This window comes from Pseudomonas putida (assembly GCA_041879295.1).
Lineage (GTDB): Bacteria > Pseudomonadota > Gammaproteobacteria > Pseudomonadales > Pseudomonadaceae > Aquipseudomonas > Aquipseudomonas putida_Y.
The window spans coordinates 57672-113603 of the sequence record CP047152.1; the positions used below are offsets into that span (position 1 = coordinate 57672).

Annotated in this window: 54 protein-coding genes; 24 read left to right on the forward strand and 30 right to left on the reverse strand. The window is 60.0% G+C overall.

Annotated features, from left to right (window positions below):
• The first annotated feature begins 44 nt into the window (after positions 1-44).
• Entirely contained in the window at positions 45-1070 is a 1026-nt protein-coding gene (locus GST84_00270) for a hypothetical protein (GenBank protein XGB10874.1), read from the forward strand.
• Positions 1071-1197: 127 nt separating this feature from the next.
• Positions 1198-1422, forward strand: a complete 225-nt coding sequence (locus GST84_00275; protein XGB10875.1) for a hypothetical protein — start codon at positions 1198-1200, stop codon at positions 1420-1422.
• Positions 1423-1514: 92 nt separating this feature from the next.
• Here GST84_00275 and GST84_00280 read toward each other — a convergent pair whose 3' ends face one another.
• The 5 genes from GST84_00280 to GST84_00300 form a co-directional block, all read right to left on the reverse strand.
• Positions 1515-3512 (reverse strand): heavy metal translocating P-type ATPase, encoded by a 1998-nt coding sequence (locus GST84_00280; protein ID XGB10876.1) that lies wholly within the window; start codon positions 3510-3512, stop codon positions 1515-1517.
• Between the two features lie 202 nt (positions 3513-3714).
• Positions 3715-4038, reverse strand: coding sequence for a DUF2790 domain-containing protein (locus tag GST84_00285; GenBank protein ID XGB10877.1), 324 nt, complete (start codon positions 4036-4038; stop codon positions 3715-3717).
• Between the two features lie 162 nt (positions 4039-4200).
• Positions 4201-7362: a CusA/CzcA family heavy metal efflux RND transporter gene (locus GST84_00290; GenBank protein ID XGB10878.1), complete on the reverse strand. Its 3162-nt coding sequence runs from the start codon at positions 7360-7362 to the stop codon at positions 4201-4203.
• 24 nt (positions 7363-7386) lie between these two features.
• Complete coding sequence (locus GST84_00295; protein XGB10879.1) at positions 7387-8637, reverse strand: efflux RND transporter periplasmic adaptor subunit; 1251 nt, start codon at positions 8635-8637, stop codon at positions 7387-7389.
• A gap of 68 nt (positions 8638-8705) precedes the next feature.
• Positions 8706-9977 carry a TolC family protein gene (locus GST84_00300; GenBank protein ID XGB10880.1) on the reverse strand — a complete coding sequence of 424 codons (1272 nt, stop codon included), beginning with the start codon at positions 9975-9977 and terminating at the stop codon, positions 8706-8708.
• 404 nt (positions 9978-10381) lie between these two features.
• On the opposite strand from GST84_00300, the gene GST84_00305 reads away from it, so the two are divergent.
• From GST84_00305 to GST84_00315, 3 genes are all read left to right on the forward strand, one after another.
• Positions 10382-11725 (forward strand): outer membrane porin, OprD family, encoded by a 1344-nt coding sequence (locus tag GST84_00305; protein ID XGB10881.1) that lies wholly within the window; start codon positions 10382-10384, stop codon positions 11723-11725.
• Between the two features lie 489 nt (positions 11726-12214).
• Positions 12215-12889, forward strand: coding sequence for a heavy metal response regulator transcription factor (locus tag GST84_00310; GenBank protein XGB10882.1), 675 nt, complete (start codon positions 12215-12217; stop codon positions 12887-12889).
• A gap of 117 nt (positions 12890-13006) precedes the next feature.
• On the forward strand, positions 13007-13330 hold the full coding sequence (locus GST84_00315; GenBank protein ID XGB10883.1) for a hypothetical protein: 324 nt from the start codon (positions 13007-13009) through the stop codon (positions 13328-13330).
• Between the two features lie 101 nt (positions 13331-13431).
• Here the strand turns inward: GST84_00315 and GST84_00320 are convergent, their stop codons facing one another.
• From GST84_00320 to GST84_00340, 5 genes are all read right to left on the reverse strand, one after another.
• Positions 13432-13959, reverse strand: a complete 528-nt coding sequence (locus tag GST84_00320; GenBank protein XGB15688.1) for a hypothetical protein — start codon at positions 13957-13959, stop codon at positions 13432-13434.
• A gap of 189 nt (positions 13960-14148) precedes the next feature.
• On the reverse strand, positions 14149-15615 hold the full coding sequence (locus GST84_00325; GenBank protein XGB10884.1) for a hypothetical protein: 1467 nt from the start codon (positions 15613-15615) through the stop codon (positions 14149-14151).
• A 12-nt stretch (positions 15616-15627) separates the two neighbouring features.
• On the reverse strand, positions 15628-16077 hold the full coding sequence (locus GST84_00330) for a hypothetical protein (protein XGB10885.1): 450 nt from the start codon (positions 16075-16077) through the stop codon (positions 15628-15630).
• A 690-nt stretch (positions 16078-16767) separates the two neighbouring features.
• Positions 16768-17175: an integral membrane-like protein gene (locus GST84_00335; GenBank protein XGB10886.1), complete on the reverse strand. Its 408-nt coding sequence runs from the start codon at positions 17173-17175 to the stop codon at positions 16768-16770.
• Positions 17176-17304: 129 nt separating this feature from the next.
• Positions 17305-18597 (reverse strand): PAS domain-containing protein, encoded by a 1293-nt coding sequence (locus tag GST84_00340; protein XGB10887.1) that lies wholly within the window; start codon positions 18595-18597, stop codon positions 17305-17307.
• 222 nt (positions 18598-18819) lie between these two features.
• Between GST84_00340 and GST84_00345 the strand changes: the two genes are divergently transcribed.
• From GST84_00345 to GST84_00355, 3 genes are read left to right on the forward strand one after another with little or no spacing between them, the layout of a single operon-like run.
• Entirely contained in the window at positions 18820-19704 is an 885-nt protein-coding gene (locus GST84_00345; GenBank protein XGB10888.1) for an MBL fold metallo-hydrolase, read from the forward strand.
• Between the two features lie 41 nt (positions 19705-19745).
• Positions 19746-21014: an FAD-dependent oxidoreductase gene (locus tag GST84_00350; protein ID XGB10889.1), complete on the forward strand. Its 1269-nt coding sequence runs from the start codon at positions 19746-19748 to the stop codon at positions 21012-21014.
• Positions 21011-21829, forward strand: a complete 819-nt coding sequence (locus GST84_00355) for a TSUP family transporter (GenBank protein XGB10890.1) — start codon at positions 21011-21013, stop codon at positions 21827-21829. The genes GST84_00350 and GST84_00355 overlap by 4 nt, the downstream gene beginning before the upstream one ends.
• Here the strand turns inward: GST84_00355 and GST84_00360 are convergent.
• On the reverse strand, positions 21818-22705 hold the full coding sequence (locus GST84_00360) for a LysR family transcriptional regulator (protein ID XGB10891.1): 888 nt from the start codon (positions 22703-22705) through the stop codon (positions 21818-21820). The genes GST84_00355 and GST84_00360 overlap by 12 nt on opposite strands.
• Positions 22706-22936: 231 nt before the next feature.
• On the opposite strand from GST84_00360, the gene GST84_00365 reads away from it, so the two are divergent.
• Positions 22937-24583, forward strand: coding sequence for a choline dehydrogenase (locus tag GST84_00365; protein XGB10892.1), 1647 nt, complete (start codon positions 22937-22939; stop codon positions 24581-24583).
• A 97-nt stretch (positions 24584-24680) separates the two neighbouring features.
• A complete protein-coding gene (locus GST84_00370; GenBank protein ID XGB10893.1) occupies positions 24681-26300 on the forward strand; it encodes an MFS transporter in 1620 nt (539 codons plus the stop codon).
• Positions 26301-26477: 177 nt separating this feature from the next.
• Here GST84_00370 and GST84_00375 read toward each other — a convergent pair whose 3' ends face one another.
• From GST84_00375 to glyQ, 4 genes are read right to left on the reverse strand one after another with little or no spacing between them, the layout of a single operon-like run.
• On the reverse strand, positions 26478-27263 hold the full coding sequence (locus GST84_00375) for a 1-acyl-sn-glycerol-3-phosphate acyltransferase (protein XGB10894.1): 786 nt from the start codon (positions 27261-27263) through the stop codon (positions 26478-26480).
• Positions 27264-27308: 45 nt separating this feature from the next.
• Entirely contained in the window at positions 27309-27836 is a 528-nt protein-coding gene (gmhB, locus tag GST84_00380) for a D-glycero-beta-D-manno-heptose 1,7-bisphosphate 7-phosphatase (GenBank protein XGB10895.1), read from the reverse strand.
• A gap of 3 nt (positions 27837-27839) precedes the next feature.
• Positions 27840-29894, reverse strand: a complete 2055-nt coding sequence (locus tag GST84_00385) for a glycine--tRNA ligase subunit beta (protein ID XGB10896.1) — start codon at positions 29892-29894, stop codon at positions 27840-27842.
• Entirely contained in the window at positions 29891-30838 is a 948-nt protein-coding gene (glyQ, locus tag GST84_00390) for a glycine--tRNA ligase subunit alpha (protein XGB10897.1), read from the reverse strand. The genes GST84_00385 and glyQ overlap by 4 nt, the downstream gene beginning before the upstream one ends.
• An 83-nt stretch (positions 30839-30921) precedes the next feature.
• Here glyQ and tag point away from each other — a divergent pair, with 83 nt between their 5' ends.
• Together tag and GST84_00400 are read left to right on the forward strand one after the other, a co-directional pair.
• On the forward strand, positions 30922-31473 hold the full coding sequence (tag, locus tag GST84_00395; protein ID XGB10898.1) for a DNA-3-methyladenine glycosylase I: 552 nt from the start codon (positions 30922-30924) through the stop codon (positions 31471-31473).
• Between the two features lie 40 nt (positions 31474-31513).
• Positions 31514-32401 (forward strand): lysophospholipid acyltransferase, encoded by an 888-nt coding sequence (locus tag GST84_00400; protein XGB10899.1) that lies wholly within the window; start codon positions 31514-31516, stop codon positions 32399-32401.
• 97 nt (positions 32402-32498) lie between these two features.
• Here GST84_00400 and GST84_00405 read toward each other — a convergent pair whose 3' ends face one another.
• From GST84_00405 to GST84_00425, 5 genes are read right to left on the reverse strand one after another with little or no spacing between them, the layout of a single operon-like run.
• Entirely contained in the window at positions 32499-32813 is a 315-nt protein-coding gene (locus tag GST84_00405; protein XGB10900.1) for a tetratricopeptide repeat protein, read from the reverse strand.
• 11 nt (positions 32814-32824) lie between these two features.
• Positions 32825-34198 (reverse strand): Trk system potassium transporter TrkA, encoded by a 1374-nt coding sequence (trkA, locus tag GST84_00410; GenBank protein ID XGB10901.1) that lies wholly within the window; start codon positions 34196-34198, stop codon positions 32825-32827.
• 23 nt (positions 34199-34221) lie between these two features.
• Positions 34222-35532 (reverse strand): 16S rRNA (cytosine(967)-C(5))-methyltransferase RsmB, encoded by a 1311-nt coding sequence (rsmB, locus tag GST84_00415; GenBank protein XGB10902.1) that lies wholly within the window; start codon positions 35530-35532, stop codon positions 34222-34224.
• Positions 35529-36461 (reverse strand): methionyl-tRNA formyltransferase, encoded by a 933-nt coding sequence (locus tag GST84_00420; protein XGB10903.1) that lies wholly within the window; start codon positions 36459-36461, stop codon positions 35529-35531. Before GST84_00420 ends, rsmB begins: the two co-directional genes overlap by 4 nt.
• Before the next feature lie 60 nt (positions 36462-36521).
• Complete coding sequence (locus tag GST84_00425) at positions 36522-37028, reverse strand: peptide deformylase (protein ID XGB10904.1); 507 nt, start codon at positions 37026-37028, stop codon at positions 36522-36524.
• A 206-nt stretch (positions 37029-37234) separates the two neighbouring features.
• On the opposite strand from GST84_00425, the gene dprA reads away from it, so the two are divergent.
• The 3 genes from dprA to GST84_00440 all read left to right on the forward strand — a co-directional run bounded on the left by dprA (position 37235) and on the right by GST84_00440 (position 40164).
• A complete protein-coding gene (dprA, locus tag GST84_00430) occupies positions 37235-38332 on the forward strand; it encodes a DNA-protecting protein DprA (protein XGB10905.1) in 1098 nt (365 codons plus the stop codon).
• 42 nt (positions 38333-38374) lie between these two features.
• Positions 38375-38932, forward strand: a complete 558-nt coding sequence (locus GST84_00435; GenBank protein XGB10906.1) for a tRNA threonylcarbamoyladenosine biosynthesis protein RimN — start codon at positions 38375-38377, stop codon at positions 38930-38932.
• A 914-nt stretch (positions 38933-39846) separates the two neighbouring features.
• Positions 39847-40164 (forward strand): hypothetical protein, encoded by a 318-nt coding sequence (locus GST84_00440; GenBank protein ID XGB10907.1) that lies wholly within the window; start codon positions 39847-39849, stop codon positions 40162-40164.
• Between the two features lie 127 nt (positions 40165-40291).
• Here GST84_00440 and GST84_00445 read toward each other — a convergent pair whose 3' ends face one another.
• A complete protein-coding gene (locus tag GST84_00445) occupies positions 40292-41269 on the reverse strand; it encodes an NADPH:quinone reductase (GenBank protein ID XGB10908.1) in 978 nt (325 codons plus the stop codon).
• Positions 41270-41403: 134 nt separating this feature from the next.
• On the opposite strand from GST84_00445, the gene hemF reads away from it, so the two are divergent.
• Both hemF and aroE read left to right on the forward strand, forming a co-directional pair.
• The gene (gene hemF, locus GST84_00450; GenBank protein ID XGB10909.1) at positions 41404-42315 is read left to right on the forward strand and encodes an oxygen-dependent coproporphyrinogen oxidase; all 912 of its coding nucleotides are present in this window, start codon (positions 41404-41406) and stop codon (positions 42313-42315) included.
• A 25-nt stretch (positions 42316-42340) separates the two neighbouring features.
• Positions 42341-43165 (forward strand): shikimate dehydrogenase, encoded by an 825-nt coding sequence (aroE, locus tag GST84_00455; protein ID XGB10910.1) that lies wholly within the window; start codon positions 42341-42343, stop codon positions 43163-43165.
• A gap of 27 nt (positions 43166-43192) precedes the next feature.
• Here aroE and GST84_00460 read toward each other — a convergent pair whose 3' ends face one another.
• The 3 genes from GST84_00460 to betC all read right to left on the reverse strand — a co-directional run bounded on the left by GST84_00460 (position 43193) and on the right by betC (position 47356).
• On the reverse strand, positions 43193-44758 hold the full coding sequence (locus tag GST84_00460; protein XGB10911.1) for an STAS domain-containing protein: 1566 nt from the start codon (positions 44756-44758) through the stop codon (positions 43193-43195).
• A gap of 142 nt (positions 44759-44900) precedes the next feature.
• Positions 44901-45824 carry a choline ABC transporter substrate-binding protein gene (choX, locus tag GST84_00465; GenBank protein XGB10912.1) on the reverse strand — a complete coding sequence of 308 codons (924 nt, stop codon included), beginning with the start codon at positions 45822-45824 and terminating at the stop codon, positions 44901-44903.
• Between the two features lie 14 nt (positions 45825-45838).
• The gene (gene betC, locus GST84_00470; GenBank protein XGB10913.1) at positions 45839-47356 is read right to left on the reverse strand and encodes a choline-sulfatase; all 1518 of its coding nucleotides are present in this window, start codon (positions 47354-47356) and stop codon (positions 45839-45841) included.
• Positions 47357-47464: 108 nt separating this feature from the next.
• Here betC and GST84_00475 point away from each other — a divergent pair, with 108 nt between their 5' ends.
• Positions 47465-48364, forward strand: coding sequence for a LysR family transcriptional regulator (locus GST84_00475; GenBank protein ID XGB10914.1), 900 nt, complete (start codon positions 47465-47467; stop codon positions 48362-48364).
• Between the two features lie 21 nt (positions 48365-48385).
• Here the strand turns inward: GST84_00475 and GST84_00480 are convergent, their stop codons facing one another.
• Positions 48386-48940 carry an NAD(P)H-binding protein gene (locus GST84_00480; protein XGB10915.1) on the reverse strand — a complete coding sequence of 185 codons (555 nt, stop codon included), beginning with the start codon at positions 48938-48940 and terminating at the stop codon, positions 48386-48388.
• Positions 48941-48992: 52 nt separating this feature from the next.
• Between GST84_00480 and GST84_00485 the strand changes: the two genes are divergently transcribed.
• Positions 48993-49325, forward strand: coding sequence for a 4,5-dioxygenase (locus GST84_00485; protein XGB10916.1), 333 nt, complete (start codon positions 48993-48995; stop codon positions 49323-49325).
• A 120-nt stretch (positions 49326-49445) separates the two neighbouring features.
• Here GST84_00485 and GST84_00490 read toward each other — a convergent pair whose 3' ends face one another.
• Both GST84_00490 and trpB read right to left on the reverse strand, forming a co-directional pair.
• A complete protein-coding gene (locus GST84_00490; protein ID XGB10917.1) occupies positions 49446-50255 on the reverse strand; it encodes a tryptophan synthase subunit alpha in 810 nt (269 codons plus the stop codon).
• Entirely contained in the window at positions 50252-51469 is a 1218-nt protein-coding gene (gene trpB / locus GST84_00495; protein ID XGB10918.1) for a tryptophan synthase subunit beta, read from the reverse strand. Before trpB ends, GST84_00490 begins: the two co-directional genes overlap by 4 nt.
• Positions 51470-51579: 110 nt before the next feature.
• Here trpB and GST84_00500 point away from each other — a divergent pair, with 110 nt between their 5' ends.
• Positions 51580-52476: a LysR family transcriptional regulator gene (locus GST84_00500; GenBank protein XGB10919.1), complete on the forward strand. Its 897-nt coding sequence runs from the start codon at positions 51580-51582 to the stop codon at positions 52474-52476.
• On the opposite strand, the gene GST84_00505 is transcribed toward GST84_00500, so the two are convergent.
• The gene (locus GST84_00505; GenBank protein ID XGB10920.1) at positions 52473-52796 is read right to left on the reverse strand and encodes a DUF883 family protein; all 324 of its coding nucleotides are present in this window, start codon (positions 52794-52796) and stop codon (positions 52473-52475) included. The two genes, GST84_00500 and GST84_00505, sit on opposite strands and share 4 nt — an antisense overlap.
• Positions 52797-52946: 150 nt before the next feature.
• Here GST84_00505 and GST84_00510 point away from each other — a divergent pair, with 150 nt between their 5' ends.
• Complete coding sequence (locus tag GST84_00510) at positions 52947-53162, forward strand: dodecin flavoprotein (GenBank protein XGB10921.1); 216 nt, start codon at positions 52947-52949, stop codon at positions 53160-53162.
• A 101-nt stretch (positions 53163-53263) separates the two neighbouring features.
• The gene (locus GST84_00515; GenBank protein ID XGB10922.1) at positions 53264-53485 is read left to right on the forward strand and encodes a DUF1161 domain-containing protein; all 222 of its coding nucleotides are present in this window, start codon (positions 53264-53266) and stop codon (positions 53483-53485) included.
• Positions 53486-53584: 99 nt separating this feature from the next.
• On the opposite strand, the gene GST84_00520 is transcribed toward GST84_00515, so the two are convergent.
• On the reverse strand, positions 53585-54589 hold the full coding sequence (locus GST84_00520; protein XGB10923.1) for an MsnO8 family LLM class oxidoreductase: 1005 nt from the start codon (positions 54587-54589) through the stop codon (positions 53585-53587).
• A gap of 152 nt (positions 54590-54741) precedes the next feature.
• Here GST84_00520 and GST84_00525 point away from each other — a divergent pair, with 152 nt between their 5' ends.
• Both GST84_00525 and GST84_00530 read left to right on the forward strand, forming a co-directional pair.
• Positions 54742-55167: an OsmC family peroxiredoxin gene (locus tag GST84_00525; GenBank protein XGB10924.1), complete on the forward strand. Its 426-nt coding sequence runs from the start codon at positions 54742-54744 to the stop codon at positions 55165-55167.
• 75 nt (positions 55168-55242) lie between these two features.
• Positions 55243-55476, forward strand: coding sequence for a DUF1161 domain-containing protein (locus GST84_00530; protein ID XGB10925.1), 234 nt, complete (start codon positions 55243-55245; stop codon positions 55474-55476).
• A gap of 35 nt (positions 55477-55511) precedes the next feature.
• Here the strand turns inward: GST84_00530 and GST84_00535 are convergent, their stop codons facing one another.
• Complete coding sequence (locus GST84_00535) at positions 55512-55925, reverse strand: hypothetical protein (GenBank protein XGB10926.1); 414 nt, start codon at positions 55923-55925, stop codon at positions 55512-55514.
• Between the last annotated feature and the right edge of the window lie 7 nt (positions 55926-55932).

Below are 55932 nucleotides of genomic sequence, written 5' to 3' on the forward strand. Positions count from 1 at the left end.
CCTACAAGCGCAGCTACCCCAACGTCGCTCATTAGGGGATAGTCATGTCTGCAAAAAAGCTGCTTCAACCTCTCGCTGCTCAGCTGCACGCCTCGTTCTCGGCTTCTGGCCGCCCGTACTCTCATCTGCACCTCCACCAGCTGTTCCACGCGGCCATCGGCTCCGTTGCACCGCAAGTTGCCATCCAAGACAAGCTGCCAATTCAGGTCTGTCGTGACAACGAGACACGGCAGTACAACCTCTACGCGGCGGTCGAGCGGGCGAAAACGTGCTTAGGATTGACCGATCTTCAAGCAGTCGGTGTGGCTGAAGAAGTCATTGAGGTGCTACGAACTGCGGGAATCGGCGTGAACCAGGTTCGCCTGCTCCTTGACCCCTCCTTCAGCTCGAAGACTCGCAAAAAGGCCTTCAAGGCTCTCTGCAAGAACCTGGATCTGAACGAGCTAGGCGATCGCTTCGTCCCCAAGACTGCCACGTTGGCCATCGCTGCTGGTATTGCGCCGCCTCCCAAAATGTCGTGGAAGGATCGCTTCGCCCTGGCTGCAAATTCCCCCATGCGGGGGCCAAGCGAGCTCATCAGCATGGTCAACCGGGATGAGTGTTATCTGTGGGTATTCCCACCGACTGACCATCATGCGACGGCTCCAGCGACGCATGACCGTTTCTTTGGTGAAAAGACCCACCCGAGCGCAGAAATGGGCATGGGGTTCAGCATCATCGATTCCGGCTGGACCCGCCCCAAGTACCCGCTATCCAGGCAGTCACAAGAGACCTTCATCCAGTATTCGCTTTCTGCGCCGATGTGGTCCTGGCGCGCACAAAGTGACACCTGGCGCCTGGGAAACATCCTGCGTTCAAGAATCCTTGACGGGGCTCCTTGGCATAACGAGCCTCTGAGTGACGTGCTTCCGAGCGGCCTTAAATCCCTGCCCCGGATCTATGGGTGCGAAACCTGCCGAACGCTGTTCATTGAGAATCACAGCGACTACCCGGATGTACCCACTCAGTGCCAATGCGGTGAGGCGAGCAGCACGGGTGACCAAAACGAGTCATCTGCTCTCAATAGCTGATTTTCCTTACGGTGGCGGGCTGAGCCCCCCGTTAGGGATTGGCTATGGGAGCGGGATTCGCTCACCCCAAACCTGAAGGCGCCGCCACCTAACCGAGCGATATGAGCTGAATGCTCGCGGAGTAGATATGCAAAAGAGTAAAAACAAACAGGACACCCTGGCGGCGATCAATGCGCTTGTCGAGATTGCGTATGATCAGGGATTTGCGGACGGACACGGAGTCGGCAATCAAGTCGGTTTCGTAGCCGGTGTCATGAGCCTCAAAGCTGCATTGGCCTGCGGCTTACGGCATGGCTCACCTGAGTGCGGAAAGGCCCTTGAAAGCCTCAAGCGCATCGGGATCGACGAGTGAGAGAAAAGTACGGGTCGTGCGCTGATCGCGCACGACCCGTACTTCTACTTCAGGTCATTTCCCTGCTTAGCTTCATGATTGAAGCTCAGGGATCAGGTGCTTCTGCGGTAGGCCAACAGGCGCAAGGCGTTGAAGACGACCAACAGTGTGGAGCCCTCATGGATCGCAACAGCGGCACCAATGCTCAAGCCCATGATGGTGGACGGAACCAGGATGGCCACAATCCCCAAGCTGACGAACAGATTCTGGTGGATGATCGATCGCGTGTGACGGCTCAGCCCCACCGCAAATGGGAGTTGCCTGATGTCGTCAGCCATAAGCGCGATATCAGCCGTTTCCAGGGCAACATCAGATCCAGCAGCCCCCATTGCGATACCAACGCTCGAACTGGCCATGGCAGGGGCATCATTGACGCCGTCACCCACCATGGCCACCTTGGCGCTAAGGCGCAGGTTTTTGATGGCCTTGACCTTGTCTTCCGGCATCAGGTCTCCCCACGCTTCATCTAAGCCAACTTGTTTGGCTACAGCCTCTGCAACGCGGTTGTGGTCTCCAGAAATCATGACCATGCGTTCGATGCCCATCTCTCTAAGCTTCTGGAGTGCCTCTTTGGCCCCCTCCCGGGGTGTGTCCAATAGCCCGATAGCGCCCAGATCCTTGTCAGCACGCCGTACCACCATGGTGGTACGGCCTGACTGACGTAGACGCTCCGCAGCCTCCAGGGCTGCCTTGCTGAGTGCGGGAATACCATTGGTACCGAACATCTCGACCTTGCCAATCCAGACGAACTGCCCATCAAGCTCAGCACGCACGCCGCGGCCAATCATGTTGCTCATGTTCTTGGCTTGGAATCGGCGCCGTGTGCCAATCATCTCTTCACCGTCACGCACAATTGCCGCAGCCAGCGGATGGTCGCTCATCGACTCCACAGCGATGGCGACGTTTAGCAGATCCTCGATCTGCGTGCCGCCTATGGGTATTACATCGGTGATACGTGGGCGCCCTTCGGTCAGGGTACCGGTCTTGTCGAATGCCATGGCATTCAATGATCCAAGCTCTTCAAGTGGCGCACCGCCCTTGATCAGCACGCCACCTCGGGCTGCCCTGGCGATGCCAGAGAGAATGGCGCTTGGTGTAGCGATCGCGAGCGCGCAGGGGCTGGCTGCAACCAGTACGGCCATCGCCCGGTAGAACGAGTCACGGAACGGCTCGTCAAGGAAAATGCCGGCAAATAGCAGCCCGACTACCAGCAGTAAAACCAACGGGACGAATATGCGTTGGAAGCGGTCCGTGAATCGCTGGGTCGGTGACTTCCTGACTTCGGCTTCACTGACCATCTTGATGACCCGCGCCAAGGTACTCTCCGTAGAGCGCCGTGTTACCTCAACCTCGATGAGCGTTTCGCCATTGATGGTACCGGCGAAGACTTTCGAGGCTGCATCCACTGCATCTGGCTTGCTGCGTGCGAGTTCGGCATCAGGAACAGGTTGCTTGTCCACGGGGACGCTCTCACCGGTTACTGGCGCCTGGTTGATACTTGAGGAGCCTACGACTACAAAACCATCGGCCGGCAGGCGGTCATTGGGGCGCACGATGACAACGTCACCGGGAACCAGCAGCTCCACGGGCATCTCCACCGTGCCATTTGCTCTGCGTACGATCGCGGTGGCTGGTGCGAGCTTGGACAGTGCCTCAATCGCTTTCTTGGCCCGCCCCATCGCGTAGCTTTCAAGGGAATGCCCCAGACTGAACAGGAACAGCAGCAGAGCCCCCTCCGCCCAGGCGCCGATGCTCGCGGCACCGACTGCGGCGAGAAGCATCAGCGAGTCGATCTCGAAGCGTTTCTGACGGATGTTGGTAACCGCTTCCTTAGTGGTGAACCATCCACCGAACACGTAGGCCGACACGTACAGAATCAGAGGCAGACGATCAATCAGGCCAAGTTTTCCTGCGAGAGCTCCGGCACCCAGGAGAGCACCACAGATCAGCGCGAAAATCAGCTCTGTGTTCATTCCAAAAATGCCGCCATGCTCATGGCTATGACCTTCATGCCCGGCTTGGTCATCAGGGCGTTCAAGCAAACTCTTCATAACTCGTCCCTTCTGGGGTCAAGGCTTCCAATTGCCCTCTGCAGTTGGGGAGCCGTCTCTGTTGGTTGGCTAAGATCTATTGCACGGTTTGCCCGAGCCCAGGCGTTAACATTTCGAAGCTATGGGGTATCGGGCGTAATAAAAAATGCCAGGCACTGCCTGGCATTTATGAATTCTCTAATTGTTCTGTTCAAATCGTTTACTACTTGTTGTTGATGCATTGCGAATACATCGAGTAACGAACAGTCTTGAGCGTGCCCTGGGAGTCCTCGAAGGTCATCAACCGTGGATAGACCTGGCAGGTACGGGGGTCCTGCGACTGACGTACGAATTTCGCAACGTCTATCTTCATGCCATATTTGTAATCCTGAATCTCTGGCATTGGCTTGCCATTTTTCTCCGCGTACTTGGCCACTGCGGTCTGGTGTTCCTTGGTGTATTGAAGCTGCTTGCTCTCGGAGAAAGTGTTGGCCTGCGAAGCCACCGAGAAAACAACAAGTGCAGCAGCGATAATTAGCTTTTTCATAAAACCCTCTCAATTTCAAAACTTCTCGGGCGTAACCTTAGCAATGCATAGGCATCACCGGCATGACGAGAAACTTACAATTTTGAAAGGTAAGTGCATCTACTTCACTTTAAACAAAAAAGCCCACAACACGTGTTGTGGGCTTCTCTTTAGCGGAGGCTGTTAGCTAACCACTTCGGCCTCGTCGCCGTCTTCATCCTTGCGGTGTGCCCAGTGATACAGGGCAGGCAGTACCAGCAAGGTCAGTGCGGTGGAGGACAGGATCCCGCCAATCACCACCGTCGCCAATGGCCGCTGAACTTCGGCACCGGTGCCGGTGGCCAAAGCCATCGGGATGAAGCCCAGGGACGCTACCAAGGCTGTCATCAGAACAGGTCGCAGACGGGTCAATGCACCTTCATCGACTGCCTGTCTGAGCGTTCGTCCCTCCTCCCTTAGCCCGCGGATGAAGGCAATCATCACCAGGCCGTTCAGTACTGCAACGCCGGACAGTGCAATGAAGCCGACACCTGCCGAGATCGACAGTGGGATGTCCCGCAGCCACAACGCCACAACACCACCGGTGAGTGCGAATGGAATACCGGTGAAGACCAGCATGCCGTCCTTCAGGTTGTTGAACATCAGGAACAACAAGGTCATGACCAGCAGCAAGGCGACTGGAACAACGATCTGCAGGCGTTTGGCAGCCGACTGCAGCTGCTCGAACTGGCCCCCCCAAGTCGTCCAGTAGCCCGCAGGGATTTGCACCTTCTTGTCCAGCGATGCGGTCGCCTCCTCAACGAAGGACCCCAGATCGCGGCCTCGAACGTTGGCGCTGACGATAACCAGACGTTTGCCGTTCTCGCGGCTGATTTGGTTCGGGCCCAGTTGCAGGTCCAGATTGGCGACCTGGGACAGCGGGATGAAGCCGATCTGATTGGCACCCTGTGCCGCATTGGCAGGTACCGGGATCAGCAAGCTGGACATACCCGCTACGTCGGTGCGAACGGTCTCTGGTAGGCGTACTACCATGTCGAACCGACGGTCGCCCTCATACAGCGTGCCGGCCTGACGGCCACCCACGGCGATAGCGATCGAGTTCTGAACATCCGCGATGTTCAGGCCGTAGCGTGCTGCTTTTTCGCGGTCAATGTTGATGGTCAGCACCGGCAGGCCGGATGTCTGCTCAACTTTCACTTCCGATGAGCCCGGGACCGCTTTGAGCGCTGCCGCGATCTTGTTGGCGGTGTTGTTGAGCACGTCCATGTCATCGCCGAAGACTTTCACAGCGACGTCACTACGCACGCCCGAAATCAGCTCGTTGAAACGCAGTTGGATTGGCTGCGACAACTCGTAGTTGCTTCCTGGAACACCCGCTGCGGCCTTCTGCACTTCAGCAATCAGCTCATCACGAGGCTTCTTCGGGTTAGGCCACTGATCCTGAGGCTTGAGCATGATGTAGGCGTCAGAGGCGTTCGGCGGCATCGGGTCAGATGCAATTTCTGCGGTACCCGAGCGTGCGAACATCCGCTCAACTTCAGGCACCTGCGCAATCACCGCTTTCTCCAGACGCTGCTGCATCTCGACAGATTGAGTGAGGCTCGTTCCAGGCACACGCATGGCCTGCATCGCAAAGTCACCCTCACTGAGGCTTGGGATGAACTCGCTACCCATACGACTTGCCAGCAAACCACTGAGCACGACCAAGGCTACTGCGGCCGAGAAAGCGATGTTCCGATGTCCCAGCACCCATTGCAGAACCGGTTCATAGCGCAGTCGAGCTGTGCGCATGACCACGCCTTCCTCTTCCTTCACCTTGCCAGTGACGAACATGGCAATAGCTGCAGGAACAAAGGTAACGGACAGGACCATTGCACCCAGCAGCGCCATCACAACGGTGAAGGCCATCGGGTGGAACATTTTGCCTTCGACGCCGGTGAGGGCGAAGATCGGCAGGTACACCACCATGATGATCAGCTGACCGAAGATCAGCGGCCGGCGAGCTTCTCGCGCCGCGGCAAAGACCTCGTGGAAGCGTTCGGTTTTGGTGAGCATGCGGCCATGCTTATGTTGCGCATGAGCCAGTCGACGGATCGCGTTTTCTACAATAACCACGGCACCGTCGACGATGATGCCGAAGTCGAGTGCCCCCAAACTCATTAAGTTGGCACTGACCTTGTTGTTGAACATGCCTGTGAAGGTGAACAGCATGGACAGCGGAATCACCATCGCGGTGATCAGAGCCGCACGGATGTTGCCGAGGAACAGGAACAGAATGGCGATAACCAGGATCGCGCCTTCCACCAGGTTCTTCTTCACCGTCGCGATGGCTTTTTCAACCAGGTTGGTACGGTCGTAAACAGTCACAGCCACCACGCCCTTTGGCAGGGTGCGGTTGATGTCCGCCAATTTGGCGGCGACAGCTTGAGATACGGTGCGGCTGTTTTCACCAATCAGCATGAACACGGTACCGAGCACGACTTCGCGGCCGTTCTCAGTAGCAGCACCTGTACGGAGCTCTTTACCGATGCTGACGTCAGCAACGCTGCTGATGCGAATCGGTGCACCATCCACACTGGTGATCACGATGTTGGCGATGTCTTCGATATTGCCTACCTGACCCGGTGCACGGATGAGCAACTGTTCACCATTACGCTCGATGTAGCCGGCACCGACGTTGGCGTTGTTACTTTCCAACGCTGCGACCAGGTCATTGAGTGTCAGCTTGTAGGTAGCCAGGCGCTTTGGATCCGGCGCAACCAGGAACTGCTTGGCATAACCGCCGATGGTATTGATCTCGGCCACACCCGGGACGTTACGCAGCTGAGGCTTGATGATCCAGTCCTGGATCACGCGCAGGTCGGTCGGGGTGTACGGCGTACCGTCCTCTTTGACCGCGCCATCTTCGGCTTCAACAGTCCACAGGAAGATCTCGCCGAGGCCGGTAGATACCGGACCCATGACGGCCTCTACACCTTCTGGCAGCTGTTCCTTCGCAACCTGCAGCCGCTCGTTGATCAACTGGCGGGCAAAGAAGATGTCAGTGCCATCCTTGAAGATCACGGTGACCTGAGACAGGCCAGAGCGAGACAGGGAACGGGTCTGCTGAAGGCCCGGGAGACCGGCCATGGCCGTTTCAACTGGAAACGTGATCCGTTGTTCGGTTTCCAAGGGCGAGTAACCAGGCGCTGCAGTGTTGATCTGCACCTGGACGTTGGTGATATCGGGTACCGCATCGATGGGCAGCTTTTGATAGCTGTAGATACCGATACCCGCCATGATCAGAACGGCGATCATTACTACGATGCGCTGCTCGATGGCGAATCTGATGATACGTTCAAACATGAGAAATCATCCTGTCAGTTCGCATCAGTGACCGTGTTCGGCAGAAGCTTTGCCGAGCTCGGACTTGAGTGTGAAGCTGCCACTGGTTGCTACCTGGGCGCCGGCTTCAATACCGTCGATGATTTCCACGTACCCATTGTCGCGGCGACCCAGTTTTACCGGGCGGGTGTCAAAGCCATCTGGGGTGCGTACGAATACCGAAGGTTTGTCTTCAACGGTCTGCACAGCGTGCTCAGGGACCGCTACGGCAACTCGATCGGTCTGGGAGGTGACCGCAATGTTTACGAACAGGCCTGGACGCCAGGCGCCGTTGGGGTTGGTCAAGGTGACGCGGACAGTAGCTGCACGGTTTTGCTCGCCCAGCAGGCTGCCGACATAACCCACCTTCCCTTCGACCTCGACGTTCATGTCAGGCGAAGAGACTTTCACTGCACGGCCAGTCGTGACCTTGCCCAGATCTGTCGGCGGAACTGCGAAGGTCGCCCAGACCTGATTCAGGTCGGAAAGGATGAAGGCGTTGGTCGCCTCGCTGACGACTTCGCCGACGGTCAGGTGTTTCTCCACTACCACGGCGTCGAAGGGAGCGCGGAGCTCGTAACGATTACCGCCAACGGAGTTAACCGAGGCACCGATTGCGCCGACCTTCTGCTTGGCGTTGGCCAAGGAGATCTCCGCTTCTTGCAGCGCTTGGCGTGCTTGGAGGTAGTCTTGCTCTGCAGAGATCTTGTCCTGCCACAGTTGCTTCTCACGTTCGAAGGTCACACGCGCCAGTTCGACGCGACGCTGTGCGGCCTGTTGTTCGCTGCGCAGGTCAGAGATCTGCTGGCTGGCGATTACCGCGAGGACTTGCCCTTTCTTGACCGTCTCGCCCAGGTTGGCCTGGACAGCCTCAACAACGCCAGGAACACGAGGAACCACGTGGGCAGTACGATCTTCGTCGAAGCGAATTTCGCCAGGGAAGCTCACGACGGTACCGAGGTCACGAGGCGCTGCAGCTTCCAGGGCAACACCAGCGGCCTTGATCTGTTCAGCGCTGAGCGTCAGCTTGCCCTCTTCTTCACCGCCCTCTTCGCTGTGGCCTTCTTCACCATGGCCCTCATCACCTTCCTCTTTGGCGGCAGATGCGGCTTTCTTTTCGTCGCCATGGCCATCGTTAGCGCCATGCTCGGCAGTACTGGCGGCCTGCTGTCCGGAACTGTTGTTCCAGGCAAGGCTGCCAAATCCGAGGGCTGCCACAGCGGCTACCGCGAGGGCGATCTTGCGTTTGTTATCCATTGCTACTCCTGCTGATCGTAGGCACCGGCTTGTTCAAGGCTGTGTGCCGAAGAAAATGTTTGGCCCGTTCAGCGAGTGCCGGCGGTTGAGCCGACTTCGCCATAAACCCTTTCCACCTGCGCACGCGCATTGGTCGCCGCTGCCAACGATTCGAGGTATTGGCCACGAGCGACGATCAAGGTGCGCTGGGCATCCAGCACTTCGATGAAACCGAATTTGCCCATCTCGAAGCCGCGGGTTGCGGTCTCTACGGCTTGTTGGGCTGAAGGCAGAATGGTCTTGTCGTAGGACTCGACCTCCTGCATGGCGGTGGACCATTGGTTCAACGCGGTTTGGGTTTCGGTGCGCAGGCGCAGCTCAACAGCATTGCGCTGGTCCCGGGCCTGATCTGCACGACGAGAAGCGGAAAGAATGTTGCCCTGGTTACGATCGAACAGCGGCAAAGGGATAGACAGGCCCACAGTGTTGACCCGCTCGCGCACAGAGCGGTCGTACTGGCTACCTACACTGACAGTAAGGTTCGGGATACGCTGAGCTTTCTCTGAGCCGAGCGAGGCATCGCTCTTGTCTATCTGCACCACGGCCTGACGCATTTCTGCTGTTTGGTCGAGCTTAGCCAGCAGATCTTCAGTGCGAGGTGGCAAGCCCGGGGAGAGGGTTGGCGATTCGAGTCGATCAAACACGGTGACTGAGCTCCCGGTAATTTGAGCGAGCTGTTGGTAAGCGGTCGCTTTTTCCGTTTCTGCACGTCGAACTTGCAGCTGGGCTTCGGCCAGTTGCACTTGAGCGCGGGTCGCCTCCACTGGGGACGACTTACCTGCGCGAACACGGCCATCGACGATGCGAAGACCGCGCTCAGTCAGTTCGAGAGATTGCTTGGCCAGGTCGAGACCTGTCTGGGCCCGCAACGCGGCGTAAAAGGCTTGGACGACATCTGCACGCAGGCCGTTAACGCGACGGTCTAACTCAAGCTGTGCGGCGGTCTGCCCGTATGTGGCGACGTCAACACGAGCCCCCCGCTTACCGCCCAGCTCAAGGGTCTGGCTGAGAGAGACAGTCGTCTGGCTGGTGTTACGACGGGTGTCTTCCACGTCATACGAGATTGTGGGGTTGGGGATAAGCCCGGCCTGCTTGCGAGCACCATCAGCGATCCCAATTTCTTGCCTGGCCGCGGCCAGGTCTGGGTTGGCATCCATGGCCGTCGAAAGCGCCTGGGGCAAGCTGATGCTTTGGGCAAGGGCTGCAGGCGCCATCAACCCAGAGATGACTGCACAGAGTGCAGCGATCTTCCAGGGCGAGACGGGGGTCTTGGGTAAGACATTGCGGTTATACCGGGGCACTTTGATGGTCCTCGTGCACAAACTTCGATAAAGCTTGGCGAGAACGCCGAAACAGCTGCCAAGCCCCACTTGATTAGGTGATGGCACTCTAATGAGCGGTAGCTATCAGAGGGGTGGCTAGAAAATTACAATTTCGTAAGAAAGCTTTGTAATGCCCGTAAATACTGGGAAACCCAACCCGACACGATGATTTCGATACAAGCAACAGAGATGGCAAACACGCGGTGCGAAGGTGCCGAATAACAGGTAGATGACGAAATTGTAATTGTCCTATCACCCTCCCGTTATCTTCGGCCTGCAAATATGAGCTCGCGCTACGCTAGGCGCGCCGCCGGGTCAGAACAACTAACGACACCCGCGCCGGTAAACATAATAAAAACTGCCGTGAATCAAAGGAGCATCGGATGAAAATCAAAGTACCACTGTATTTGGCGGCAGTTTCTGCGCTGTCTGGAAGCTATGCTATTTCGGCACAAGCTGAAGACAAGCCAGAAGGCTTCATTGAAGGCAGCAGCCTTACAGTGTTGAACCGTAACTTCTACTTCAACCGTGATAACCGCGACAGCACCGCCCCCACTTACAACAGTGGCAAGGGCAATACGAACGGCTACTCCGAAGCCTGGGCGCACGCGATCATCAGCAAATTCAACTCCGGGTTTACCCAAGGTACCGTTGGCTTTGGCGTTGATGCCTTTGCCATGATCGGCCTCAAGCTCGACACCGGTGATGGGCGCAACGGCGGCCGTAGCTCCTTCGACGTGCTGCCCGTTGATAACAAGGGTGAAGCTCGCGACGAATACACCAAGGTCGGCGGCGCAGCCAAAGTCCGCTTGTTCGATACCATCGTGAAAGTGGGTGATGTCTTCCCATCGACCCCGGTCGTCGCATCGGGTGACTCTCGCCTGCTGCCAGAGAGTTTCCGCGGTGTGACCGTTGAGAACACCAGCATCCAGGGCCTTACCCTCCAGGGTGGTCGTCTGCATGCGATGAGCCAGCCGGTCTCAAGCAACCTGAACGACAACTTCGTGACGTTCTACGGCGGCCCGGTCAACTCGCCATGGATCGGTTACGGTGGCGGTGACTACTCGATCAACGACAACTGGACTGTGAGCGTCTACGCCAGCCAGCTGAAAGACGTCTGGAATCAGTACTACGCCGGCACAAGCGTGGTTTACCCGCTGAGCGACGATCTGGCGCTGATCGGTGGCTTCAACTACTACAAAGCCGTAGATGAAGGTAAGAAGCGCCTGGGTGAATTCGACAACAACATCTGGAGTGCCAAGGTCGGTGTGCGTTACGGTGCCCACACCCTGGCCCTGTCGCATCAGCGCAACAACGGCGACGACGATTTCGACTACCTGCGTCAGTCGGACTCGATTTTCGTCGACAACTCCATCCAGTACAGCGACTTCAACTCGCCGAAAGAGCGTTCCTGGATGCTGCGCTATGACCTGAACTTCACCAGCTACGGCATTCCAGGCCTGACGTTCATGACGCGCTACGCCAGAGGCTCGGGTGCGGATTACTCGAACGCTAACCAGTTCTACATGCGCACCGACGACAACGGCAACCCGCTCGACAATCAGAAGCGTTGGGAGCGTGACGTCGAAGTCAAATACGTTGTCCAAACCGGTCCGGCAAAAGATCTGTCCTTCCGGTTGCGCCAGGCAACCACGCGTGCCACTGCTTTCGAATCGGATCTGGATGAAACTCGTGTAATCATCGAGTACCCGCTTTCGATTCTGTAATTCGCTAACTGGGCCAGTTATCCATTGGCGGGTCCTGTTAGTAAAACGAGCATTACGCATTCACCTTGAGTGGCTTAAGTGCTCCTTTGGTAAAAGGTGGATATTTGGCGCCCATTGGGCGCCTTTTTTTTGCCTAAAATTCAAGTAGGCGTTCGATTGTACGCATCGCATGCCGGTGAAGTTCATGACTACACCAATGACCAGTCTCTTCAATGTGAGCGACCTCGCCGTCATCTGAGCGGAACGAAGCCAGCACAAAGAAGAAAATAACCCAATACTTCATAAGGTCAAATCACCTGCTGGAGAGAGGGCCCGCAACTGTCAAACCCAAACCGCGACAAGATATACCGCCAGACTATCAACTGTATTACCTAGAAATTACAAATCCGTCATTTGAGCCCCGGCACGCTCATTTTGATTTACCATCCCTTTCAATAATGCCGGCGCGCGTGCGCGGTTAATTGCTCAGTGATATCGAGACAAAATCCCATGCGAATTCTGGTAATTGAGGATGAAGTAAAAACTGCGGAGTATGTGCGTCAAGGTCTGACGGAATGTGGCTATGTCGTAGATTGCGTCCACACCGGGTCAGATGGATTATTCTTGGCTAAGCAGCACGAATATGAGCTGATTATCCTGGATATAAATCTGCCAGAGATGGACGGTTGGCAGGTCCTTGAGTTGTTGCGTCGTAAAAACTGCCCTTCCCGTATCATGATGCTGACGGCGAGAAGCCGGCTGGCGGATAAGGTCCGGGGGCTGGAGAACGGAGCAGATGACTACCTGATCAAGCCATTTGAGTTCCCTGAGCTGCTGGCCCGGGTTCGCGCCTTGATGCGCAGGTCAGATCACCCTGCATCCGTAGAGGTCATTCGCGTCGCTGACCTGGAGCTTGATCAGAGCCGGCACAGGGCATTCAGGGACGGTCAGCGCATTGACCTGACCACGAAAGAATTCGCGTTACTGCATTACCTGATGCGTAATACCGGTGTGGTGCTGAGCCGCACCCAAATTATTTCGCAGGTTTGGGATATGAATTTTGACTGCGACACAAACGTTGTAGAGGTGTCGATTCGAAGACTCAGAGCCAAGATAGATGACCCTTTCGAGACCAAACTGATACATACGCTTCGGGGCGTAGGGTATGTGCTTGAAAAACGATAGTTGCCAAGCTCTCTAGTACCGAAAATCCGCTACATGCTCCCGTCGCTTGCGAACTTGAGGTTTCTGTTTACGATCCGCGGCGCTGATTCCTCACTCAACAAATGAGGTAGGCTGTACATGAGGTATAGCATTGATTATCAGCAGGTTTCGCAAGGACAATCCGATGCCAGCATTGATGCCTGTCCAGCTGACATTGTCTTCAACAGCGACCATGGCCTAGCTCTTATCCCGTGCGTTGGCGATGTTATCAACCTCCCCTCTACGGCGGTCAAAGAAGGGGTTTGCGGCATCGTTAGATCAAGGATTTTCAATTATCTCAGAGGTCCTGAAGAGCTGTACTGTCACGTCAATATTCTCGTTGAGGAGGCGGACATCAATTTCGAAAGTCTCATCTCGGAATACATGCGCAATCAGTCACGTGCTCGCTCGCCTTCTTCATAAAGTCGAAGGCGGGCCAGTCCATTAATGGTTGTGTATGGGTGAGGGTTCAGCAGAGCGAGCGCCTACTGAGCACCAGAGATGAATAGTCACAGCCTAGTGGTTTAACGCGGTACTGCTGGTGTACGCAGGGCCGGACTCATTGTTTTTTGAATGGCGCATTGCAGCACATAGAAATATAAAACCCCGGAAGCAAATACGATTGCGGACAGATAAGCAAACTCAGAGTCTAAAACCCCGGAAACCATATACAATTTAATCGTGATAGAACCCATAATAATTCCGGTACAGTACATGACGCCTGTGAACTGATTGCCCAAAAAACTCAGTATGCCGCTGAAGGCATTGTTCGCACTCAACAGCATTGCTTTCAGTATCGTCCAGCCGAGAACTGGCAGAAAAGCCTTGATCATGAAGGCGAATAACATCGACGATGCAAACAGTTTTATCGGGGTTTCTGCCCACGGCTTGATGGTGCCGTCTACTTCAACGCCGGTATACAAGATGATATTCAGAATAATCGCCATAAGGGTGCATATGCCGAGGCGTATCATTTCCCGCTTAAGCGGGGCCATCATTATCACTGCGTGAATCTTGTTTCCAAAGTATCGTTTTAGTCCTTGGATCGACATTTTTCTTCCTATGCTCTCGGGTATGACGCTGTTGTAGCGTTGTATGACGGTCATGCTTTTACCCGAAGAGAGGTGACGCTTCAACGGTCCTGAATTGCGCAGGGGATCTCATGTCCTTCCCCTGGCTGGGTAGCTTGCTGAGAAATTCTCATCTACCTGCGTGGCAACGATGCGGCCACCCCGCCGCCGTCAGAGCTCTGGAGGACTGGCTGCTGTCAGCAACTCATCGAGTGACGGAACCTTAGCGTTTGCACTGAGGACGAGTGTTCTGGATCGGAGTATGGATACATCAAAGAAAGATTCGCACTCGACTCTTCCGTTTACTTCTCTCCAGTGGGTGACTTCTGGTATCAACTCATTAGGCACCGGGTATAGTGCCATAGGGTTATGGAATACCTCCACTTCAGCAGACCACGGCTCGTAGCCATATTGCGGCCAGAGCTGACCGTAGTCGCTGGACGCTACATCCAACAGAAATGGGATACCTCGTGATGCTCCCGGAGAACGGTCGAAAAACTCACCAAACCGCAAGTATCGGTACCCGTCTAGATGAGCTCCACCTGAGATCGGCACTCGGCTGAGCTTTGGCACTGTGCAGGCATTGGTGAAAATGACCGCTGAAAGATGGGCATTTTCCATTAGCGTAAATAGGCCGTTGGGGCGCCCTGATAGCAGAGATGTCTCTTCCTCCACAGTTATCAGGTGCGTACCACGATGCGCAGATGAGTGAACTGCAAAGCCATAGAGATAGCTGATGAGCGACTCCCTGCTCCACAGCATTGAACTGGGCGCATGGAAATCGGCTAAGGCCAGAATGAGCGGCTTACCCTCCACGTGCGGTAGGGATTCGTAACGCTTGTCCAATTTGTTTTGGATGGTCCTCGCAAACCTTTCTGCAGCCGCTCCTAAGAAACGCTCATGTCGGTCAGCGGGTGGGGGGACCGGCGAGGCGCCAAAATGCTCATACCGCTCTTCCGGGTTGGCTGTCACTGCTTCAACCCAGGCCTCATCTCCCAGCCTATTCTCGATGTGAAAATCGGGTGATTCTTTAGGCTGGGTGACCAAGAGTCCCTGTTCACGAAAAATCGCTAATAGGTGGGCTTCCCAGAGGCGGGTGTGAAAATTCTCAGTCTGGCAATCGGGAACCCAATTTCTGTCTGGGGATGGCAGTGCGAGATACAGTTGATTCAGCGCCCACGCCCCAATACGGCGGCTTGGATCAAATAGTGATTTGAACACCACGCTTGGTGTGCGCTTACCCATTCTGCTTAGAGGAGCACGTCGTCGTTCACCTGAAGGGAGTGGAAGCGGATGGGCTTGGGTATAGAGAAAATGGCTGATTGAGGCGCGGGCTTCGGACTCGCCAGTGGTGCACTCACCATGGCTGAGGAGCACCCACACGCTATCGACACGACGCCGCAAGGTGACAATTCCGAAGCTGCCGGAATTGATATTTCGGGTTAGAGCGGCACAAGAAATTCCGTCCTCACTAAGCCATGCCCCTACTGGCGGGCTGTCCCCAAACCCCAACCCTCGTGGAAGCGACAAAGCGATTAGATCGAACATCGGCGCAGCAATTTCTTTCATTCGCTGATCTCGGCAGTCGTCAAAATGCATTCCATCAATGCCTCGGAGCGTGCCCGCCGGCGATGGCATCGGTGGAGGTACCTATTGAAGAAGGGGGCTTTGCTCCACCAGGACGTCTCGGTTGGTGAAGATGGTCTCAATGGTTGCAGCCTCGGCAGCCACATGAGTCTTTCGCGTGATCTCTTCAAGGGCCAGTTCGAGCCGGTAGTCTTGGAAATACTCGTACAGCTTTTCAGAGCTCTCGGATATCTCCTCCCCACCATTTTTTGCGAACAAGATGTGGATGATCGCTGCGAGTGGGAGGGAGATGTCGAGATCCTTCTCTTCTGCATCTGACTCCGAGTTCAAACCGTCGAAATACCTCTCCAGATGATTCTGGAGCTCCTCAAGCCAGAACTGAGATAGGTTGCTAGGTAGGGAGCTTTCAGGCCCGGTCAGAAGGACTTCATCTCTGAATAGAGCCAGCAGATTGGGGTTTGCCATGGAGGACCTCACGATTAGATTTGAGAGCAACTGGTCAGCATAGTCCACCTCAAGATGACCACCTCCTTGACGCCCATCCTGGTGCTCCTGAGCATCAGACGAGTGAATCGCCCCGAAACCTGTAGATACAAAATGACCGCTTCTCGCCGTTAGCTGCCTTTCTTGAAGGACAGCTTTGGGTCGATAGCGGCCTTCGTGGAGGTTGGTGTCTACGGGGTCGGTTTAGTCATTCTGAATCTCCGGTTTCACCTCCGTGAGGCCGGCCATCGTCATGCATCAGATCTTGATTGACACGCGTGCCGCTTTGGATAGCCTTGCAATTGAGGGCTGCAACTGCGCATTTGTCGGGCCTGGGTACCAGCATGAGCCCCCCGCAATTTTGGCAGCAGAGGAAGCTGGTTCCTCTGAAGTAGTGACGGCGGGCATTGCCAGTCGGATTCTGAACCCAAGGTCGCCAGACTAGGAGCTAAAGGATCGCTGCGACTACTCCTCATCCCTTACCGAAAAGTCACGCGTCGGTCGTAAACGGCCCTTTCCAGGCCAATCAACTTTTGTGATTGGTGAGTAGGGATTTCTCGGCTTTTCTGTGAAAAGCACCCCTTCATTTCACAAAAAAAATGGCGAAGATTCCAATTTCACGGGGTCTGGCCTATCACCTATTTTGTGAACCTACATCAGGTGTAATTCGCCAGACACTAAGAAGCCCGCTGATGCGGGCTTTTTAGTGTCTGCAAAAAATCAGTAGCCGGTGAGAATGTTCACGATCACACCGCTGGCAATAGTCACCAGCACATAGTCGCCATTCACATACAGCCATCGATGATCACGAGGTGGCGCATACAGGTGGCGCGCTTTCCAGTCGGTTACCCAGTAACGGTCACCACGGTAATGTGGATCAACGGCATGACCACGGTGCCACTGCTTATGAGGTATCGGCATGCCGTGCTTCGGGCGGAAGTTTGGATCTCGGTAAGCAGGACCGCGGCCGTTGTCATGGCGGCCCTGCTGGTGCGGCTGAGCATGTGGCGGGTTGCCTTGGTGCGATCGGCTGCCATCATGTCGATCAGGTGGGCCAGGCTGCGCGAAGCTGGCCAGCGGTACGCTGAGTATGAGCGCGGCGCAGATCACGGCTAGGGTTTTCTTCATTTGATGCGGTCCTCTGCGTGTTATCGCCTGGCACGTATTGATTGCCAGGTTCGGTTAACTGATCAGACCACGATTTTTCCCTTGTAATGTCAGGATGCAGGTAAAGGTCTGGTAAAGTCTGCCGTTCTTTCAGTGCAGCCCGAGCGCTTTCAAGCGGCGATACAGCGTGCGTTCACTCATGCCAAGGTGACTGGCCAGTTCGCTACGCGACCCCTTGAACTGCTCCAGCGCCTGCGCCAATTCACCCAGGTCATTGCGACGGCCGCTTCCTTTAGCTGCGCCAGCCAGTCCGGTGTCTTCCGGCAAATGCTCCGGTCTGATCACACCGTCATCGGCAAACAAACGCGCGCGTTCCAGAATGTTGCGCAGCTCGCGGATATTGCCCGGAAACGGATGCAACGCAAGTTGCTGCAAGGCGTCTTCACTCAGCCTGGGCGTCGGCTGGCCGGCCATGCGCTGCAGCAAGCTCTGGGCGAGTAGCGGTAGATCTTCCACCCGTTCGCGTAACGCAGGCAGACGAATCGGGAAGCCGCTGATGCGGTAGTAAAGGTCTTCACGGAAAGAGCCATCCGCGACCATTTTCTTGAGCGGTTTGTGGGTGGCCGATATCAGGCGGAAATCCGAATGCACAGTGCGCAGGCTGCCCACGGGACGGAAACTGCCGGACTCGATCAGGCGCAGCAGCTTCACCTGCATCGCCAGCGGCACTTCACCGATTTCGTCGAGGAACAGGGTGCCACCATGGGCTGCCTCGGCCAAGCCTATCTTGCGCTGATTCGCCCCGGTGAACGCGCCCTTCTCATAGCCGAACAGTTCACTCTCGAACAACGACTCGGTCAGGCCGGTGCAGTCGACCACCACCAGCGGGCCGTTGGCCCTGGGGCTGCCCATGTGCACTGCACGGGCGAACAGCTCCTTGCCGGTTCCCGACTCCCCCTGCAGCAACACCGGGATCTGCGCCGGTGCCGCACGCTGCAGGCTGGCCAGGGCGGCCTTGAACATTGGTGCGCGGCCGACCAAACCTTGCTCCTGTGGCTGCGCCGAGGCGAGGGTGATGGTGGTGAGGCGTTCGACAAAGGCCACTACGTTGCCCTGTTCATCCAGGATCGGCCGCAATTCGACATCCACATGCTCAGGGCCACGTGGTGTGTGATGAATGTGCAATACCCGCTCCGGTACCTTGCTGTTCCACGCCTTGCGCATCGGGCAATGTTCGCCAGCCTGGTCGCACGGCACAGCGTAGTGATGCGAAACCCTGTGACACTTCTCGCCCAGTGGGGCCTGATCATGCCGGCCAAACTGACGGCGATAGGCCGCATTGGCGGCGAGGATGTTGTAGTCAGTGTCCAACACGATGGTCGGGAGGGCATCGTGCTCAAGGTAGGAAACCAGAGCTAGGATGAGGGGATGGGCTTCAGGCATGACGGCACCGTATGGATGACCGATGCAGGGTAACAAGGACTGCCAAATACTGCCATTGGCTGTCAGTCGACTGCCACCTGGGCTGTCAGTTTTATCGGCAGCTGTCTGCAACTGGCCGGTTTTATTGGCCAGTGAGTGGCAAAAAGCCTGGCATGCATCTTGATAAAGCTCCTGTCACTGCCTACGCCTGTACAAGGCGGGGCGGATAAATTGGAGAACGTGATGATCATCGGCAACAACCTTCACGTGGACGCCTTTTACGACGAGGCGACCTCGACCATCAGCTACCTGGTCATGGACCGTGAAACCCGACAATGCGCATTGATCGACAGCGTGCTGGATTACGACCCCAAGTCCGGACGCACCTGCAGCGCTTCGGCTGATCGCCTGATCGAGCGTGTGAACGAGCTGAATGCCAGTGTGCGGTGGGTGCTGGAAACCCATGTACACGCCGACCATCTTTCAGCCGCTGCCTACCTGAAGGAAAAGCTGGGCGGTCATACCGCTATCGGCGCGCACATTACCCAGGTGCAGAAAGTGTTTGGCGCCTTGTTCAATGCAGAGCCCGGCTTCGCCCGTGATGGCAGCCAGTTCGATGTGCTGCTCGAAGACGAGGAAGGTTTCCGGATTGGCAACCTGCAGGCCCGGGCGCTGCACACACCTGGGCACACGCCCGCGTGCATGAGTTTCATGATCGAGGATGCCGGCGAGATTGCGGTATTCGTTGGAGACACCTTGTTCATGCCCGACTATGGCACCGCCCGCTGTGACTTCCCCGGGGCCGATGCCCGCACCTTGTACCGCTCAATCCGTCGCCTGCTGGCTTTCCCCGATCAGACGCGGTTGTTCATGTGCCACGACTACCTGCCAGGTGGCCGCGACATGCAGTACGTCACTACTGTCGCCGAGCAGCGCGCCCACAACATTCACATCCACCAGGGTATCGACGAGGACAGCTTCGTGGCCATGCGCGAAGCCCGCGACAAGACGCTCGAAATGCCGGTGCTGATATTGCCTTCAGTGCAGGTGAACATGCGCAGCGGCCAACTGCCCCCACCGGAGGCGAATGGTGTGAGCTATCTGAAGATCCCGCTGAACAAGCTGTAACCTCCCTGCCCTCCATAATCAGATTTCCAGGATTTACCGCCATGCCTGCCTCGTTGTCCCCTGCCAATACCGACCACCACAAGGTGGTCATCGTCGGTGCCGGTGCCGCCGGTATCGCCACTGCTTCCAGCCTGATCAGCCGCGACCCGTCGTTGGACGTCGCCTTGATCGACCCTGCCGAAGTGCACTATTACCAACCCGGCTGGACCATGGTCGGTGCAGGTGTGTTCAAGGCACCAAGCACGGCCCGCACCATGGCGTCGACCATTCCTCGTGGTGTGCGCTGGGTCAAGGCACGGGTAAAGGGATTCGACCCGTTGGGCCAGCTGGTCATCCTCGATGATGGTCGCACCATCAGCTATGAACAGCTGATCGTCTGCCCCGGCCTCAAGCTGGACTGGGCGGCCATCGATGGGCTCAGCGAGACCCTGGGCCGCAACGGTGTCACCTCCAACTATCGCTACGACCTGGCGCCCTATACCTGGGAACTGGTGCAAAAGCTCAAGCAAGGACGCGCGGTGTTCTGCCAGCCGCCCATGCCGATCAAGTGCGCCGGTGCACCCCAGAAGGCGCTGTATCTGTCTTGCGACCACTGGCTACGCCATGGCCATTTGGGGGCGGTGAAAGCCAGCTTCTACAATGCGGGTGCCGTGCTGTTCGGTGTCGCCGACTACGTGCCTGCGCTGATGAAATACATCGAGAAATACGCCGTCGATCTGAACTTCTCCCACAGGCTGGTTGCCGTAGACGGCCCGGGCAAGCGCGCTACATTCTTGCGTACCTTGCCCGATGGCAGCAGCGAAACGCGCATCGAGGCCTTCGACATGCTGCACGTGGTGCCACCACAGGTGGCGCCAGACTTCATTCGCGAAAGCCCCTTGGCCGATAGCTCCGGCTGGGTCGACGTCGATCCGCATACCCTGCGCCATCGCAAATACACCAATGTTCATGCCCTGGGTGACGTGGCTAACACCAGCAATGCCAAGACCGCCGCGGCGGCCCGCAAGCAGGCACCGGTGGTCGCCAACAATGTGCTGGTGGCATTGGGCAGGCTGGCAACCCTGGCCCAGTACGACGGCTATGGTTCGTGCCCGCTTACCGTCGAGCGCGGCAAGATCGTCCTGGCCGAGTTCACCTATGGTGGCAAGCTGGCACCGAGCTTCCCCAGCTGGTTGCTGGATGGCCGCAAGCCGACACGCTTGGCCTGGCTGCTCAAGGCACAGGCGCTACCACCGTTGTACTGGCAAGGCATGCTCAAGGGGCGCGAGTGGTTGGCACGTCCGCAACTGGTAGCCGAGGGTGGGCAGTGATCGAGCATCAACTGTTAGGGGCGGGCCTGGGCGCGATCATCGGCGCGGTGCTGGCACTGACCGGCGCAGGCGGTGGCATTCTCGCTGTACCCTTGCTGGTGTTCGGCCTGGGGTTATCGATAGTCGAGGCGGCCCCGGTCGGCCTGCTGGCTGTTGGTTTGGCTGCGGGGGTTGGCGCAGTGCTGGGCTTGCGCCAAGGGCTGGTGCGTTATCGGGCTGCGCTGTTCATTGCGTCGGTTGGTGTGGCAGCAGCGCCGTTCGGGCTGATGCTGGCGCACCGCCTGCCAAATACACCGTTGCAGCTGGTATTCGCCGGGGTGCTGGTTTATGCCTGCCTGCGTATCTGGCGCAAGGCGGCCAAAGAACTGCGTGGCGAAGCCAATGAAGCTCATCGCTTTATCGAGCCGTGTGTGCTGAACCCGCTGCAGGGTCGTTTGCGCTGGACCCTGCCCTGCGCGCGCGCATTGGCATTCACGGGTGTCTTGTCCGGGTTGTTGTCCGGCCTGCTCGGCGTGGGTGGGGGGTTCGTCATCATCCCGGCCTTGAACCGCTACACCAATCTGCGCATGGCCAGCATCGTCTCCACCTCGCTGGCGGTGATTGCCCTGGTCTCTACCGGCAGTGTGGTCAGCGCCAGCCTTGCGGGCGTCATGCACTGGCAGGTTGGCGCCCCGTTTGCCGTCGGCGCGGTGCTCGGCCTGTTGCTGTCGCGACCATTGGCAGCCAGGTTGGCCGGGCCGCGCCTGCAGCAGATGTTTGCCTTGGCAGGTTGGGCCGCTGCCTTGTTGTTGGCCGGCAAGGCGTTACTGGGCTAGCAACTCGCTCTGTTCGGCCGCGCACAACGCCAGCAGGTAGTCCCACACCACCCGCAGGCGCACAGACTTGTGCAGCTCGCGGCGGGTGCAGATCCAGTAGCTGCGCTGGATGGTCTCACCCGGCAGCACGCGCACCAGTGTCGGGTCGTGGCGGGCCATGTAATTGGGCAGCACGGCGATGCCCAGCCCCGCGCGGGCGGCGGCTTGCTGGGCGATCACGCTGGTGCTGCGAAACACCACGTTGGGTGCTCGGCAGAAACTGTTGAGAAACAGCAGTTCCTGGCTGAACAGCAAATCGTCGACGTAGCCAATCCAGCAGTGCCGAGCCAGGTCTTCGCGGTGGCGCAGTGGCGGCGCGCGGTCCAGGTAGTCCTGGCTGGCGTATAGCGCCAAGCGGTAGTCGGTGAGTTTGCGGGTGATCAGCAGGTCGGCGTTGGGCCGCTCCAGATGGATGCTGATTTCTGCCTCGCGGTTGAGGATGCTGACGAAACGCGGCACCGCTACCAGTTCCACCTCCAGGCCGGGGTAGCGCTCGAACAACGCGTTCATGCGCGGGGTGAAGAACATGATGCCGATGCCTTCGGTTACCCCCAGGCGAATCTTGCCCAGCGGGGTGATGGCCTGGGTGATTTCTTCCTGCGCCAGCAGGGCGACATTTTCCATGGCTTCGGCATGCTTGAGCAGGGCTTGGCCCGATGGGGTCAGCTCGTACCCCTGGGCATGCTGCACGAACAGCGCGGTCCCCAGGCTCTGCTCGATGCTCTCGATATGCCGGGCCACGGTGCTGTGGGTCGTGTTCAGGCGCTTGGCGGCAGTCAGCAGGCGGCCGCTGCGCTGCAACTCGAGGAAAAACCGCAGATCGTTCCAGTCGAACATGCTTGTCCTTTTTGGCAGTTCGTTCCGGCCTCTTCGCGGGCAGTCCAGGTGCGCTGAACATCCTGAAGGCAACGTGGTCCCGTTGGGAGCGGGAGCGCCCGCGAAGAGGTCGGTACAGGCTTGCCACTGTGCTAAAACGCACAGCGGCTGCGCGAAATCTCGTGTTTCATCCACGAAATTACTCACTAAGATGGACCGGGACAAGAATAAAAAACAGGCGCGAGGTTGCACATGCCATCAGCCGATTCTGTCTTCGACTACGTGGTCGTAGGGGCCGGCCCCGCCGGATGCCTGCTGGCCAATCGTTTGTCCGCCGACCCTTCCTGCCGCGTGCTGCTGCTGGAGGCGGGTGGCCGTGACAATTATCCCTGGATCCACATCCCCGTCGGTTACCTCTACTGCATCGGCAACCCGCGCACAGACTGGTGCTTCAAGACCGAGGCACAGCCTGGCCTCGGTGGTCGCGCTTTGGGTTATCCAAGGGGCAAGGTGCTAGGTGGCTGTTCTTCGATCAACGGCATGATCTACATGCGGGGCCAAGCCGCCGACTATGACCATTGGGCCGCGCAAGGCAACGACGGCTGGGCGTGGAAAGATGTGTTGCCGCTGTTCAAGGCCAGCGAAAACCACTTTGCCGGCGCCAGCGAGCACCATGGCGCGGAGGGCGAATGGCGGGTCGAGCGCCAGCGCTACAGCTGGCCGATCCTTGATGCTTTCCGTGATGCCGCCGAGCAGAGCGGTATTGGCAAGGTCGAAGATTTCAATACCGGCGACAACCAGGGTTGTGGATATTTTCAGGTCAACCAGCGCAGTGGTGTGCGTTGGAACGCTTCCAAAGCCTTCCTGCGGCCGATCAAGGATCGCGCCAACCTCACTGTGCTGACTGGCGTGCAGGTTGACCAGGTACTGCTCGACAACACCCGCGCAAGGGCGGTGAAGGCGTTCTGGCAAGGGGCCTGGCATGAGTTTGCGGCGCGTCGCGAGATCATCCTCTGTGCTGGGGCGGTTGGTTCACCGGGCATCCTCCAGCGCTCCGGCATCGGTCCGCGTCAGTTGCTGGAAAGCTTGGGCATTGGTGTTCGCCACGATATGCCCGGCGTTGGTGGCAACTTGCAGGACCACCTGCAACTGCGCCTGATCTACCAGATCCGCAACACCCGTACCTTGAACCAGATGGCCAACAGCCTGTGGGGCAAGATGGGCATGGGCCTGCGTTACCTCTACGACCGCAGCGGGCCGCTGGCTATGGCGCCGAGCCAGTTAGGCGCGTTCGTGCGTTCAAGCCCCGAACAGGCCACCGCCAACCTTCAGTATCACGTGCAGCCGCTGTCACTGGAACGCTTCGGTGAGCCGTTACATCAGTTCCCGGCCTTTACTGCCTCGGTGTGCAACCTGCGCCCGGCCAGCCGCGGGCGTATCGATATCTGCAGCACCGACATGAACAGCACGCCGCTGATCGACCCCAATTACCTCAGTGCTCCGCAGGACTTGCGTGTTGCTGCAGATGCCATTCGCCTTACCCGGCGCATCGTCCAGGCCCCTGCCCTCGCCGCTTTCGAGCCCAAGGAATATTTGCCGGGCCCGGCGCTTCAAAGCGAGGAAGAACTGTTCGAGGCCGCTGGCAAGATCGGCACCACCATCTTCCACCCGGTCGGTACCTGTCGCATGGGCAACGGTGCCATGGACGTTGTGGATAACCAACTGCGTGTACATGGCATCCCCGGTCTTCGCGTGGCAGATGCTTCGATCATGCCGCAGATTACTTCCGGCAATACATGTTCCCCCACCCTGATGATCGCCGAAAAGGCGGCGCAACTGATCCTCAAAGGAGCTGCTACCCAGACCAACCTGAACGAAGACGCGTTACCGACGCCCTGACCCGGGTGCGTGCAGTACCGGCGGCTTGCGGTCAGAAGTCGCCGACAGTGGAACAACAAGAATAATCACTGTGGCCTACGGGCCGAGGACAGCAACGATGTCGGATTACATCCAAGAGCAGGATGCGGTGGCCAGCAGCCCCAGCCGCCGTGAAGAACGCAAGATCATTTTCGCGTCATCCCTCGGGACGGTTTTCGAGTGGTATGACTTTTTTCTCTATGGTGCGTTGGCAGCGGTCATCAGCAAGCAGTTCTTCGCTGGCGTGAACGATACCACCGCTTTCATCTTCGCCCTGATGGCCTTTGCTGCAGGCTTTCTGGTGCGGCCGTTTGGCGCGCTGGTGTTCGGCCGCCTGGGTGACATGATCGGGCGCAAGTACACCTTTCTGGTCACCATCGTGCTGATGGGGCTGTCCACTTTCGCTGTTGGGTTGTTGCCCACCTACGCCAGTATCGGCATCGCCGCACCTATCATCCTGGTGGTCCTGCGCATGCTTCAGGGGCTGGCGCTGGGCGGTGAGTATGGCGGTGCCGCCACTTACGTGGCCGAGCATGCGCCCCCCGGCAAGCGTGGCTTGCACACCGGTTTCATCCAGTCCACCGCAACGCTGGGCCTGTTGTTGTCGCTCTTGGTGGTGCTGGGTAGTCGCTACGTCAGTGGCGACCAGTTCGAAACCTGGGGCTGGCGCTTGCCGTTCCTGCTGTCGATCGTGCTGCTGGCGATCTCGACCTGGATTCGCATGAGCATGCACGAGTCGCCGGCCTTTGTGAAAATGAAGGCTCAGGGCAAGGTCAGCAAGTCGCCCATCCGCGAGTCCTTCACCTCCTGGCCAAACCTGAAAGTGGTGCTTACCGCCCTGTTCAGCATCAACGCGGGGCAGGCGGTGACCTTCTACACGGCGCAGTTCTACGTTCTGTTCTTCATGACCCAGATGCTGAAAATGGACTCGGCTCAGGCCAACACCCTGCTCATCATCAGCGTTGTGATTGGCGCGCCGTTCTTCGTGTTCTTCGGCTGGTTGTCCGACCGTATCGGCCGCAAGCCGATCCTGATGCTCGGCCTGTTGCTGGCTACGGTACTGTACTTCCCGCTGTTCAAGGCGCTGAGCCACTACGCCAACCCACAGATCGACGCCGCCGGCCGTCAGGCGCCGATCGTGGTCACCGCCGACCCGCAAGGCTGCACATTCCAGTTCGACCCAGTGGGCAAGGCTCGTTTTGACAGCCCGTGCGACAAGGTCAAGACCTTCCTGGTCAAGCAGGGCCTGCCGTACAGCTCGGTAAGCGTGGCCGGCAGTGAAGTGGTGGTGAACATCGGTGACAAGACCATCAACGGATTTGACGAAACTGCCATGCGTGCTGCAATCGAGCAGGCTGGTTACCCGGCCAAAGCCGACCCTGCGCAGGTCAATCAGGTAATGGTGGTGGTACTGATCGTGGCGATGATCCTGATCGCGACCATGACCTATGGCCCGTTGGCGGCGGTGATGGTCGAGCTCTTCCCGACCCGCATCCGCTACACCTCGATGTCACTGCCCTACCACATTGGTAATGGCTGGTTCGGTGGTTTCCTGCCTACCGTATCGTTCGCGCTGGTGGTCTATACCGGGGATATCTTCTACGGGCTGTGGTACCCGGTGCTGGTGACCGGGATCAGCCTGGTGGTAGGGATCTTCTGTCTGAAGGAAACCAAGGATGTAGATATCGACAAAGTCTGATGCTGTCCACATGCCATAAAAAAACCGGCTGTAAAAGCCGGTTTTTTTATGCCTCCAAAAAACTTATGCACGATTTTCAGAAAAAATTCATACAGAAAAATAAATAGCAAATTCAAATACTTAGCTATCAATTCAAGCATTTAATCCAAAAACTGCACACAAGTTATCCACAGAAGGTCATGCCATCTGCTCCTGAGGTTTTTCCTCTGCTGGCGGCAGAGATCCCATGGCCCGCTGGGTCGCTTCGTTCCAGGCTGCAGCGCGGTCGTTGAGTTCGGCGATGGCCCGTGGCCCAGTGCCGTTGGCGTACATCGGTTCGCCAATTACCACTTCGATTGTACCGGCACGCTTGCCCCAACCGGTCTTGGGCCAGAACTTGCCGGCGTTGTGGGCAATCGGTAGCACCGGCAGCCCGGCATTCACGGCCAGTGCGGTACCGCCGCGGGAGAACTTGCCGATGGTGCCGAACGGCACACGGGTGCCTTCTGGAAAAATCAGCACCCACGTCTTCTGCTTGAGCAGTTCGTCACCCTTGCTCGCCACCTGGCGCAGCGCTTCCTTGGGGTTGTCGCGGTTGATCGCGATGGGCCGCAGCATGGCCATGGCCCAACCGAAGAACGGTACATACAGCAGTTCGCGCTTGAGCACCTGGCTAAGCGGCGAGAAGTACTGCGACAGGAAGAAGGTTTCCCAGGTGCTCTGGTGATTGGACAGAATCACGCAAGGCTCAGCTGGCACGTTCTCGGCGCCAGTGATCTTGTAGTCGATGCCCAGGATGGTGCGCACCAGAAACAGCGCGCAGCGGCACCAGTACACGTTGATGAACCTGTAGCGCTTGGGGAACGACAGGAACGGCGCGACGAAGAAGCTCAGCGAGCACCACAGCAGCGAACTGGTGCCCAGCAGCAGGTAAAAAAGAAAGATTCTGATCGCCTGCAGGATCGACATAGTGGCTTGTACCATTGCGGGCATGCCCGCCTGAGAAAAATGCGCCCGAAGGCGCACTGTTTAAATTAGTTCTCTGGCGATAGCTGCCAGATCGTCGAAAATCAGTGTAGTTTCCGGGACGCCTTTTTCCAGGGTCCGCTCACCTTTGCCGGTCTTCACCAGCACGGGTTGTGCACCGACGGCCAGGGCGGCCTCCAGGTCACCTTTGCTGTCGCCGACGAACCAGACGCCTTCAAGGCCAATCTGGTAATGCTCGGCGATCGCCCGCAGCATGCCGGGCTTGGGCTTGCGGCAATCGCACCCTTCGTCCGGCCCATGCGGGCAATACACGATGTGGCCCACTTCGCCGCCCTGCTCGGCCACTAGCGCGCGCAGGCGCGCATGCATGGCCTCAAGGGTTGCCAGCGGGTAGTAGCCACGGGCAATGCCGGACTGGTTGGTGGCCACGGCCACCGTCCAGCCCGCCTTGCTCAACTGCGCGATCGCATCGACCGAACCGGGGATCGGCACCCATTCTTCCAGCGTCTTGATGTACGCATCGGAGTCGTAGTTGATCACCCCGTCACGGTCGAGAATCAGCAGTTTCAAGGCTTACCCCAGCAGCGAAATGTCAGCCACGCCCAGGAACAGGCCGCGCAGGCGGCTGAGCAGGGCATAACGGTTGGCACGTACCTTGGCGTCTTCGGCGTTGACCATGACAGCCTCGAAGAAGGCATCGACCGGGTCACGCAGGGCCGCCAGGCGGGCCAGCGATTCGCTGTACTGACGTGCTGCAGCCATCGGTTGCACGGCCTGGTCGGCCTGCTGGATGGCCGAGTACAGGGAGAACTCGTTGGCATTGTCGAAGTACTTCGGTTCGACCTGCTCGGCGATGGCACCTTCGGCCTTGCTCAGCAGGTTCGACACGCGCTTGTTCACCGCGGCCAAGGCCTCGGCTTCCGGCAGTTTGCGGAACGCCTGTACGGCTTGCACGCGCTGGTCGAAGTCCAGCGCGGAGCCTGGCTGCAGTGCGCGTACCGACAGGTACGTAGCCACGTCGATGCCTTCGTCTTCGTAACGCGCGCGCAGGCGGTCGAAAATGAACTCCAGTACTTGCTCGGCCAGGCCGGCGGCCTTGACCTTGGGGCCGAACTGCTTGACCGCGAACTCGACCGCACCGGTCAGGTCCAGGTCCAGTTGCTTCTCGATCAGGATCCGCAGCACGCCCAGAGCAGCACGGCGCAAGGCGTACGGGTCCTTGCTGCCGGTAGGCAGCATGCCGATGCCGAAGATGCCCACCAGGGTGTCGAGCTTGTCGGCGATGGCCACGGCAGCACCGGTCAGGGTCTGCGGCAGCTCTGCACCAGCACCGCGCGGCATGTACTGCTCGTTCAGGGCCAGGGCCACGTCTTCCGGCTCACCGTCGTTGAGCGCGTAGTAGTAACCGGCAACACCCTGCATTTCAGGGAATTCGCCGACCATCTCGGTGGCCAGGTCGCACTTCGACAGCAGGCCGGCACGGCCAGCGCGCTGGGCATCGCCGCCGATCAGCGGGGCAACGAAGGCGGCCAGCCTGGAAACACGTTCGGCCTTGTCGTACACGGTGCCGAGCTGAGCCTGGAACACCACATTCTTGAGGCGCTCGTTGAAGGTTTCCAGTGGCTGCTTCTTGTCCTGCTTGAAGAAGAACTCGGCGTCGGTCAGGCGCGGGCGCACGACCTTTTCGTTGCCTTGCACGATCTGCTTCGGGTCGCGGCTTTCGATGTTGGCCACGGTAATGAAGCGCGGCAGCAGCTTGCCTTCGCTGTCCAGCAGGCAGAAGTACTTCTGGTTGTCCTGCATGGTGGTAATCAGGGCTTCCTGCGGCACCTCAAGGAAACGCTCTTCGAACGAGCACACCAGCGGCACTGGCCATTCGACCAGAGCAGTCACTTCGTCCAGCAGCGCCGGTGGCACGATGGCAGTGCCTTCCTGCTGCATGGCAAGCTCGGCGGTGCGCTTGCTGATCAGCTCGCGGCGCTCGGCGAAGTCGGCCAGCACGTACGCTTTACGCAGGTCTTCGACATAGTTGGCCGGTGTGGTGATGACCACGGCTTCCGGATGGTGGAAGCGGTGGCCACGGGATTCACGGCCGGCCTTCTGCGACAGAATGGTGCAGTCGACCACTTGGTCGCCCAGCAGCATTACCAGCCATTGGGTCGGGCGTACGAACTCTTCACGGCTGGTCGCCCAACGCATGCGCTTGGGGATCGGCAGGTCGTTCAGCGAATCTTCGACGATGGTCGGCAGCAGGTCAGTGGTGGCCTTGCCCGGGATGTGCTGGGAGAAGCGCAGCTTGGGGCCGCTCTGGTCGATTTCGGCCAGTTCAACACCGCACTTCTTGGCAAAGCCCAGCGCAGCCTGGGTCGGCTGGCCTTCGGCGTTGAAGGCTGCCTGCAGGGGCGGGCCGTCGATGTTGATGCTGCGGTCAGGCTGCTGCACGTCCAGCTGGCGAATCAGTACGGCCAGACGACGAGGCGCGGCGTACACCTGCTTGGCGGTGTAGTTCAGGCCAGCCGCCTGCAGGCCTTTTTCGATACCGGCCAGGAAAGCGTCGCCGAGGTTGGCGAGGGCCTTGGGTGGCAGCTCTTCGGTGCCCAGTTCTACCAGAAAATCTTGAGCACTCATTGTGCAGCCTCCAGCTTAGCCAACACTTCGTCACGCAGTTCAGGGGTGGCCATCGGGAAGCCCAGGCGTGCGCGGGCTTGCAGATAGCTTTGCGCCACGTCCCGGGCCAGGGTACGTACACGCAGGATGTAACGCTGGCGCTCGGTTACCGAGATGGCGCGGCGGGCGTCCAGCAGGTTGAAGGTGTGCGAGGCCTTCAGGACCATTTCATAGGTCGGCAGCGGCAGCTCCAGCTTGATCAGGCGGTTGGCTTCGCTTTCGTAGAAGTCGAACAGTTCGAACAGCTTGTCGACGTTGGCATGTTCAAAGTTGTAGGTCGACTGCTCCACCTCGTTCTGGTGGAACACGTCACCGTAGGTGACCTTGCCGAACGGGCCGTCGGCCCACACCAGGTCGTAAACCGAGTCGACGCCCTGGATGTACATGGCCAGCCGCTCCAGGCCGTAGGTGATTTCACCGGTGACCGGGTAGCACTCGATGCCGCCTACCTGCTGGAAGTAGGTGAACTGGGTGACTTCCATGCCGTTGAGCCAGATTTCCCAGCCCAGACCCCAGGCGCCGAGGGTCGGCGATTCCCAGTTGTCTTCGACGAAACGAATGTCGTGCACCAGCGGATCCAGGCCGATGGCTTTCAGCGAGCCGAGGTACAGCTCCTGGAAGTTGGCCGGGTTCGGTTTGAGCACCACCTGGAACTGGTAGTAGTGCTGCAGGCGGTTGGGGTTTTCGCCATACCGCCCGTCGGCAGGACGACGGCTAGGCTGCACATAGGCGGCGTTCCAGGTTTCTGGACCCACGGCGCGCAGGAATGTAGCGGTGTGGAAAGTGCCGGCGCCTACTTCCATATCGTAGGGCTGAAGTACCACACAACCTTGAGCTGCCCAGTAGTTCTGCAGGGCGAGGATCAGGTCTTGGAAGGTACGCACGGCTGGCGTAGGCTGGCTCACGAAATTCACCTGTATCTGGGGATGCGGATGTAAAGAGCGGGAGTATAACCTGATTCGCCTCGCCCTCTACTCATTGGAGCCTTATGCCACGCTGCTTTTGGTGTACCGACGATCCGTTGTACCAGGCCTACCACGACCAGGAATGGGGAATGCCACAGCGCGACCCGGCGTTGCTCTTCGAGATGCTTTTGCTCGAAGGGTTCCAGGCGGGGCTTTCGTGGATTACCGTTTTGCGCAAACGCGAGCGTTATCGCCAGGTGATGTACGGCTTCGACCCCTTAAAGCTGGCGGCCATGAGCGACGAACGTATCGAAGAATTGATGCAGGATGCAGGCATCATCCGCAATCGCCTCAAGCTCAAGGCTGCGCGGCGCAACGCCCAGGCCTGGCTGGCTGTGGATAACCCTGCCGAATGGCTGTGGTCGTTCGTCGGCGGCTCGCCGAAGATCAACCACTTCAAGGCTCGCGGCGACGTGCCGGCGGTTACCGATGAAGCCAAGGCAATGAGCAAGGCCCTGCAGAAAGCTGGCTTCACGTTCGTCGGTCCGACTATTTGCTACGCCTTCATGCAGGCCACCGGCATGGTCATGGACCACACCACCGACTGCGATCGCTACGCCGCCTTGTCGCGCTGAGGGTTACAATGCGCGCCTTGCTGAAATAAGGAATTCGCCTGTGGAAAAGTTCAAGGGCGCCCTGATGGTCGGGGTGCTGCGCCTGTTTGCCAAGCTGCCCTGGGGCGCTGTGCAGCGTGTCGGCGCCGGTATTGGCTGGCTGATGTGGAAAATCCCCAACAGTTCGCGCAACGTGGTACGGATCAACCTGGCCAAATGTTTCCCGGAGATGGACCCGGTTGCCCGTGAGCAACTGGTGGGCCAGGCGCTGCGGGATATCGGTAAATCCTTTGTCGAAAGTGCCTGTGCCTGGATCTGGCCGCCACAGCGCTCGCTGGAGCTGGTCAAGGAAGTGCATGGCCTGGAAGTGCTGGAGCAGGCCCTGGCCTCGGGTAAAGGCGTGGTCGGCATCACCAGCCACCTGGGCAACTGGGAAGTGTTGAACCACTTCTACTGTAACCAGTGCAAACCGATCATCTTCTACCGCCCGCCGAAGTTGAAGGCGGTGGATGACCTGCTGCGCGAGCAGCGCGTGCAGATGGGTAATCGCGTGGCACCGTCGACCAAGGAAGGCATCCTCAGCGTGATCAAGGAAGTGCGCCGTGGTGGCCAGGTGGGTATTCCTGCCGACCCGGAGCCGGCGGAATCGGCGGGCGTGTTCGTGCCGTTCCTCGGCACCCAGGCGCTGACCAGCAAGTTCGTGCCGAACATGCTGGCCGGTGGCAAGGCGGTAGGCGTGTTCCTGCATGCGCTGCGGTTGCCTGATGGCTCGGGCTTCAAGGTGTTCCTCGAAGCTGCTCCGGAAGAGATGTACAGCACCGATGTGAACGTGTCGGCTGCGGCGATGAGCAAGGTGGTCGAGCGCTATGTGCGTGAGTACCCGAGCCAGTACATGTGGAGCATGAAGCGCTTCAAGAAGCGCCCGGCTGGCGAGCCGCGCTGGTATTAAGCCATTCACCGCCCTCTGTAGGAGCGGGTTTACCCGCGAATGCGATGTTTGATTCACCGACGCATTCGCGGGTAAACCCGCTCCTACAGGGGCCGCGTCAACCCGCTGCTTTGTTGAGCTTCTTCAGGAATACGGTCATCTCTTTTTCGGCCTGCTTGTCACCATGGGCCTGCGCCGCCACGATCCCGTCTTCCCACGCCTTGCGCGCCGCCGCCAGGTCGCCCTGCAACTGATAGGCCTTGCCCAGCAGCTTCCATGCTGCCGAGTATTTCGGATCCTGCTCTACACAGCGCGCCAGGTGCACTGCTGCTTCAGCGCCGTTGCCTTCATCCAGCCAGGCCTTGCCCAGGCCAAACCTCAGCAGCGGGTTATCCACACCTTTGGCCAGCATCTTCTCCAGCGACTCGCGCATGCCCTCTTCTCCTAGAAGAAACTCAAGCCGACGTGGAACAGCTTCTCCACATCGCGAATATGCTTTTTATCCACAACGAAGAGGATCACATGGTCCCCTGATTCGATCATGGTGTCGTCATGGGCAATCATCACCTCTTCATCACGGATGATCGCACCAATCGTGGTGCCCGGTGGCAGCGTAATGTCCTCGATTGCCTTGCCGACCACCTTGCTCGACTTCGAGTCCCCGTGTGCCACCGCCTCGATAGCCTCGGCTGCACCACGGCGCAGCGAGTGCACACTGACGATGTCGCCGCGACGGACGTGCGCCAGCAGGGTGCCGATGGTGGCGAGCTGCGGGCTGATAGCAATGTCGATTTCGCCGCCCTGCACCAGGTCGACATAAGCCGGGTTGTTGATGATGGTCATCACCTTGCCTGCGCCCAGGCGCTTGGCCAGCAGCGACGACATGATGTTGGCTTCGTCATCGTTGGTCAGGGCCAGGAAAATATCGGCGTCGGCGATGTTCTCTTCGAGCATCAGGTCTTTGTCCGAGGCGCTGCCTTGCAGGACTACAGTGCTTTCGAGGGTATCGGAGAGGTGGCGACAACGCGCCGGGCTCATCTCGATGATCTTCACCTGATATCGGCTTTCGATGGCTTCCGCCAGGCGCTCGCCAATCTGCCCGCCGCCGGCGATGACAATGCGTTTATTGGTCTCGTCGATGCGGCGCAGTTCGCCCATCACCGCGCGGATATCTTTCTTTGCGGCAATGAAGAACACCTCGTCGTCGGCTTCGATCACCGTGTCGCCACGCGGGGTGATCGGCCGGTCGCGGCGGAAGATGGCTGCCACGCGGGTGTCGACGTTGGGCATGTGCGCACGGATCTGGCGCAATTGCTGGCCGACCAGCGGGCCGCCATAGTAGGCCTTCACTGCCACGAGCTGGGCCTTGCCTTCGGCGAAGTCGATCACTTGCAGCGAGCCTGGGTGTTCGATCAGGCGCTTGATGTAATTGGTCACCACCTGCTCGGGGCTGATCAGAACGTCGACCGGGATATGGTCGTTGTCGAACAGCTCTTCGCGGGTCAGGTAGGACGATTCGCGCACCCGTGCAATCTTGGTCGGGGTATGGAACAGCGAATAGGCCACCTGGCAGGCAACCATGTTGGTCTCGTCACTGTTGGTTACCGCCACCAGCATGTCGGCGTCGTCGGCACCGGCCTGGCGCAGCACCGTCGGCAGTGAGCCGCGGCCCTGGACAGTGCGGATGTCCAGGCGGTCGCCGAGGTCGCGCAGGCGGTCGCCGTCGGTGTCGACCACGGTAATGTCGTTGGCTTCGCTGGCCAGGTGTTCAGCCAGCGTACCGCCTACCTGCCCTGCGCCGAGGATGATGATCTTCATGCGCTACTCCCTATCCTTTGTTCTTATCCGCGCGAGGCGGCGATCTTGATCAGCTTGGCATAGTAGAAACCGTCGTGGCCGCCTTCCTGGGCCAGCAACTGACGGCCGTGGGGCTGGCGCAGGCCGGCTTCGGTCGCCAGGTCCAGCTCACGGGCGCCCGGGGTGCGCGCGAGGAAGGCTTTGATCACTTCAGTGTTCTCGGTCGGCAAGGTGGAGCAGGTGGCGTATAGCAGCATGCCGCCCACTTCCAAGGTCGGCCACAGGGCATCGAGCAGCTCGCCTTGCAGCGTAGCCAAAGCCGGGATGTCGTCGGCTTGGCGGGCCAGCTTGATGTCCGGGTGGCGGCGAATTACGCCGGTGGCCGAGCACGGCGCGTCGAGCAGAATGCGCTGGAATGGCTTGCCGTCCCACCAGCTGGCAGTGTCGCGTGCATCGCAGGCGATCAGCTCGGCGTCCAGCTGCAGGCGGTCGAGGTTTTCTCGCACGCGGGTCAGCCGCTTGGCTTCGAGATCGATGGCCACCATGTGCGCCAGGCCAGCCTCGGCCTCCAGCAGGTGGCAGGTTTTGCCGCCCGGTGCGCAGCAAGCATCGAGCACGCGTTGGCCTGGGGCCAGTTCCAGTAGGTCGGCAGATAGCTGCGCAGCTTCGTCCTGCACGCTCACCCAGCCTTCGGCGAAGCCTGGCAGGCCGCGCACGTCACAGGCTTCGGCCAGTACGATGCCATCCCGGCTGTACTGGCATGCGCTGGCGCCAATGCCGGCTTCGGCCAGCAGTGCCAAGTAGGCATCGCGGCTATGGTGACGGCGATTGACCCGCAAAATCATCGGCGGGTGGGCATTGTTGGCGGCGCAGATGGCTTCCCACTGCTCTGGCCAGAAGGCTTTCAGCGCCTTCTGCAACCAGCGCGGGTGGGCGGTACGCACCACCGGGTCGCGCTCCATGCCGGCGAGCAGTTCCTCGCCTTCGCGCTGTGCTCGGCGCAGCACGGCATTGAGCAAGCCCTTGGCCCACGGCTTCTTCAGTTTGTCGGCACAGCCCACGGTCTCGCCGATGGCTGCATGGGCCGGAATACGGGTGTAGAACAGCTGGTACAGGCCGACCAGCAGCAGCGCCTGAACATCGGCATCGGCTGCCTTGAAGGGCTTTTGCAACAGCTGTGCGGCCAACAGGTCAAGGCGTGGCTGCCAGCGTGCGGTGCCGAACGCCAGGTCCTGGGTCAGGGCGCGGTCGCGTTCATCTACCTTGTCCAGTTGCGCCGGCAGCGAGCTGTTCAGCGAAGCCTTGCCGCTGAGCACAGCGGCAAGCGCACGGGCGGCGGCGAGGCGTGGGTTCATTGGCCCAGCACCTTGCCGGCGGCAAACTTCTCGCGGCGGCTGTTGAACAGGTCACTGAAGCTCAATGCCTTGCCACCAGGCAGTTGCAGGCGGGTCAGGCTCAGGGCTTGGTCACCGCACGCAACTACGAGGCCGTCCTTGCTGGCGGAAAGTATCTCGCCCGGGGCGCCTTGGCCTGTGGACAGGTTGGCGGCCAGCACCTTTACGCTTTCACCATCCAGGGAGCTGTGGCACACCGGCCATGGGTTGAAGGCACGGATCAGGCGTTCCAGTTCGACCGCCGGGCGGGTCCAGTCGATACGTGCTTCGTCCTTGTTCAGTTTGTGCGCGTAGGTGGCCAGGGCATCATCCTGTACTTCACCTTGCAGCGAACCGTCTGCCAGGCCGGCGATGGCCTGAACGACTGCGGGCGGGCCCATTTCGGCCAGGCGATCGTGCAAGGTGCCGCCGGTGTCCTCGGCGCTGATCGGGGTGACTACCTTGAGCAGCATCGGGCCGGTGTCCAGGCCAGCTTCCATGCGCATTACGGTCACGCCGCTTTCGGCGTCGCCGGCTTCCACGGCACGCTGGATCGGCGCCGCACCGCGCCAGCGTGGCAGCAGGGAGGCGTGGCTGTTGATGCAGCCCAGGCGCGGGATATCCAGCACCACCTGTGGCAGGATCAGGCCGTAGGCGACCACTACCATCAGGTCGGGTTTCAGTGCGGCCAGTTCGGCCTGCGCATCGGCGTCGCGCAGGGTCTGCGGCTGGAACACCGGGATGTCATGGGCCACTGCCAGTGCCTTGACCGCACTTGGCATCAGCTTCTGTCCACGACCGGCGGGGCGGTCGGGCTGGGTGTAGACGGCCACGATCTCGTAGGGGCTGTCGAGCAGGGCCTTGAGGTGTTCGGCGGCAAACTCTGGAGTGCCTGCAAAGACGATGCGCATGGAGTTCTCGCTTCAAAAAAGAAAAAGGCTTGCCGGAGCAAGCCTTCAGGAAGGTAGGGATCAGGCTTGCTGGCGGTGCTGCTTTTCCAGCTTCTTCTTGATCCGGTCGCGCTTGAGCTGCGACAGGTAGTCGACGAACAGCTTGCCGTTGAGGTGGTCGAATTCGTGCTGTACGCACACCGCCAGCAGGCCTTCGCATTCCAGTTCGAACGGCTTGCCGTCGCGGTCCTGGGCCTTGACCCGGACACGCAGCGGGCGGTCGACGTTTTCGTAGAAGCCCGGTACCGACAGGCAGCCCTCCTGGTACTGGCCCATGTCATGGGTCAGCTCTTCGACCGACGGGTTGATGAAGACGCGCGGTTCGCTGCGGTCTTCGCTGAGGTCCATGACCACAACCTGCTTGTGCACGTTCACCTGGGTAGCGGCCAGGCCGATGCCAGGGGCTTCGTACATGGTTTCAAACATGTCGTCGATCAGCTGACGCAGGGCGTCGTCGAACTCCGTCACCGGTTTGGCGAGGGTGCGCAGGCGCGGGTCCGGGAATTCGAGAATGTTCAAGATGGCCATAAGGTCAGGCAGTCACTGTGCGTTCGGTTGAAAACTGAGCACACATAATAAAGGGAAACGGGGATTTCGGCACCTGGCAAGCTCGTCTAGGGTGACTATGGGCTTGATAGCCCCCAGTCAATGGACAGCTTTTCAAAGTGTTACTCACAGAGTTATCCACAGCTTGTGCCACGTAAATAGCCCTGTTTCGATCAAGGATGATCTCAATGCCCAGTCACCATTCGTCGCCCTGCCCGCCTGCCGAACTGGAGGCACGCTTACGCCTGCATCGCCTCCCCGAGGCTGGATTGCGGCGCTTTCGAACGTTGCTCGAAGCCTTCGGCAGTGCCTCCTCTGCGCTCAGTGCTCCCGCTTCGGCCTGGCGAGCGTTGGGCATCCCCCAAGCTACCATCGATGCCCGGCGCAGTGCCGAGGTACGCGATAGCGCACTGGCCGCAATGGCTTGGCTGGAGCGCCCTGGCCAGCATTTGCTGATGTGGGACGGCCCAGACTACCCAGCCTTGCTGGCAGAAATCGACGATGCCCCGCCGCTGCTTTTTGTCGCTGGCGAACCTGCCTTGCTCGATCGTCCTCAGCTGGCGATCGTGGGCAGCAGACGTGCCACACCCCCGGCGCTCGACACCGCCCGGGCATTTTCCCGCTACCTCGCGCAGGCTGGTTTCACCATTACCAGCGGGCTGGCGGTAGGTGTCGACGGTGCCGCTCATCGGGCCGCGTTGCAGGCTGGCGGCGGCACGATTGCCGTGCTCGGCACGGGGTTGCAAAAACTTTATCCACAGCGGCATCGGGACCTTGCGCAGGCGATGATCGACAATGGCAGTGCGCTGGTTTCCGAGTATCCCCTGGATGCCGGGCCGCTGCCCGGCAACTTCCCACGGCGCAACCGCATCATCAGTGGGCTGTCGCTCGGTGTGCTGGTGGTCGAGGCGAGCCTCGCCAGCGGCTCGCTGATCACGGCGCGTCTGGCGGCGGAACAAGGCCGCGAGGTGTACGCCATTCCGGGCTCCATTCATCACCCGGGGGCCAAGGGGTGTCACCAGCTGATTCGTGATGGGGCGCTGCTGGTGGAAACTGTGGAGCAGATCCTGGAAAGCTTGCAGGGTTGGCAGAACCTGCCGCCTGCGGTTGTGGACAGATTTGACCATCCCCTGCTTGCCCTGCTGCATGCCGCACCCCAGACCAGTGAAAGCCTGGCCCACTGTAGCGAGCTGCCATTGGCCGACGTGCTGGCGCAGTTGACCGAGCTGGAGCTGGAAGGCCGGGTCAGCAATGAAGCCGGGCGTTGGTTTGCCCGCGCGGGCTAAGTACACTGCTCACATGCAAGGTATATAGGCGGAGAAACAGCAATGGTGAGCAGTTTTCGTGTGCAACAAGCCGCACGTGAGATCCGGGCGGGCGCGGTGATCGCCTACCCGACGGAAGCGGTCTGGGGCCTGGGCTGCGACCCATGGAACGAGGATGCGGTGTATCGCCTGCTGGCGCTGAAGTCGCGTCCTGTGGATAAAGGGCTGATTCTGATCGCTGACAATATCCGTCAGTTCGACTTCCTGTTCGAGGACTTCCCCGAAGACTGGATCGACCGCATGAGCAGCACCTGGCCGGGGCCGAACACCTGGCTGGTGCCGCACCAGGACCTGTTGCCCGAATGGGTGACCGGGCAGCATGACACGGTGGCGCTGCGGGTCAGTGATCACCCGGTGGTGCGTGAGCTGTGCGCGCTGGTGGGGCCGTTGATTTCCACCTCGTGCAACCCTGGCGGGCGCCCGGCGGCGAAGACCCGGTTGCGGGTTGAGCAGTACTTCCATGGCCAGTTGGACCTGGTGCTGGGTGGCGCTCTGGGCGGGCGGAAGAACCCGAGTGTGATTCGCAACCTGGCAACCGGCGAAGTTGTTCGGCCGGGCTGACATCTTTCCACAAGCCTTCCGCAGATTTTTCTGATTTGTCTCGGTTGGCGGGCGATTGTGTGAGGGCTGACGGGTGCCTGCCTTGAAGCTCTCTTCGCCTATGAGATCGAGCGCCGCCCGCGCGGCGCATCGCGAGCTGCGCTCGCTCCTACGTTTGTTTTTGGCCAGGAACGCCTGTCACAGGCGCGCGCGACCGCCTTGTTTTTACGATGCGATCTTGAGCCATACGCCAAAGCGTTCGCGCGCAAATGGCACAGAAATAATTGGCCCGAAACAAACGTAGGAGCGAGCGCAGCTCGCGATGCGCCGCGCGGGCGGCGCTCGATCTGCGCGACACCACAGAAACCAAGGCGAGCGCCTGGTTGCCGTTACGCGGTCTGCGTGCGCCAAATCGATTGAGGGGGTGGCCTAGGCCCTATCGCCCGAAAAAACAAAGGCCGCATAAGCGGCCCAAATGGTAAGGATGTACTCACCCGGATAACTTGAGTTCAGCCGACGCACCAGTACAACCTGAAGCAGAAACGCTTCGCTTCCAAACCTGCATGGTCAAGGCAGTGCCCTTTCTATCGCGTGCTGTGCATGCGCCTCCTGTTGCCATTTGCGTGATCAGGGTTTTCTGATTTTTGCCAAAATGGCTGTCCAGCTGGTCACTTCGGAAATATCCTACGAACCGCGTCTCCTTCCATCACCTTCTAAGTGGGAACCTCTGCCTCTAGGCTCTATCCGTCGCCGAATAACTTGGCGATCGGGTGTGGTAGCCCGGATGCATTTTTTCCATGACAGTCTATGGTGGCTGTGCGTGGGAGGCTTTCGAGCCTGCCTGGATTGGAAAATGCCCGGGTCTACCACCTCGCGTACAGTCGCCACCCATTCACGTGGTAGTGAAGGTTGGCGGCCTTGAGGAGCATTTTCCAATGATGAAGAAAATAGTCCCCGATCCACCTCTCCCATGCACCTCCACCCGCCCCTTCGGCCGCTGCGATGCCGGCCACGATCCACTCTTCACCGTCAACCCAAACATTTCTGCCGAGGACGCTCTGGTCCACGTAGCCCTTTACCTGCGCAGCGCTTACGAAACCGGCTACAAAGCTTTGGACTACATGCGTGAAGAAGGCCGTGGCATGTTCTGGTCGAACCTGCATGCGATTGAAATGGCAGAGGGTGTGATCGAGGCGATATTCGATGGCATCGAGTCGACTTCATTGCCGTCACGCCCAGCCTCCAAGGCATAGCGCTGCTATCGAGGCCGACTCAGTACCTGTGGGAGCGGGCTTGCCCGCGAACACCGGCAAAGCCGGTGCCATCCATCGCGGTGGCTTCTTCGCGGGTAAACCCGCTCCTACAGGGAATGTGTGTGGCTCAGGGGATTAGTACAGTCGATCCTACAGTCCGCCGCGCCGACAGCTCTGCCTGCGCCTTGGCCGCCTCGCTCAGTGGATACCGCTGCTGGATATCCACAACCAGCTTCCCGCTCGCAATCATCGCAAACAGGTCATCGGCCATGGCCTGGGTGTTCTCGGCATTGTTGGCATAGCTCGCCAAGGTCGGCCGGGTGACATACAGCGAGCCCTTCTGCGCCAGAATCCCCAGGTTCACCCCGCTCACCGCACCGGAAGCGTTGCCAAAGCTCACCATCAACCCACGCGGGCGCAGGCAGTCCAGCGAGGTCAGCCAGGTGTCGGCACCCACGCCGTCATACACCACCGGGCATTTCTTGCCGTCGGTCAGCTCCAGTACGCGCTTGGCCACATCTTCACGGCTGTAGTCGATGGTCGCCCAAGCCCCCAGCGCCTTGGCCCGCTCGGCCTTCTCGGCAGAGCTCACGGTGCCGATCAGCTTGGCGCCCAGGGCCTTGGCCCATTGGCAAGCCAGCGACCCTACACCACCGGCTGCGGCATGGAACAGGATCACATCACCCGCCTTCACCTCATAGGTCTGCTTCAGCAGGTACTGTACGGTCAAACCCTTGAGCATCACCGCTGCCGCCTGCTCGAAGCTGATGGTGTCCGGCAGCTTGACCAGGTTGGCTTCCGGTAGCGTATGCACCTCGCTGTAGGCGCCCAGTGGGCCGCCGGCATGTGCGACACGGTCTCCTACCTTCAATCGGGACACGCCTTCGCCCACGGCCTCTACCACACCTGCCGCTTCGGTACCCAGGCCAGAAGGTAGGGACGGCGGCGCATACAGCCCGCTTCGGAAGTAGGTATCGATGAAGTTCAGGCCGATCGCATGGTTACGCACACGCACCTGCTGTGGCCCGGGCGGGGTGGGTTCGAATTCCACAAACTGCAGCACTTCCGGGCCACCATGCTGGCTGAACTGGATACGCTTGGCCATCTCGCACTCCTGTAGTCGGGATCGGGAAAGGCCTTCTATCGGACGCCTTTGCTTGGTCGTCGTCAACTGCGGCGCACGCGCTGGCGGTGGTATGCTACGCGGCGAATTCTTCCCTGCCCGTTCCTGGTGACCCGATGACTAGCCGCACCGAGGCCGTGAAAGCCTACCTGCTCGACCTGCAAGACCGCATCTGCTCTGCCCTCGAAACAGAAGACGGCGGTGCCCGCTTCGTCGAGGACGCCTGGGTGCGCGAAGCCGGTGGCGGGGGTCGCACGCGGGTTATCGGTGATGGCAAAGTGATCGAAAAAGGCGGGGTCAACTTCTCCCATGTGTTTGGTGCCGGCCTGCCGCCGTCGGCCAGTGCCCACCGCCCCGAACTGGCAGGCCGTGGTTTCGAAGCCTTGGGCGTGTCGCTGGTGATACACCCGCACAACCCGCATGTGCCCACTTCCCACGCCAACGTTCGCTTCTTCATTGCCGAAAAGGAAGGTGAAGAGGCCGTATGGTGGTTCGGCGGCGGCTTTGACCTGACGCCATACTATGGCAACGAAGAAGACTGCATTCACTGGCACCGAGTAGCCGAGCAGGCCTGCGCGCCGTTTGGCGCCGACGTGTACCCACGCTACAAGGCCTGGTGCGATCGCTACTTCCACCTCAAGCACCGTGGCGAGCCACGGGGTATCGGCGGCTTGTTCTTCGATGACCTGAACGAGTGGGACTTCGACACTTGCTTCGCCTTCATCCGTGCCATTGGCGATGCCTACATCAACGCCTACCTGCCGATCGTCCAGCGCCGCAAAGACACGCCTTACACCCCGCAACAGCGCGAGTTCCAGGAATACCGCCGCGGCCGCTACGTGGAGTTCAATCTGGTCTACGACCGTGGCACCCTGTTCGGCCTGCAATCCGGTGGCCGCACCGAATCCATCCTCATGTCGCTGCCACCGCAGGTGCGTTGGGGCTATGACTGGAAGGCCGCGCCCGGCAGTGAAGAGGCACGCCTGACAGAGTACTTCCTGCAGGACCGCGACTGGCTCGGCCAGTAAGCCTGTGGATAAACAAGGAGCCGTCATGGACCAGTACGTCGTTTTTGGTAACCCCATCGGCCACAGCAAGTCGCCGCTGATCCACCGCCTGTTCGCCGAGCAGACCGGTCAGGACCTGGAATATGCCACTCTGCTGGCGCCGCTGGACGAGTTCAGCGACTGCGCGCGCGGCTTCTTCAAGCAAGGCAGTGGCGGCAACGTCACCGTGCCGTTCAAGGAAGAGGCTTACCGCCTGTGCGACAGCCTGACCCCGCGTGCCCGGCGCGCTGGCGCAGTGAACACGCTGAGCAAGCTGGCTGATGGCACCCTGCAGGGCGACAACACCGATGGCGCTGGCCTGGTGCGCGACCTGACGGTGAATGCCGGGGTCGAGCTGGCGGGCAAGCGCATTCTCATCCTCGGTGCCGGTGGCGCCGTGCGCGGCGTGCTGGAGCCTATTCTGGCGCACAAGCCGCAGTCGCTGGTGATTGCCAACCGTACCGTTGAAAAGGCCGAGCAGCTGGCGCGTGAGTTCGATGAATTGGGGCCGGTGGTGGCCAGCGGGTTTGCCTGGTTACAGGAACCTGTGGATGTGATCATCAATGCCACCTCGGCGAGCCTGGCCGGGGAAATGCCGCCGATTGCCGACAGCCTGGTCGAGGCGGGTCGTACGGTTTGCTACGACATGATGTATGGCAAAGAGCCGACGCCGTTTTGCCAGTGGGCTACCAAGCTGGGGGCTGCCAAGGTACTGGATGGGTTGGGGATGCTGGCTGAACAGGCGGCTGAAGCCTTCTTTATCTGGCGTGGCGTGAGGCCCGATACGGCGCCGGTATTGGCCGAACTGCGTCGGCAACTTGCCAGGGGCTGAGATTGCAGGGCCGCTTTGTGGCCCCAATCAATCCTCAAACCGGATCGGGCACAACTCCACCCCTTCCAGCTTCTGCAATTCCTCTATCACCTGCGGCCTGGCCCGGTGCAAGGTCAAACTCCCCCCCAATCGGCGCAACCGCCGCGCCTCGCGGTGCAACATGTCCACACCCGAGTAATCGATGAAATTCACCTGCCGGGCATCGATTACTACATGCGGCCCTTGGCAGCGCTGCAAGCGCACCTGCAGGTAGTGCGCAGCACCAAAGAAAATCGACCCACCTACCCGCAGTACATCCGCATCCCCTTCACGGCTTTGTTGGATCCGTGGTCGTGAGGTGCGCTTCAAATAGAAGAACAGCGAAGCCAGCACCCCGGCATAGATGGCTGTCTGCAGCTCCAGCAGCAATGTCGCTGCCGCCGTCAGCGCCATCACCAGAAACTCCGAGCGGCTGACCCGGAACAATGCACGGATCCCTCGGTGGTCCACCAACCCCCAGCAGATCAGCAAAATGCAGCCGGCCATGGCTGGTATCGGCAGGTGCGCGATCAGGCCGGCGCCGGTCACGGCGAATAACGCCACCCACAGCGCCGAAAACACCCCGGCCATGGGCGAGCGGGCGCCCGCCTCGTAGCTCAGGCCCGAGCGGGTGAAGGAGCCGGCAGACAGGTAACCAGAGAAAAATGCACCGGCAATGTTCGACAGGCCCTGTGCGCGTATTTCCTGGTCCGGGTCGATCAGTTGTTCTGAACGTGCCGACAACGAACGGGCAATCGACAGGCTGGTGACCAACCCCAGCATGCCTACCGCCACGGCGCTGGGCAGCAGACGCAACATGAGCTCCACGTCCAGCAAAGGCAGCGGGCTGAAAGGCGGGAGTTGCCCGGTGAACGCTGCCACCCGCGGCACATGGCCAAAGAAGCCTGGCATCAGCCAGGCCAGCAAGCTGACCAGGATCAGGCTTATCAACAGGCTCGGCCAGCGTGGGCGCCAGAGTTTGAAGGCCACACCGATCACTATGGTGGCCAGGCCCAGCAGCAAGGAAGGCACGTCGACCTCGCCTGCGTGGCTGGCCAGGTCTTGCACGGTCTTCAGCGCGGTGGACTGGCTGGGCAGGGCCATGCCCAGCAGGTTGGGCAGTTGGCCCAAGGCAATGACGATGGCGGCACCCAGCGTGAAACCGAGCACCACGGAATGGGAGACGAAATTGACCAGCGCGCCGAAGCGCAACAGCCCGAGCAGCAGCTGGAAAATGCCGCCAAGAAAGGTCAGCAGCAACACCAGCGTGATGTAGTCAGCGCTACCGGCCACGGCCAGCGGGCTGATGCTGGCGTAGAGCACGATGGAAATGGCGGCGGTCGGGCCGCAGATCAGGTACCAGGAAGAGCCCCACAGGCAGGCGATCAGTACCGGCACGATGGCAGCGTAAAGCCCATATTCGGCGGGCAGGCCGGCGATCAGGGCGTAGGCGATGGATTGCGGCAGGGCGAGGATGGCGCCGCTCAGGCCTACCAGCAGGTCCTGGCGCAGGCTGCGGCCCGATTGGCGGGGAAGCCAGGTGAGGAAGGGCAGCAGTAAAGAGAGGCGATGCATGGGTTATCCACAATCCTTAAGGGGTCGCCAAGCCCTGTGGGAGCGGGCATGCCCGCGAAAAAGCCAACGCGTTGCTTGGCACCGGCTTTGCCGGTGTTCGCGGGCGCGCCCGCTCCCACAGGGTTGGTGTGTCTTTGTGAGATTACAGTTTGGCTTTGACGGCCTCCAGGGCATCCCCATCGGCCTTGGTGGTAACCCCGGCCAACCACCCATCCAACCGTTCAGGATGCGCTTTCACCCAGGCCTTGGCCGCTTCATCGAAGCTGATCTTCTTGTCCACAACCTCTGCCATGATGCTGTTTTCCATGTCCAGTGTGAACTTGAGGTTACCTAGCAGCTTCGCCGCATTGGGGCAGGCTTGTGGATAACCCTTGCGGGTCAGCGTGTATACCTCGCCCTTGCTGCCGAACCACTTTTCCCCACCGGTCAGGTAATGCATTTTCAGTTTCACGTTCATCGGGTGCGGGGTCCAGCCAAGAAAGGTGATGAATTGCTGCTTCTTCACCGCCCGGTCGACCTGAGCCAGCATCGCCTGCTCGCTGGACTCCACCAGCTTCCACTGGCCGAGGTTGAATTCATTCTTGTCGATGATTTTCTTGAGCGACAGGTTGGCCGGGGCGCCGGAGCCGATTCCGTACAGCTTTTTGTCGAACTGCCCGGCGTGTTTTTGCAGGTCAGCGAAGTCCTTCACCCCGGCATTCCATACATAGTCGGGCACTGCGAGGGTGAACTCGGTTCCCTCCAGGTTGCGCGATAGCTGCTGCACATCGCCGTTGGCGATGAACTTGTCATGGAAACCTTGATGTGCGGGCATCCAGTTGCCGAGGAAGGCGTCGACCTGGCCGTCCTTGAGGCCGCCATAGATGATCGGTACGGCCAGGCTGTCGATCTTCACCTGGTAACCCAGGCTTTCCAGTAACAGGCGTGCCACGGCATTGGTCGAGGCAATATCACTCCAGCCGGGGTCGGCCATTTTCACGGTACTGCATTGCGCGTCGCTGTCTGCGGCGTGGGCCGTGGTGGCGCTCAGGGCCAGGGCGAACACGGCGGCGGAGAACTTGTGCATGGCGGCCTCTCTTCTCAATCCAGGGGGGCGGGCTGTGGATAACGTGCCTTGCGTTCGAGGTCATCGAGATCGATGTGGTTGCGCATGTACTGTTGGCTGGCGTCCACCAATGGTTGGTGGTCCCAGCTTTTCAGCTTGCCGATGGCCAGCGCTTCGGCCACCAGCCGGCGGCGGCGCTGGCTGGCCAGTACCTGCTGGCGCAGGTTGGGGATGTCCCAGCGCTGTTGCGCTTCATCGACAAATGCCTGTAGCAGCGTCTGGTGGTCCGGGCTGCCAGTGAGGTTCTCCCGCTCGTGCGGGTCGCGGCTCAGGTCATAGAGTAGACACGGGTCGTCTTCGCTGTACACGAACTTGTAGTGCCCGCGGCGGATCATCATCAGCGGGCCGACGGTGCCTTCGGCCATGTACTCGCCGATCACCTCGTCGTGACCGCCCTGCCCTTGCAGGTGGCCCAACAGTGAGCGGCCATCCAGATGCAGGTCTTTATCCACAGCGCCGCCAGCCAGTTCGACCAAGGTTGGCAGCAGGTCGCAGGTCGACACCGAGGCAGTTACCCGGCCCGCTGCAAAGCGCTTCGGCGCATGGATCAGCAACGGTACCCGCGCCGACATTTCGAACCAGTGCATTTTGTACCAGAGGCCACGCTCGCCAAGCATGTCGCCGTGGTCGCCGGAAAACACGATCAGTGTGTCATCGGCCAGGTTGCATTCCTCCAGGGTCTGCAGCAGCTGGCCAATGTTGTCATCGATATAGCTGCACGCGCCGAAGTAGGCACGGCGGGCATCGCGGATCTTGTCCACAGGCAGTGGCTTGTTCCACAGGTCGTAGACCTTCAGCAGGCGCTGCGAATGCGGGTCGAGTTCTGCCTGGCCGAACTCGGCACGGGGCATGGGGATATCCACACCTTCGTAGCGGTCCCAGTAGCGTTTGGCAATGGTGTAGGGGTCATGCGGGTGAGTCATCGAAACGGTCAGGCAAAATGGCCGGCCATCGTTTTCGCGCACATGGTCGTACAGGTACTGACGCGCCTTGAACACCACCTCCTCGTCGAAATCCAGCTGATTGGTGCGCACGCACGGACCGGCTTGCAGCACCGAGGACATGTTGTGGTACCAGCTTGGACGCACATCGGGTTCGTCCCAGTTCACCGCCCAACCATAGTCGGCCGGGTAGATGTCGCTGGTCAGGCGTTCTTCATAGCCGTGCAACTGGTCGGGGCCGCAGAAGTGCATCTTGCCTGACAGCGCGGTGCGGTAGCCCAGGCGACGCAGGTAATGGGCGTAGGTCGGCACATCGGCAGGGAAGTCGGCCGCGTTATCGTAGGCGCCAATACGGCTGGGCAACTGACCGCTGACCAGGGTGAAGCGTGATGGTGCGCACAGCGGGCTGTTGCAGTAGGCCGAGTCGAACACCACGGCTTGCTCGGCCAGGCGGCCGAGGTGCGGCATCTGGATGGGCGAAGAGCCGTAGATCGGCAGCAAGGGCGCGGCCATCTGGTCGGCCATGATGAACAGGATATTCGGACGCGTCATGGGGGCTTCCATCGTTGAGGGTTATGCGAACCGCTTGCCTACCAAGATGCGACTGTGGATAACATGGGTAAAGCCCATGGCGGGCAATGACTGGGATTAGCTACGCTTATGTTTGACCACCTTGCCGGGTTGTCGCTGGATTCCTTGCGTGTATTCGAGGCTGCTGCGCGCCTGCGTGGCTTTACCGCTGCGGCGCTGGAGTTGGGTACCACGCAGCCGGCAGTGAGCCAGCAGGTGAAGCGCCTGGAGGCACAGTTGGGCACGCGCTTGTTTGACCGCATTTACCGGGGCATCGAGCTGACCGAGGCTGGCCAGGTGCTGTTCGAACAGGTGCAACAGGGGCTGCAGGCCATGGATGACGGTATCGCCCAGGCCAGCGGGCGTGGCCAGCATGAAGTGCTGCAGGTGGCCACCGACTTTGCCTTTGCGGCGTTCTGGTTGATGCCAAGGCTGCAACGCTTTCATGAGGCTTATCCACAGGTGGATGTGAGCCTGGTGACGGGTGAGCGCAGCCAGGGCATGTTGCGCCCGGACATCGATGTGGCGGTGCTGTTTGGCGATGGACGCTTTCACCAAGGAGAAAGCCGTTGGCTATTCGATGAGGAAGTGTTCCCGGTGTGCAGCCCCCGTCTGATTCATGGCAAAGCCTTGTCAGCTGTGGCCTTGCAACGATTGCCGCTGCTGCATTTGAAGGGCGAGCAGGCCAGCCGCTGGTTTGACTGGGCGGGGGTATTTCGCGGGTTTGGTGTGACCAGCCCACCGCCGGCGGGGCAGTTGCGGTTTGATAACTATACCTTGCTGATTCAGGCAGCGATTGCCGGGCAAGGAGTGGCGATTGGCTGGGGGCACCTGGTGGATGGGTTGGTGGAGCAAGGGTTGCTGTGTCGGCCGCTGGAGGGGAGCTTGCGTTCGCAACGCGGCTATTACGCGGTGTTGCCACCGCGCAAGCGGCGTGGAGCGTTGATCGAGCGGTTCGTGGATTGGTTGGAGCAGGAGCGCAACCGCTGAGCCCCGAGGCTGCGCGGTCATCTAGACCACGAAGTTAAGATGCTCGCCCCGGTGCAGGTCCAGCTCCAGCATATCCACGATCCCCGCCGCCACACGCGCCCACGCCGCGTCCGGCAGCGGCTGCGGGGTATTGATCAAGGTCCAGCGCAGCGCGCTGCGCTGCAACCCATCAACTACCTGATCCACGCTCTCCCGCTCTGCTGGGCTGTACTTGTTCGGCTCGTCCAGCACAGCGAAATCGCCCACCAGCAATAGCCGGCGTATAGTCGTACGCTCAAGCCCCGCCACCAGCGCTTCGCTCAGGCGTGCTTGCCCCGGCAGGTCACCTGACGCCAGCGTCGATAAAAGGGCGATTACCGCTGAACCGCCTGCCGCGCCCTGCTCCGCCTGGTCGGCACTGTTCAGCCCGCCTATCTTGAAGTGCAGGCCGGGGCGGGCGGTGTGGCGGTTGAGGTCATCCACCACGGCGGTGACTTCGTGTTGGCGCGATAGCAGTTCGGCCACCAGGGCATTGCCCAAGCTGCTTTCAGGCCCGAACAGGACCAGTTTGAATACTGGGGTTTCGGCGTTTTTCACTGCATCACTCCGTGTACAGGTGGTGATGGTTGGACCGCAATCAGGAGTTATCGTGCAGAGGATCAAGGGTTACCACGCCCACGTTTATTACGACGCAGCCACCATGGAGCAGGCCCGGGAACTGTGCGAGGAGGCGGCTCGGCTGTTTCCTGTGACCATGGGGCGCATGCACCAGAAACCGGTTGGGCCGCATCCGGACTGGAGTTGCCAGCTGGCGTTCGGGCCGGAAGTGGTGGGGGTGGTTTTGCCTTGGTTGGCGCTGTACCGCAAGGGCCTGGTGGTATTCATGCATCCGGAAACCGGGGATGAACTGGCGGATCACCGGGATCATGCGATCTGGATGGGGGCCGTGCGGCCATTGAATCTGTCGGTTTTTGGGGGCTAGGCGGGGGTAGCCTGTGCCGGCCTATTCGCGGGTGAACCCGCTCCTACAACGCTATCGCAGAGCCAGAGGGTGGCGCTGGCCCCGTAGGAGCGGGTTTACCCGCGAAGCAGACGACGCGGTTTAGCGGCGTGCGGCGCGCACCCCTTCAGCCAATGCCGAGCACAAGCTCAATACATCGGTCACCGCCTGATCGGCGCTTTTGGCCTGGGCGATCTTGTCGACCAGTGCCGAGCCCACCACCACACCATCCGCCAGGCGGGCAATGTTCGCAGCCTGTTCCGGCGTGCGAATGCCGAAGCCAACGCTGATCGGCAGATCGGTATGCCGGCGCAGGCGGGCAATGGCTTCGGTCACATGCTCGGTGGTCGCCGAACCGGCGCCGGTCACGCCGGCCACCGACACGTAGTAGACGAACCCGGAGCTGCGCTCCAGCACGCGCGGCAGGCGCGCGTCGTCGGTGGTCGGGGTGGTCAGGCGGATGAAGTCGATGCCTGCGGCCTGGGCCGGGGTAGCCAGTTCGGCGTCGTGCTCTGGCGGAAGGTCGACGATGATCAGGCCATCGACGCCCGCTGCCTTGGCTTCAGTCACGAACGTGTCCACACCAAAGCGGTGGATAGGGTTGTAGTAGCCCATCAGCACGATTGGCGTGGTCTGGTTATCCACACGGAATTCGCGAACCATCTGCAGGGTCTTGGCCAAGGTCTGGCCAGCTTCAAGGGCGCGCAGGGTGGCCAGCTGGATGGCCACGCCATCGGCCATCGGGTCGGTGAACGGCATGCCCAGCTCGATCACGTCGGCGCCAGCAGCCGGCAGGCCCTTGAGGATCTGCAGCGAGGCGTCGTAGCCCGGGTCGCCAGCTGTGACGAAGGTGACCAGTGCCGAGCGGCCTTCGGCCTTCAGCTCGGCGAAGCGTTGTTCAAGACGGCTCATGCCTGTTTCTCCTGGGCGGCCATGTGGTTCATGACGGTTTGCATGTCTTTGTCGCCGCGGCCCGACAGGCACACGACCATCAGGTGGTCCTTGGGCAGCTTCGGTGCGCGCTTGATCGCTTCGGCCAAGGCGTGGGAGCTTTCCAGGGCTGGGATGATGCCTTCCAGGCGGCAGGTTGCGTGGAACGCATCCAATGCTTCGTCGTCGGTGATGCTGACGTACTCGACGCGCTTTACCTCATGCAGATAGGCGTGCTCCGGGCCGATGCCCGGGTAGTCCAGGCCTGCGGAAATAGAGTGGGCATCGGTGATCTGGCCGTCTTGGTCCTGCAACAGGTAGGTGCGATTGCCGTGCAACACGCCCGGTACGCCGCCGTTCAGGCTGGCGGCGTGCTTGTCGGTGTGTACGCCATGGCCACCGGCTTCAACGCCGATGATCTGCACGCTTGGCTCTTCGAGGAATTCATGGAACAGGCCCATGGCATTGGAGCCACCGCCGACGCAGGCAACCAGGCTATCAGGCAGGCGGCCTTCCTTCTCTTGCAACTGGGCACGGGTCTCTTTGCCGATGATCGACTGGAAATCGCGGACCATGGCGGGGTACGGGTGTGGGCCAGCCACAGTGCCGATCAGGTAGAAGGTGTCTTCGACGTTGGTAACCCAGTCACGCAGGGCTTCGTTCATGGCGTCTTTCAGGGTGCCGGTGCCGGCGGTAACCGGCACGATCTCGGCGCCCAGCAGTTTCATGCGGAACACGTTCGCCTGCTGGCGCTCGATGTCGGTAGCGCCCATGTAGATCACGCAAGGCAGGCCGAAGCGCGCGGCGACGGTGGCGGTGGCGACACCGTGCATGCCGGCGCCGGTTTCGGCGATCAGGCGCTTTTTGCCCATGCGCTTGGCCAGCAGCACCTGGCCGATGCAGTTGTTCACCTTGTGCGCGCCGGTATGGTTGAGCTCTTCACGCTTGAAGAAAATCTTCGCCCCGCCGCAATGCTCGGTCAGGCGCTCGGCGAAGTACAGCGGGTTAGGGCGGCCGATGTAGTCGCGCTGGAAGTACGCCAGCTCTTCAAGGAACTTGGGGTCTGCCTTGGCAGCTTCGTATTCGCGGGCCAGGTCCAGCACCAGTGGCATCAGGGTTTCGGCCACATAGCGGCCGCCAAACGAGCCGAACAGGCCATTGGCGTCGGGGCCGGGGCGGTATTGGGACTGGGACATGGGGCGCTCCAAGGCGTAGTGAATGAGTGATGGGCTTTACTCTAACCACGGCAAGCTCGGCTGAAAACCGATAAGATTGCGCAAACTTGTCAGAAAAACTCACAGGTAAAATGGCCCACGACCTCCCTCCCCTCAATGCCCTGCGTGCCTTCGAGGCTACAGCCAGGCTGAACAGTGTCAGCCAGGCAGCTGAAGCGCTGCACGTCACCCACGGCGCCGTCAGCCGGCAGATCAAGGTGCTTGAGGAGCATCTGGGCGTCGCCCTGTTCGTCAAGGACGGGCGCGGCATCAAACTCACAGATGCAGGCGTTCGTCTGCGCGATGCCAGCGGTGAGGCCTTCGACCGGCTGCGCAGCGTGTGTTCCGAACTCAGCCGTGATGTGAGCGAGGCGCCGTTCGTGCTGGGCTGCTCGGGCAGCCTGCTGGCACGCTGGTTTATCCCGCGGCTGGGGCGGTTGCAGGCGGATTTGCCTGAGCTGCGCTTGCATCTGTCGGCGGGTGAGGGCGACCTTGACCCGCGGCGGCCTGGGCTGGATGCGTTGCTGGTGTATGCCGAGCCACCGTGGCCGGCGGATATGCAGGTGCATGTGCTGGCCGAGGAATGTATCGGACCGGTGCTCAGCCCGCATTTCGCAGGCTTCCAGCGCTTGCGGGGGGCGCCCGCCCAGGCACTGCTGGGCGAAGCCTTGCTGCACACCACTTCACGCCCGCAAGCCTGGCCGACCTGGGCGGTGCAACAGGGCCTGGACCCGGCGGCCATTCACTATGGCCAGGCCTTCGAGCACCTGTATTACCTGCTGGAAGCTGCCGTGGCCGGATTGGGCGTTGCGATTGCACCGCAGCCACTGGTCGCCGATGACCTGCGGGCGGGCCGTTTGAGTGCGCCGTGGGGGTTTTCACCTACCCAGGCGGCGCTGGCATTGTGGGTGCCACGGCGCGCCGCAGACGGGCGCGCCGAGCAGTTGGCGCAGTGGTTACGGGCGGAACTTGCGCGGCAGGGCGCTTAGTTTCGCTTGCACATCAGGTAGGCCGCCAGCAGGCCCAACGCACCAATGGCCACACCAGCGGTTGTGTAGGGGTGTTCCTGGGCGTAGTCCCGGGTGGCTATGCCGGTCTGGCGGGTGCGCTGCTTCACTTCCTCGTACGCATCGCTCAGTAGGCTGCGCGAATGACGCAGTGCGCTTTCAGCGTTGCTGCGGATTGCCTTCACCGACTTCTGGGACTCTTCCGACGCATCATGCTTGAGGTTTTCCAAGCTTTTCAGAAGGCTCTCGATCTCTGCTTCCATGCTTTCCAGGGACGTTTTACGCAGCGAGTTACGGTGCATGTTGACTCTCCTTTGCAGTATGGGCTCTAAGGTTTGCGACCCTTGGCCTGCGAGAAAGTGCGATCGAACTTTCGCTGACAGTGACTGCTCGCAGGTAAACCAGGCCTGCGCTGCTAGGCTGAAACTCACTGTCACCCATGGAGAGCACTCATGACCGATCATCACACCTACAAGAAAATCGAACTGGTAGGGTCTTCGCCCACCAGTATCGAAGACGCCATCAACAATGCTCTGGCTGAAGCCGGCAAAAGCATCAAGCACCTGGAATGGTTCGAAGTGGTCGATACCCGTGGCCATATCCGTGACAACAAGGCGGCGCACTTCCAGGTCACGCTGAAGGTCGGCTTCCGTATCGCCAATAGCTGATATAGCGTCGGGCTGCATGATCTCGGCGTGATGAGGTATTCAGGAACGGGGCGCCTTGGTGGGGTCCCCTTCTGATTTCATCTGCACAAGGAAAGCGAGTGATGAAAAAACTGATTCTGGCGCTGGGCCTGATGACCCTGGCCGGTGGTGCGCTGGCAGCGGGCAAACCGTGCGAGGAGTTGAAGGCGGAAATTGCGGCCAAGCTGGATGCCAAGGGCGTCACTGGCTACAAGCTGGAGATCGTCAAAAAAGGCGAGCCGGCGGGCAAGGTCATTGGTAGCTGCGAGGCCGGCACCAAGGAGATTGTGTACCGCCGCGGCTGATGGCCCCGCTCATTCGCGGGCTTGCCCGCTCCCACAGGTACAGCGCAGGCCTTGAAGGCTTCAGTCAACCTGTGGAAACGGGCGAGCCCGCGACGAGGGTCACTCGGTCTTGAGGGCCTGCGCCATCAGCTCATATGACCGAATGCGGTCCGCATGTTCATACAAGTCACAGGTAAAGATCAGTTCATCCGCACCCGTCTGGTCCAGCAGCACTTCTACCTTGGCCTTTACCTTCTGCGGGCTGCCAATCATGGCCAACCCCAGGAAGCTGCCCACCGTCTCTCGCTCATGGGGCAACCACAGCCCATCCATGCTCTCCACGGGTGGCTTCTGCATCAGGCTCTGTCCGCGAATCAGCGCCAGGATGCGTTGGTAGACCGAGGTTGCCAGGTATTCGGCCTTCTCGTCGGTCTGCGCCACCACCATGGGTATGCCCAGCATCACATACGGCTTATCCAGCGTGGTCGAGGGCCTGAAATGGTTGCGATATACGCGAATCGCCTCGTGCATGTAGCGTGGTGCGAAATGCGAGGCGAAGGCGTAGGGCATGCCGCGCATGCCGGCCAGCTGGGCGCTGAACAGGCTGGATCCCAGCAACCACATTGGCACGTCGGTGTCGTGCCCGGGTACGGCGATCACTTTTTGATCATCGGTGCGTGGCCCGAGGTAGCGCGAAAGCTCCTCGACATCGTCCGGGAAGTCATCCGGGCTGCCAGCGCGCTCGCGTCGCAGGGCATAGGCGGTCATTTGGTCCGAACCCGGCGCACGGCCCAGGCCAAGGTCGATACGCCCCGGATACAGGCTGGCCAAGGTGCCGAACTGCTCGGCAATTACCAGCGGCGCATGGTTGGGCAGCATTACCCCGCCAGAGCCCACGCGAATACGTGAGGTCCCACCGGCCAGGTAGCCGATCAGCACCGAAGTCGCCGAACTGGCGATGCCGTCCATGTTGTGGTGCTCGGCCACCCAAAAACGGTTATAGCCAAAGCGCTCGACATGCTGCGCCAGGTCCAGCGAGTTGCGCAGCGATTGCGCGGGGCCGGCGTCGGCGCGCACGGGCACCAGGTCCAGGGTAGAAATCTTCAGGTCACGCAGCTGCGTCATGGAGCCTCCGCAAGAATGATTGGCCAGAGGCCTTTTTGATTCTGTATGGGCGCATTCGTTGGATTCAATGCCTGCAAGCATATTGCTCTGAACTTGCGGCAGGCGGCGGGCCTCTGAACCGTAGGCAAGCAACCCAGTGATCAGGAGGCATCATGAAAAAGACAGCATCGGCGATCTGGCAAGGTGGCCTGAAGGATGGGAAAGGTCTGCTTTCTACCGAAAGCGGCGCACTCAAGCAGAACCCTTATGGCTTCAATACACGTTTCGAGGGCACACCCGGTACCAACCCGGAGGAGCTGATCGGCGCGGCGCATGCCGGTTGTTTCTCGATGGCGCTATCAATGATGCTCGGCGAGGCGGGGCTTACCGCAGAGCGGATCGACACGGCTGCAGAGGTGACGCTCGACAAGCAAGCGGACGGTTTTGCCATTACTGCCGTGCACCTGGTGCTCAGGGCCAAGGTACCCGGGGCCAGCGAGGCTCAATTCCTGGAGATTGCCAGCAAGGCGAAGGAAGGCTGCCCGGTGTCCAAGGTTTTGAATGCGAAGATCAGCCTGGATGCCGCATTGGTGGGGTGAAGCGGTGCAACGGTAGTGGTTTGCTGTAGTCTAAAGAACGTCGGCAGCGCCACTGCCCTTTCCAGGAGCCGTTCCATGATTCGCGTAGCTATCGCTGTGTTGGCTACCCTTGTCGCCACGTCTGCGCTGGCGGCCGTCAAGCCATGCGAGGAGCTGAAAGCCGAGATCGAGGCCAAGATCCAGGCCCAAGGGGTTACGTCCTACACGCTGGAGATCGTGCCCAACAGCGAGGTCGAGGACCAGAACATGGTCGTCGGGACCTGCGATGGCGGGACGAAGAAGATCATCTACCAGAAGAACGATCGATAAGCATCAGAGCTCGGGGCTGCAATGCAGCCCCGAATTCACGGTATGCAGAACACCTCGCTAGGCTCGTTCACCACCACCTTGCGGTTGGCGTCATACAGCAGCACCTGCGGCTCCATCACTGGCGCTCGCGCCTCCAGGCGATAGCGCTCGCCGGCCTTGAAGTTGTCAAAGCGTACGGTCAGGTAACAGGTTCGGTCCCTGGGTTCTGACATGATGCCGCCCGAGTAGATTTCATAATCAAAGCGCACCACCAGTTCGTGCTTGCCCGGCGTCACCTGAAAGTAACGGCCATCCTCCAGGCGCTTGCCATCGAGGCGGTCGGCCATGATCACCCGGCCGGGAGTCATGGTGTACAGGTCGACCCACGCCTGCTTCGGGTCGACTGGCGGCAAGGGGCTGGCGCAAGCCCCCAGTGTACTGAGGGCGATCAGCATCATGGGCTGGCGCATGGCGAAA

What these genes read in the sequence shown, in the direction of transcription:
- GST84_00270 (XGB10874.1), top strand. Translation starts at nt 45, where the DNA reads ATGTCTGCAAAAAAGCTGCTTCAACCTCTCGCTGCTCAGCTGCACGCC.
- GST84_00275 (XGB10875.1), top strand. Translation starts at nt 1,198, where the DNA reads ATGCAAAAGAGTAAAAACAAACAGGACACCCTGGCGGCGATCAATGCG.
- GST84_00280 (XGB10876.1), bottom strand. Translation starts at nt 3,512, where the DNA reads ATGAAGAGTTTGCTTGAACGCCCTGATGACCAAGCCGGGCATGAAGGT.
- GST84_00285 (XGB10877.1), bottom strand. Translation starts at nt 4,038, where the DNA reads ATGAAAAAGCTAATTATCGCTGCTGCACTTGTTGTTTTCTCGGTGGCT.
- GST84_00290 (XGB10878.1), bottom strand. Translation starts at nt 7,362, where the DNA reads ATGTTTGAACGTATCATCAGATTCGCCATCGAGCAGCGCATCGTAGTA.
- GST84_00295 (XGB10879.1), bottom strand. Translation starts at nt 8,637, where the DNA reads ATGGATAACAAACGCAAGATCGCCCTCGCGGTAGCCGCTGTGGCAGCC.
- GST84_00305 (XGB10881.1), top strand. Translation starts at nt 10,382, where the DNA reads ATGAAAATCAAAGTACCACTGTATTTGGCGGCAGTTTCTGCGCTGTCT.
- GST84_00310 (XGB10882.1), top strand. Translation starts at nt 12,215, where the DNA reads ATGCGAATTCTGGTAATTGAGGATGAAGTAAAAACTGCGGAGTATGTG.
- GST84_00315 (XGB10883.1), top strand. Translation starts at nt 13,007, where the DNA reads ATGAGGTATAGCATTGATTATCAGCAGGTTTCGCAAGGACAATCCGAT.
- GST84_00320 (XGB15688.1), bottom strand. Translation starts at nt 13,959, where the DNA reads ATGTCGATCCAAGGACTAAAACGATACTTTGGAAACAAGATTCACGCA.
- GST84_00325 (XGB10884.1), bottom strand. Translation starts at nt 15,615, where the DNA reads ATGCCATCGCCGGCGGGCACGCTCCGAGGCATTGATGGAATGCATTTT.
- GST84_00335 (XGB10886.1), bottom strand. Translation starts at nt 17,175, where the DNA reads ATGAAGAAAACCCTAGCCGTGATCTGCGCCGCGCTCATACTCAGCGTA.
- GST84_00340 (XGB10887.1), bottom strand. Translation starts at nt 18,597, where the DNA reads ATGCCTGAAGCCCATCCCCTCATCCTAGCTCTGGTTTCCTACCTTGAG.
- GST84_00345 (XGB10888.1), top strand. Translation starts at nt 18,820, where the DNA reads ATGATCATCGGCAACAACCTTCACGTGGACGCCTTTTACGACGAGGCG.
- GST84_00350 (XGB10889.1), top strand. Translation starts at nt 19,746, where the DNA reads ATGCCTGCCTCGTTGTCCCCTGCCAATACCGACCACCACAAGGTGGTC.
- GST84_00360 (XGB10891.1), bottom strand. Translation starts at nt 22,705, where the DNA reads ATGTTCGACTGGAACGATCTGCGGTTTTTCCTCGAGTTGCAGCGCAGC.
- GST84_00365 (XGB10892.1), top strand. Translation starts at nt 22,937, where the DNA reads ATGCCATCAGCCGATTCTGTCTTCGACTACGTGGTCGTAGGGGCCGGC.
- GST84_00370 (XGB10893.1), top strand. Translation starts at nt 24,681, where the DNA reads ATGTCGGATTACATCCAAGAGCAGGATGCGGTGGCCAGCAGCCCCAGC.
- GST84_00375 (XGB10894.1), bottom strand. Translation starts at nt 27,263, where the DNA reads ATGGTACAAGCCACTATGTCGATCCTGCAGGCGATCAGAATCTTTCTT.
- GST84_00385 (XGB10896.1), bottom strand. Translation starts at nt 29,894, where the DNA reads ATGAGTGCTCAAGATTTTCTGGTAGAACTGGGCACCGAAGAGCTGCCA.
- tag (XGB10898.1), top strand. Translation starts at nt 30,922, where the DNA reads ATGCCACGCTGCTTTTGGTGTACCGACGATCCGTTGTACCAGGCCTAC.
- GST84_00405 (XGB10900.1), bottom strand. Translation starts at nt 32,813, where the DNA reads ATGCGCGAGTCGCTGGAGAAGATGCTGGCCAAAGGTGTGGATAACCCG.
- trkA (XGB10901.1), bottom strand. Translation starts at nt 34,198, where the DNA reads ATGAAGATCATCATCCTCGGCGCAGGGCAGGTAGGCGGTACGCTGGCT.
- rsmB (XGB10902.1), bottom strand. Translation starts at nt 35,532, where the DNA reads ATGAACCCACGCCTCGCCGCCGCCCGTGCGCTTGCCGCTGTGCTCAGC.
- GST84_00420 (XGB10903.1), bottom strand. Translation starts at nt 36,461, where the DNA reads ATGCGCATCGTCTTTGCAGGCACTCCAGAGTTTGCCGCCGAACACCTC.
- GST84_00425 (XGB10904.1), bottom strand. Translation starts at nt 37,028, where the DNA reads ATGGCCATCTTGAACATTCTCGAATTCCCGGACCCGCGCCTGCGCACC.
- dprA (XGB10905.1), top strand. Translation starts at nt 37,235, where the DNA reads ATGCCCAGTCACCATTCGTCGCCCTGCCCGCCTGCCGAACTGGAGGCA.
- GST84_00435 (XGB10906.1), top strand. Translation starts at nt 38,375, where the DNA reads ATGGTGAGCAGTTTTCGTGTGCAACAAGCCGCACGTGAGATCCGGGCG.
- GST84_00440 (XGB10907.1), top strand. Translation starts at nt 39,847, where the DNA reads ATGATGAAGAAAATAGTCCCCGATCCACCTCTCCCATGCACCTCCACC.
- GST84_00445 (XGB10908.1), bottom strand. Translation starts at nt 41,269, where the DNA reads ATGGCCAAGCGTATCCAGTTCAGCCAGCATGGTGGCCCGGAAGTGCTG.
- hemF (XGB10909.1), top strand. Translation starts at nt 41,404, where the DNA reads ATGACTAGCCGCACCGAGGCCGTGAAAGCCTACCTGCTCGACCTGCAA.
- aroE (XGB10910.1), top strand. Translation starts at nt 42,341, where the DNA reads ATGGACCAGTACGTCGTTTTTGGTAACCCCATCGGCCACAGCAAGTCG.
- GST84_00460 (XGB10911.1), bottom strand. Translation starts at nt 44,758, where the DNA reads ATGCATCGCCTCTCTTTACTGCTGCCCTTCCTCACCTGGCTTCCCCGC.
- choX (XGB10912.1), bottom strand. Translation starts at nt 45,824, where the DNA reads ATGCACAAGTTCTCCGCCGCCGTGTTCGCCCTGGCCCTGAGCGCCACC.
- betC (XGB10913.1), bottom strand. Translation starts at nt 47,356, where the DNA reads ATGACGCGTCCGAATATCCTGTTCATCATGGCCGACCAGATGGCCGCG.
- GST84_00475 (XGB10914.1), top strand. Translation starts at nt 47,465, where the DNA reads ATGTTTGACCACCTTGCCGGGTTGTCGCTGGATTCCTTGCGTGTATTC.
- GST84_00490 (XGB10917.1), bottom strand. Translation starts at nt 50,255, where the DNA reads ATGAGCCGTCTTGAACAACGCTTCGCCGAGCTGAAGGCCGAAGGCCGC.
- trpB (XGB10918.1), bottom strand. Translation starts at nt 51,469, where the DNA reads ATGTCCCAGTCCCAATACCGCCCCGGCCCCGACGCCAATGGCCTGTTC.
- GST84_00500 (XGB10919.1), top strand. Translation starts at nt 51,580, where the DNA reads ATGGCCCACGACCTCCCTCCCCTCAATGCCCTGCGTGCCTTCGAGGCT.
- GST84_00505 (XGB10920.1), bottom strand. Translation starts at nt 52,796, where the DNA reads ATGCACCGTAACTCGCTGCGTAAAACGTCCCTGGAAAGCATGGAAGCA.
- GST84_00510 (XGB10921.1), top strand. Translation starts at nt 52,947, where the DNA reads ATGACCGATCATCACACCTACAAGAAAATCGAACTGGTAGGGTCTTCG.
- GST84_00515 (XGB10922.1), top strand. Translation starts at nt 53,264, where the DNA reads ATGAAAAAACTGATTCTGGCGCTGGGCCTGATGACCCTGGCCGGTGGT.
- GST84_00520 (XGB10923.1), bottom strand. Translation starts at nt 54,589, where the DNA reads ATGACGCAGCTGCGTGACCTGAAGATTTCTACCCTGGACCTGGTGCCC.
- GST84_00525 (XGB10924.1), top strand. Translation starts at nt 54,742, where the DNA reads ATGAAAAAGACAGCATCGGCGATCTGGCAAGGTGGCCTGAAGGATGGG.
- GST84_00530 (XGB10925.1), top strand. Translation starts at nt 55,243, where the DNA reads ATGATTCGCGTAGCTATCGCTGTGTTGGCTACCCTTGTCGCCACGTCT.
- GST84_00535 (XGB10926.1), bottom strand. Translation starts at nt 55,925, where the DNA reads ATGCGCCAGCCCATGATGCTGATCGCCCTCAGTACACTGGGGGCTTGC.